The sequence below is a fragment of the Chryseobacterium sp. HNCC26DJ240 genome, assembly GCF_057180485.1.
The window spans coordinates 1-57,671 of the sequence record NZ_JBXUGK010000010.1 but is presented as its reverse complement, the minus strand read 5'-3'; the positions used below and the strand labels follow the sequence as shown (position 1 = coordinate 57,671).

50 protein-coding genes and 3 tRNA genes are annotated in these 57,671 nt (G+C 35.4%); 32 read left to right on the top strand and 21 right to left on the bottom strand.

Annotated features, from left to right (window positions below):
- Positions 1–153 precede the first annotated feature (153 nt).
- Complete coding sequence (locus AC2A1G_RS18995; protein ID WP_484048448.1) at positions 154–642, bottom strand: Hcp family type VI secretion system effector; 489 nt, start codon at positions 640–642, stop codon at positions 154–156.
- A 267-nt stretch (positions 643–909) separates the two neighbouring features.
- Positions 910–3,663: a fibronectin type III domain-containing protein gene (locus tag AC2A1G_RS18990; protein ID WP_484048447.1), complete on the bottom strand. Its 2,754-nt coding sequence runs from the start codon at positions 3,661–3,663 to the stop codon at positions 910–912.
- A 303-nt stretch (positions 3,664–3,966) separates the two neighbouring features.
- On the opposite strand from AC2A1G_RS18990, the gene rimP reads away from it, so the two are divergent.
- From rimP to pckA, 11 genes are all read left to right on the top strand, one after another.
- Complete coding sequence (gene rimP, locus AC2A1G_RS18985) at positions 3,967–4,434, top strand: ribosome assembly cofactor RimP (protein ID WP_262150686.1); 468 nt, start codon at positions 3,967–3,969, stop codon at positions 4,432–4,434.
- Positions 4,435–4,504: 70 nt separating this feature from the next.
- Positions 4,505–5,740, top strand: coding sequence for a transcription termination factor NusA (gene nusA, locus AC2A1G_RS18980; protein ID WP_484048446.1), 1,236 nt, complete (start codon positions 4,505–4,507; stop codon positions 5,738–5,740).
- Between the two features lie 73 nt (positions 5,741–5,813).
- Positions 5,814–8,816 carry a translation initiation factor IF-2 gene (gene infB / locus AC2A1G_RS18975; RefSeq protein ID WP_484048445.1) on the top strand — a complete coding sequence of 1,001 codons (3,003 nt, stop codon included), beginning with the start codon at positions 5,814–5,816 and terminating at the stop codon, positions 8,814–8,816.
- A 308-nt stretch (positions 8,817–9,124) separates the two neighbouring features.
- Positions 9,125–12,142 carry a SusC/RagA family TonB-linked outer membrane protein gene (locus AC2A1G_RS18970; RefSeq protein ID WP_484048444.1) on the top strand — a complete coding sequence of 1,006 codons (3,018 nt, stop codon included), beginning with the start codon at positions 9,125–9,127 and terminating at the stop codon, positions 12,140–12,142.
- Between the two features lie 227 nt (positions 12,143–12,369).
- Positions 12,370–13,605, top strand: a complete 1,236-nt coding sequence (locus tag AC2A1G_RS18965; protein ID WP_484048443.1) for a RagB/SusD family nutrient uptake outer membrane protein — start codon at positions 12,370–12,372, stop codon at positions 13,603–13,605.
- Positions 13,606–13,814: 209 nt separating this feature from the next.
- Entirely contained in the window at positions 13,815–15,743 is a 1,929-nt protein-coding gene (locus AC2A1G_RS18960) for a putative porin (RefSeq protein WP_484048442.1), read from the top strand.
- 12 nt (positions 15,744–15,755) lie between these two features.
- Positions 15,756–17,342: a bacillithiol biosynthesis cysteine-adding enzyme BshC gene (bshC, locus tag AC2A1G_RS18955; protein WP_484048441.1), complete on the top strand. Its 1,587-nt coding sequence runs from the start codon at positions 15,756–15,758 to the stop codon at positions 17,340–17,342.
- A gap of 40 nt (positions 17,343–17,382) precedes the next feature.
- Positions 17,383–19,083 (top strand): amino acid ABC transporter substrate-binding protein, encoded by a 1,701-nt coding sequence (locus tag AC2A1G_RS18950; RefSeq protein ID WP_484048440.1) that lies wholly within the window; start codon positions 17,383–17,385, stop codon positions 19,081–19,083.
- A gap of 37 nt (positions 19,084–19,120) precedes the next feature.
- On the top strand, positions 19,121–19,996 hold the full coding sequence (gene fabD, locus AC2A1G_RS18945; protein WP_484048439.1) for an ACP S-malonyltransferase: 876 nt from the start codon (positions 19,121–19,123) through the stop codon (positions 19,994–19,996).
- Between the two features lie 12 nt (positions 19,997–20,008).
- On the top strand, positions 20,009–20,914 hold the full coding sequence (locus tag AC2A1G_RS18940; protein WP_484048438.1) for a GYDIA family GHMP kinase: 906 nt from the start codon (positions 20,009–20,011) through the stop codon (positions 20,912–20,914).
- 127 nt (positions 20,915–21,041) lie between these two features.
- Positions 21,042–22,658 (top strand): phosphoenolpyruvate carboxykinase (ATP), encoded by a 1,617-nt coding sequence (pckA, locus tag AC2A1G_RS18935; protein WP_484048437.1) that lies wholly within the window; start codon positions 21,042–21,044, stop codon positions 22,656–22,658.
- Positions 22,659–22,790: 132 nt separating this feature from the next.
- On the opposite strand, the gene AC2A1G_RS18930 is transcribed toward pckA, so the two are convergent.
- Positions 22,791–23,198 carry a type II 3-dehydroquinate dehydratase gene (locus AC2A1G_RS18930; protein WP_484048436.1) on the bottom strand — a complete coding sequence of 136 codons (408 nt, stop codon included), beginning with the start codon at positions 23,196–23,198 and terminating at the stop codon, positions 22,791–22,793.
- Between the two features lie 193 nt (positions 23,199–23,391).
- Between AC2A1G_RS18930 and AC2A1G_RS18925 the strand changes: the two genes are divergently transcribed.
- From AC2A1G_RS18925 to AC2A1G_RS18910, 4 genes are all read left to right on the top strand, one after another.
- Positions 23,392–23,754: a hypothetical protein gene (locus tag AC2A1G_RS18925; RefSeq protein WP_484048435.1), complete on the top strand. Its 363-nt coding sequence runs from the start codon at positions 23,392–23,394 to the stop codon at positions 23,752–23,754.
- 218 nt (positions 23,755–23,972) lie between these two features.
- On the top strand, positions 23,973–24,248 hold the full coding sequence (locus AC2A1G_RS18920; protein WP_262150712.1) for a YHS domain-containing protein: 276 nt from the start codon (positions 23,973–23,975) through the stop codon (positions 24,246–24,248).
- The gene (locus AC2A1G_RS18915; protein ID WP_484048434.1) at positions 24,235–24,921 is read left to right on the top strand and encodes an SCO family protein; all 687 of its coding nucleotides are present in this window, start codon (positions 24,235–24,237) and stop codon (positions 24,919–24,921) included. The genes AC2A1G_RS18920 and AC2A1G_RS18915 overlap by 14 nt, the downstream gene beginning before the upstream one ends.
- A gap of 121 nt (positions 24,922–25,042) precedes the next feature.
- A complete protein-coding gene (locus tag AC2A1G_RS18910) occupies positions 25,043–25,717 on the top strand; it encodes a superoxide dismutase (RefSeq protein ID WP_484048433.1) in 675 nt (224 codons plus the stop codon).
- Positions 25,718–25,822: 105 nt separating this feature from the next.
- Here the strand turns inward: AC2A1G_RS18910 and AC2A1G_RS18905 are convergent.
- The 6 genes from AC2A1G_RS18905 to AC2A1G_RS18880 all read right to left on the bottom strand — a co-directional run bounded on the left by AC2A1G_RS18905 (position 25,823) and on the right by AC2A1G_RS18880 (position 28,149).
- Positions 25,823–25,894: transfer RNA gene (locus AC2A1G_RS18905), tRNA-Glu, on the bottom strand.
- Positions 25,895–25,995: 101 nt separating this feature from the next.
- Positions 25,996–26,067: transfer RNA gene (locus AC2A1G_RS18900), tRNA-Glu, on the bottom strand.
- A gap of 10 nt (positions 26,068–26,077) precedes the next feature.
- Positions 26,078–26,332: a 30S ribosomal protein S20 gene (gene rpsT / locus AC2A1G_RS18895; protein ID WP_056035301.1), complete on the bottom strand. Its 255-nt coding sequence runs from the start codon at positions 26,330–26,332 to the stop codon at positions 26,078–26,080.
- A gap of 67 nt (positions 26,333–26,399) precedes the next feature.
- On the bottom strand, positions 26,400–26,720 hold the full coding sequence (locus AC2A1G_RS18890) for a hypothetical protein (protein WP_484048432.1): 321 nt from the start codon (positions 26,718–26,720) through the stop codon (positions 26,400–26,402).
- Between the two features lie 13 nt (positions 26,721–26,733).
- A tRNA-Glu gene (locus tag AC2A1G_RS18885) sits at positions 26,734–26,805 on the bottom strand.
- A gap of 54 nt (positions 26,806–26,859) precedes the next feature.
- Positions 26,860–28,149 carry an N-acetylmuramoyl-L-alanine amidase family protein gene (locus AC2A1G_RS18880; protein ID WP_484048431.1) on the bottom strand — a complete coding sequence of 430 codons (1,290 nt, stop codon included), beginning with the start codon at positions 28,147–28,149 and terminating at the stop codon, positions 26,860–26,862.
- 54 nt (positions 28,150–28,203) lie between these two features.
- On the opposite strand from AC2A1G_RS18880, the gene AC2A1G_RS18875 reads away from it, so the two are divergent.
- The 3 genes from AC2A1G_RS18875 to AC2A1G_RS18865 all read left to right on the top strand — a co-directional run bounded on the left by AC2A1G_RS18875 (position 28,204) and on the right by AC2A1G_RS18865 (position 31,769).
- A complete protein-coding gene (locus AC2A1G_RS18875) occupies positions 28,204–30,831 on the top strand; it encodes a putative LPS assembly protein LptD (RefSeq protein WP_484048430.1) in 2,628 nt (875 codons plus the stop codon).
- 117 nt (positions 30,832–30,948) lie between these two features.
- Positions 30,949–31,329: a RidA family protein gene (locus AC2A1G_RS18870; protein ID WP_484048429.1), complete on the top strand. Its 381-nt coding sequence runs from the start codon at positions 30,949–30,951 to the stop codon at positions 31,327–31,329.
- Positions 31,329–31,769, top strand: a complete 441-nt coding sequence (locus AC2A1G_RS18865) for a hypothetical protein (protein WP_484048428.1) — start codon at positions 31,329–31,331, stop codon at positions 31,767–31,769. Before AC2A1G_RS18870 ends, AC2A1G_RS18865 begins: the two co-directional genes overlap by 1 nt.
- A 54-nt stretch (positions 31,770–31,823) precedes the next feature.
- On the opposite strand, the gene AC2A1G_RS18860 is transcribed toward AC2A1G_RS18865, so the two are convergent.
- A complete protein-coding gene (locus AC2A1G_RS18860; protein WP_484048427.1) occupies positions 31,824–33,347 on the bottom strand; it encodes a trypsin-like peptidase domain-containing protein in 1,524 nt (507 codons plus the stop codon).
- Between the two features lie 322 nt (positions 33,348–33,669).
- On the opposite strand from AC2A1G_RS18860, the gene trhO reads away from it, so the two are divergent.
- Positions 33,670–35,022: an oxygen-dependent tRNA uridine(34) hydroxylase TrhO gene (gene trhO / locus AC2A1G_RS18855; RefSeq protein ID WP_484048426.1), complete on the top strand. Its 1,353-nt coding sequence runs from the start codon at positions 33,670–33,672 to the stop codon at positions 35,020–35,022.
- A gap of 102 nt (positions 35,023–35,124) precedes the next feature.
- Positions 35,125–35,700 (top strand): 5-formyltetrahydrofolate cyclo-ligase, encoded by a 576-nt coding sequence (locus tag AC2A1G_RS18850; RefSeq protein ID WP_484048425.1) that lies wholly within the window; start codon positions 35,125–35,127, stop codon positions 35,698–35,700.
- On the opposite strand, the gene AC2A1G_RS18845 is transcribed toward AC2A1G_RS18850, so the two are convergent.
- Both AC2A1G_RS18845 and AC2A1G_RS18840 read right to left on the bottom strand, forming a co-directional pair.
- Positions 35,649–36,230, bottom strand: coding sequence for a hypothetical protein (locus AC2A1G_RS18845; RefSeq protein ID WP_484048424.1), 582 nt, complete (start codon positions 36,228–36,230; stop codon positions 35,649–35,651). The two genes, AC2A1G_RS18850 and AC2A1G_RS18845, sit on opposite strands and share 52 nt — an antisense overlap.
- A complete protein-coding gene (locus tag AC2A1G_RS18840) occupies positions 36,214–37,383 on the bottom strand; it encodes a hypothetical protein (RefSeq protein WP_484048423.1) in 1,170 nt (389 codons plus the stop codon). Before AC2A1G_RS18840 ends, AC2A1G_RS18845 begins: the two co-directional genes overlap by 17 nt.
- A 182-nt stretch (positions 37,384–37,565) precedes the next feature.
- On the opposite strand from AC2A1G_RS18840, the gene AC2A1G_RS18835 reads away from it, so the two are divergent.
- On the top strand, positions 37,566–37,793 hold the full coding sequence (locus tag AC2A1G_RS18835) for a hypothetical protein (protein WP_484048422.1): 228 nt from the start codon (positions 37,566–37,568) through the stop codon (positions 37,791–37,793).
- A gap of 79 nt (positions 37,794–37,872) precedes the next feature.
- Here the strand turns inward: AC2A1G_RS18835 and AC2A1G_RS18830 are convergent, their stop codons facing one another.
- Positions 37,873–38,640, bottom strand: coding sequence for a TrmH family RNA methyltransferase (locus AC2A1G_RS18830; RefSeq protein WP_484048534.1), 768 nt, complete (start codon positions 38,638–38,640; stop codon positions 37,873–37,875).
- 227 nt (positions 38,641–38,867) lie between these two features.
- On the opposite strand from AC2A1G_RS18830, the gene AC2A1G_RS18825 reads away from it, so the two are divergent.
- A complete protein-coding gene (locus AC2A1G_RS18825) occupies positions 38,868–39,608 on the top strand; it encodes a trypsin-like serine protease (RefSeq protein ID WP_484048421.1) in 741 nt (246 codons plus the stop codon).
- A gap of 13 nt (positions 39,609–39,621) precedes the next feature.
- Here the strand turns inward: AC2A1G_RS18825 and AC2A1G_RS18820 are convergent, their stop codons facing one another.
- From AC2A1G_RS18820 to AC2A1G_RS18795, 6 genes are all read right to left on the bottom strand, one after another.
- Positions 39,622–40,989 carry a DNA recombination protein RmuC gene (locus AC2A1G_RS18820; protein ID WP_484048420.1) on the bottom strand — a complete coding sequence of 456 codons (1,368 nt, stop codon included), beginning with the start codon at positions 40,987–40,989 and terminating at the stop codon, positions 39,622–39,624.
- Between the two features lie 248 nt (positions 40,990–41,237).
- Complete coding sequence (locus AC2A1G_RS18815; RefSeq protein WP_484048419.1) at positions 41,238–41,993, bottom strand: DUF5995 family protein; 756 nt, start codon at positions 41,991–41,993, stop codon at positions 41,238–41,240.
- 69 nt (positions 41,994–42,062) lie between these two features.
- The gene (locus AC2A1G_RS18810) at positions 42,063–42,692 is read right to left on the bottom strand and encodes a hypothetical protein (RefSeq protein WP_484048418.1); all 630 of its coding nucleotides are present in this window, start codon (positions 42,690–42,692) and stop codon (positions 42,063–42,065) included.
- A gap of 108 nt (positions 42,693–42,800) precedes the next feature.
- Positions 42,801–43,271: a YciI family protein gene (locus AC2A1G_RS18805; RefSeq protein ID WP_484048417.1), complete on the bottom strand. Its 471-nt coding sequence runs from the start codon at positions 43,269–43,271 to the stop codon at positions 42,801–42,803.
- Positions 43,272–43,447: 176 nt separating this feature from the next.
- Positions 43,448–44,626, bottom strand: a complete 1,179-nt coding sequence (gene pncB / locus AC2A1G_RS18800; RefSeq protein WP_484048416.1) for a nicotinate phosphoribosyltransferase — start codon at positions 44,624–44,626, stop codon at positions 43,448–43,450.
- Positions 44,627–44,721: 95 nt separating this feature from the next.
- Complete coding sequence (locus tag AC2A1G_RS18795; protein ID WP_484048415.1) at positions 44,722–45,198, bottom strand: Dps family protein; 477 nt, start codon at positions 45,196–45,198, stop codon at positions 44,722–44,724.
- 105 nt (positions 45,199–45,303) lie between these two features.
- Here AC2A1G_RS18795 and AC2A1G_RS18790 point away from each other — a divergent pair, with 105 nt between their 5' ends.
- The 8 genes from AC2A1G_RS18790 (at position 45,304) to AC2A1G_RS18755 (ending at position 52,675) form a co-directional block, all read left to right on the top strand.
- On the top strand, positions 45,304–46,887 hold the full coding sequence (locus AC2A1G_RS18790; RefSeq protein WP_484048414.1) for a hypothetical protein: 1,584 nt from the start codon (positions 45,304–45,306) through the stop codon (positions 46,885–46,887).
- 112 nt (positions 46,888–46,999) lie between these two features.
- Complete coding sequence (gene rpsL, locus AC2A1G_RS18785; RefSeq protein WP_027383325.1) at positions 47,000–47,413, top strand: 30S ribosomal protein S12; 414 nt, start codon at positions 47,000–47,002, stop codon at positions 47,411–47,413.
- 23 nt (positions 47,414–47,436) lie between these two features.
- Entirely contained in the window at positions 47,437–47,913 is a 477-nt protein-coding gene (gene rpsG / locus AC2A1G_RS18780; protein ID WP_034962875.1) for a 30S ribosomal protein S7, read from the top strand.
- A gap of 6 nt (positions 47,914–47,919) precedes the next feature.
- Positions 47,920–50,037, top strand: coding sequence for an elongation factor G (gene fusA, locus AC2A1G_RS18775; protein ID WP_484048413.1), 2,118 nt, complete (start codon positions 47,920–47,922; stop codon positions 50,035–50,037).
- Positions 50,038–50,054: 17 nt separating this feature from the next.
- On the top strand, positions 50,055–50,360 hold the full coding sequence (gene rpsJ, locus AC2A1G_RS18770) for a 30S ribosomal protein S10 (protein WP_002661363.1): 306 nt from the start codon (positions 50,055–50,057) through the stop codon (positions 50,358–50,360).
- Positions 50,361–50,682: 322 nt separating this feature from the next.
- Positions 50,683–50,961: a hypothetical protein gene (locus tag AC2A1G_RS18765; protein WP_484048412.1), complete on the top strand. Its 279-nt coding sequence runs from the start codon at positions 50,683–50,685 to the stop codon at positions 50,959–50,961.
- A gap of 110 nt (positions 50,962–51,071) precedes the next feature.
- Positions 51,072–51,905 carry a GLPGLI family protein gene (locus tag AC2A1G_RS18760; protein ID WP_484048411.1) on the top strand — a complete coding sequence of 278 codons (834 nt, stop codon included), beginning with the start codon at positions 51,072–51,074 and terminating at the stop codon, positions 51,903–51,905.
- 293 nt (positions 51,906–52,198) lie between these two features.
- Positions 52,199–52,675 (top strand): hypothetical protein, encoded by a 477-nt coding sequence (locus AC2A1G_RS18755; RefSeq protein ID WP_484048410.1) that lies wholly within the window; start codon positions 52,199–52,201, stop codon positions 52,673–52,675.
- 126 nt (positions 52,676–52,801) lie between these two features.
- Here the strand turns inward: AC2A1G_RS18755 and AC2A1G_RS18750 are convergent, their stop codons facing one another.
- Together AC2A1G_RS18750 and AC2A1G_RS18745 are read right to left on the bottom strand one after the other, a co-directional pair.
- Positions 52,802–55,309, bottom strand: coding sequence for a hypothetical protein (locus tag AC2A1G_RS18750; RefSeq protein WP_484048409.1), 2,508 nt, complete (start codon positions 55,307–55,309; stop codon positions 52,802–52,804).
- Positions 55,306–56,289 (bottom strand): hypothetical protein, encoded by a 984-nt coding sequence (locus AC2A1G_RS18745; protein WP_484048408.1) that lies wholly within the window; start codon positions 56,287–56,289, stop codon positions 55,306–55,308. The genes AC2A1G_RS18750 and AC2A1G_RS18745 overlap by 4 nt, the downstream gene beginning before the upstream one ends.
- Positions 56,290–56,512: 223 nt before the next feature.
- Here AC2A1G_RS18745 and AC2A1G_RS18740 point away from each other — a divergent pair, with 223 nt between their 5' ends.
- Positions 56,513–56,923 (top strand): PepSY domain-containing protein, encoded by a 411-nt coding sequence (locus AC2A1G_RS18740; RefSeq protein WP_484048407.1) that lies wholly within the window; start codon positions 56,513–56,515, stop codon positions 56,921–56,923.
- Positions 56,924–56,949: 26 nt separating this feature from the next.
- Positions 56,950–57,441 (top strand): low affinity iron permease family protein, encoded by a 492-nt coding sequence (locus AC2A1G_RS18735; RefSeq protein ID WP_484048406.1) that lies wholly within the window; start codon positions 56,950–56,952, stop codon positions 57,439–57,441.
- Positions 57,442–57,671 lie beyond the last annotated feature (230 nt).

Below are 57,671 nucleotides of genomic sequence, written 5' to 3'. Positions count from 1 at the left end.
TAAAGCGTAGTTAATGTCACTGAATGCTGCGTTATTCTAAAAGAAAAATATGATCTAAAAACTGTTGCGATAAACGTATCTTTTTATATACAGTTAAAAGAGTTTTTATATCAAATTGCTTTTTCAATCACAAATTAATTGTGCCAAATATTATTACCAGTCATCCATTCCCACAATTCCTCCATCTGTCCATATCCATTCTATTTTCTGGTAAGTGAATGAAATTTCTTCATATTCGGTCAGATTCACTAGTTCAGGGTTTTTATTGTTGGGCATTCTGAATTTAATATCAGAAATACTTGCATTGGTAAGTCTGATGGTGTAATGCTGTTTTTCAGTTGCTGCTCCGGCAGCTGTTCCTTTTTGTGGTGTCCAGAACTGAAGTTCGAACTCCGTGATCTGCTCATTACTGCAAAGGGCACTGTAAAGTAACGGACTGGATTTGTCTACTTCTTTAGTGATAATGAAAGGCTTGTGCATCCGTTTTCCACTCGGAAGTCCGCTCACAGCATCCCTTGGGGAATTGATGTCGTGACTCACAGCGATAATCTGAATTCTGTTTTCTTTGCCTTTTTGAAGTACAGAGCCTTTTATTTCGCCCTGTTTTTTGCCTTTTAGTCTAAGGTATGCATTGAGTGCCATGGTAATTGATTTTAGTTTTAGTAAATTTAAATATAATTATGATTTTCCGCAAAGTTTTGTTTATGGAATTGATCTTTAAATATTTCTTTTCTAAATATTTAGATTTGGTTTTTGTTTAAATTTTAAGAGCCGAAAACTTAAAATTTGATTAAAACAAAAAAAATCCGCTCTGCAAAATTTATTGCAAAGCGGATGGATATTTAATTGTGATTTCCAATGTTTAAAAGAAAATCTTCGAAGTTTATCTACTTTTTTTTAAGACTAAAACTATTCAACAATCAATTTTAAAGTAAATAATTTTCTGGTATGAACTTTCACGAAATAAACACCTTTAGGTAAATTTTCATTCACCAAAGTAAATTTCTGATCATTTACATTTTTCGTTTCATACAAAAGCTGTCCTGCTGCCGATAAAAGTTGAATTTTCTCAATAGGATAATCGCTCTTAATAAAGGTCGGCTGTCCCGGTTTTGCAGGATTCGGATACAAAATCACGTTTTTCTCGGTCTTGCTGTTGGTTTCGTTGGTTCCCAAAGTGGCACCCACGACTTCAAAAGAAACTCTATTGGAAACTTCCGTGTAAGAATCATTGGTGAACATGACCATGTAATAGTTTCCAGTGGTTGTTGGAACACCGTTTACGTTTCCGGTGATAGTTTTACTGCCCTGCGTGATTCCGTCAAAATACGTATAGGAAGTAAACTGGTCATTCGGAGTTTGCACAGATTGGGGATAGATTCCCAGCCAGTCTTTGATGATTCCTGGAGAATCTGTCCATGAAGCGGTAATGTTTTCTCCTAAAGTGTAAACAGGTTTGTTGATCCAAAGATCGGTAACAATGTCTCCGACTTTAAAAAACACTTTCTCTCCGATTTGCGTGTAGCCGTCCTCTAAAAGATAAGTTGCATAGTAATAACCTTTTGGCAGTCCTGTGAAATTCTTGGTTCCTGCAGAAGTGGTTACATAGCTCCATGTTGCAGATGGATTGGCTGATCCCGGTACCTGTCCCATTTTGTAAATTCCAATCCAGTCATTCGTTAAATTCGGTCCGTTCGAGTAGTTTACTACCACCGTTCCGCCTACAGGATAAGAATCTGCTGTAGTTTGAAGAACCACTTTTGGTCCTACGTAGAAATTTTTTCTTCCTGTAATTTCTGTATATCCATTATTGGCAAAGAAACCTGCAAAATACTGTCCTTTTGTAGCCAGTCCTGTGTTGAAGTTTGCAGTTCCTGAAGTCTGCCCGTTAGTATATTTATATCCCTGAGATGTTACTGCGGATGGATTTTGTCCTTTTTTATAAATTCCTACCCAGTCCTGCTGATTTCCGGGGCCGTCTGTGTATGTTGCCAGAATCGCTTCGTTTTGTAAGTATTCAGTTTTATTTAAAACCAGTTGAGGGTTTGAAACCACACTTCCTGTTACCTCAAAAGATTTCACATCACTCCAGTCGCTCCACTCAAGATTTCTGTCTCTGTATCTTACTTTTACATAATAAACACCGTTGGTAATCGAGTTGGCTGCGATAGTAGCTTTGGTAATGTCTACGCCTGCGTTAAGGTTTTTCGTTACGTCAGGATTTCCTGTTCCGTCTTTCCCAAACCAGTTTTCGTAGTCGCGGTAAAATTCTTTGTCAATCACAGAGAAGTCTGCTGTTTTGCTCACAAGAAACTGTGTCGTATTCAAAAGTTCTGCAGTGGTTGTAGCAAATGCACTTCCGTTTAAAGTTAAAGGCAAAGTAACCGGAGCTGTAAAAGTGTTTGTGACAGAGGGTTTAGCCGGCTTAGCCTGATTTTTATACCTGTGGAAACTGTCAACCGTCACACTGTTTTTCTGTTGGTAAATTCCTCCGATAGAGTAACTTTCAATATCCATTTTACCGGTGTTTACATCGACTTCGATAATTTGATAAGTCCAGTCTGTCAAAGTTTTTTGTACATCGTCAAAGTCCTGCTCATTAGACATTCCCCAATATTGATCCCACGCAGTTCCTCCTGAAATAATCTGGTAATTTGGCGAATTTTTAAGCTGACCTCTATGGTACAGGTGATGGTGAGCGCCGATGTGCATCACATATTTGTCTGAAGCCGTCAGCATCGGAACTGCTGTGTTTCTTACCCATGTAGAAATATCGCCAACATATTGCTCTGCCTGATATGGTCTGTGGCTTAAAGAAATAATCCATTGAACTGTGCTGTCAGTTGCTGCGGCTGCAAGAATTTGCTGTAGCCATATTTGTTGTGCAGATCCGGTGTGTTCTGAGCTTAAACTTACAAACAAAACATTTCCGGCCTGCTGAGCGTAATAGTTTTCGTTTCCTGAGCTGATGTTTTTGTAACTTAGTTCATCTATAAAAAAGTGAGCGTAGTAAGAGCTCATTCCCAATGTTCCGTAAGTTTCATGGTTTCCTACAGTTGTTTGAATAGGAAGGTAAGGCGAAAGCTTTTGATTTTTCTTAAAGTGAACATTTTCATAATGGTCAAGCGTTCCTACATCCACCTGATCTCCCACCATGAAAGTCAGAGCAATATTATCTGAAGGGTCATTAGTTGCTCCAAATCTTTCTTTGATTTTCTTGTAAGCATGAAGGTTTAAAGAATCGTATCTCGGCTCGTTCTTCAATTGATTGTCTCCCATAATCAGGAATCTGATTTTTCCATTGGCAGTTACAGCCTGTCCCGGAAGAGGAAGTGTTCGGAAATTGTAAACAGATGATTCTGAGGTTCCTGTTTTGGTTTTGTAATAATATTTTGTGTTCGGTTGTAGGTTGGCAATTTTTGCGGTGTGATAAAAATAATTGTTACTGTATCCGGTATCTGTGAAAATGTTGGTGGTTCCGGTAACGGTTACGTTGAGGTTGGTGGGCGAAGTTCCATAGTAAACTGTTGTCTCATTGTTGGAAGACGTTTTCCAGTTTACAATCATTGAATTTGGAGTAGGATTCTGAAGATAAGGAACTATGGTCTGCCCAAAGCATAAGCTTGTGACAAAGCAGCACAGCAGCAGTAGATAATGTTTCATAAAAGCGGTTTTAGGATTTAATTTTGATTGGCCAAAACTAAACTCTTGAGATTACGCCATTGTTATCAGGCTGTTAAATGATATTTAATTAAAAAGACAGTTTTTATGAAAAACACTTTCTGTTGTGAATTTTAAATTAAATTTGAGGAAGAGGCTGATATCTCGTTACATATATCATTCTGATAATTAGACTTATTTGTATTTTCTTAAAAAATATCTTATATTTGCACAAGATTTACGGGAAAAATGGAAAGGCTTCGAAAAGAAAGCCTTTTTTCGTACTGTAAACCAGTAGTATAACGTATGGAGTTTAGAAAAAAAATTGAAGACTTATTAAATGAATTTCTCGCAACAAGAGAAGATCTTTTTTTAATAGATTTAAAAATCTCAACAGGAGACGATATCACGGTAATCCTGGATGGAGACAACGGAGTTTCGGTGCAGGACTGTCTGGATGCAAGCCGCGCAATTGAATTTAATATGGATCGTGAGGAGCATGATTTCAGCCTTCAGGTAATGTCTGCGGGATTGAGCGAGCCTTTGGTGACGCCGAGACAGTTTCAGAAAAACATCGGAAGAGAAATTGAAGTGATGTTTGAAAATTCTGAAAAAATTGAAGGGGAACTTGCAAAAGTGGATGAGGAAAAAATTACATTAATTCTTCGTTACAGAAAACCGAAAGAAGTAGGTAAAGGCAAAGTGGATGCAGTGGAAGAAAAAGAAATTCTTTACACTGAAATCAAAAAAGCACTGGTAGTAATTAAATTTTAACTAAAAAGGTGAACGGTTTTGATTTGCTAAAATCAATGATCATTCATCATTTATCAATTATATAATAGATATGGATAATATAGCGTTGATTGAATCATTTGGTGATTTTAAAGACGAAAAAGGGATCAGTAAAATTGATCTGATGGCAATTATTGAGGATGCTCTGAAGACTCTTTTGAGAAAAAGATATGATTCTGATGACCATTTTGATGTGATTGTAAATCCTGATAAAGGAGATTTTCAGATTTTCTTAAATAAAACAATCGTGGAAGACGAAATGTCTGAAGACGATGATCTTGAAATTGAAATTTCTGAAGCCAAGAAAATTGACCCAACTTTCGAAGTAGGTGAAGATTTTACAATGGAAATTCCTGTTGCTCAGCTGGGAAGAAGAAATATTCTTACATTGAAGCAGATTTTGGCAACAAAACTGCAGGAGCACAACAACGCAATGTTGTATGAACAGTTCAGAGACCGTATCGGCGAGATTGTGATTGGAGAGATTCACCACATCCGTCACAAGCATGTTATTCTTCTGGACGATGAGGAAAATGAATTTATCCTTCCAAAGGAAAATCAGATTCCTTCAGATTTCTTCAAAAAAGGAGAAAGCATCAGAGCTATTGTTGAAAGTGTTGATTTTAAAGGTTCTAAGCCTCAGATCATCATTTCAAGAACAGCACCAAAGTTTTTGGAGAAATTACTCGAGCTTGAAATTCCTGAAATCCAGGACGGAACAATCATGCTGAAAAAAGTGGTGAGAATTCCTGGTGAAAAAGCAAAAATCGCCGTAGATGCCTACGACGACAGAATAGATCCGGTAGGAGCGTGTGTTGGTGTAAAAGGTTCCAGAATTCATGGAGTTGTAAGGGAATTAAGAAACGAAAACATCGACGTTATCCAATGGGCAAAAAATCCTGAGCTTTTGGTAAAAAGAGCGCTTGGGAATGTGATTATCAATAAAATAGACATCAACGAAGAAACCAATTATGCATTGGTTTATACACCTGTGGAAGAAATTTCCAAGGTGATTGGTAAGCAGGGACAAAACATCAGATTAGCTTCTTGGCTGAGTGGCTTCGAAATTGATGTGTACAGAGAAGCCAGTGAAGATGATGACGTAGAATTGAAAGAATTTGATGACGATATCGAAGCATGGGTATTGGAAGAATTCAGGAAGGTGGGTCTTACCACAGCAAAATCGGTATTGGATAAAGATACATCGACTTTACTGAACATGGTGGATCTTGAAGAGGAAACAATTGAAGATGTGAAGAGAATTCTGAAAGAAGAATTTGAAGACTGATTATGAGTTGATATCCTGATAAAAAGTAGAAAGTACTTTAATTTTAAAAATTAGAAAACAGTAAAAATATTAGATGCCAAAAATTAGATTAAATAAAGCGGTAAAGGAATTCAATATTTCAACATCCAGATTAGTAGAGTTTTTACAGTCGAAGGGTATTGAGGTTGAAGCCAATCCTAACGCTCAATTAGAAGAAGCGGCATATTCTGCATTGGAAGCTGAGTTTGCCAAAGACGGCGAGCAAAGAAAAGCGTCCCATGAGGTGGTGATTACCAAAGTTCCGGAAGAAAAGCTGGAAATTGAGGAAAAGAAAACCCCTGAAGTAATAAGAGCTAAATCAAATCGACCTGAAACTAAAATTTTAGGTAAAATAGATCTGGAAGGTAAAAAGCCAGAGCCGGAAGCTGTTACTCCGGAACCACAAAAAGTGGAAGAAAAGGTAGAAGAACCTGTACAGCCAAAAGAAACTCCTGAACAAAAACCTGTTCCGGAAAAACAGGAATTTAAGGTTCTTGATAAAATTGATCTTTCACAAATCGAGTCTAAAAGCAGACCAGTTAAAAAAGAACAGCCTAAACAGGAAGAAAAGAAACCAGTTGAAAAACCGGCTGAGCCTGTAAAGGAAACTCCCAAAACTGTTGAAGCGAAAGAAGAATCAAAACCAGTGGAGGCAAAAACAGTAGAAACAAAGGTTGCAGAAGTGACGCCTGCGGAAACAAAACCGGAAACTCCTGCCGAACCTGAATCTCAAAAAATTGAAACCGTTTACCAAAAGCTTGACGGACCAAAAATCGTTGGTGAAAAAATTGACTTAACTCAGTTTGCACCAAAAACAGGTCCTGGAGCTAAGAAGAAACGCAAGAGAATAGAAAAACCGGGTGGTCCTAACCAAAACACCGGAAACAACCAACAAGGTGGAAATAACCAAGGTGGACAAAACCGTCCTCAAGGTCAAAATGGTCCGGGAGGAAACCGTCCTCCAGGTCAGGGTGGCTATCAGGGTAACCGTCCAGGCGGTCCAGGTCAGGGTGGTCAAAACCGTCCAGGCGGTCCACAGGGTAACCGTCCTCCAGGACAAGGTGGAAACCGTCCAGGCGGTCCAGGTCAAGGTGGCGGAAACCGTTTCGGAAACAATAACAGACCGGGGCAAAGAACCATGCCTGTTGAGTTAACAGACGAGCAAGTTAAAAACCAAATCAAGGAAACACTTGAAAAATTAACCAATAAAGGAGGTAAATCTAAATCTGCTAAACACAGAAAAGATAAAAGATCTTACCGTAGAGAACAGGATTATCTTCAGCAGGAAGCCGATGCAAGAGACACTTCATTAAAAGTTACAGAATTTATCACAGTAGGTGAATTGGCAAGTTTGATGGATGTAAGTGCAACTGAAGTAATTTCTGCTTGTTTTTCTCTTGGTGTAATGGTTACAATGAACCAAAGATTAGAAGCTGATACCTTATTATTGGTAGCAGACGAATTTGGTTATAAAATTGAATTCTCAGATGCTGATCTTGAAGATACAGATGCTGAAGACGAAGTAGATACTGAAGAAAGCTTATTGCCAAGAGCACCGATTGTTACTGTAATGGGACACGTTGACCACGGTAAAACTTCATTATTGGATTACGTAAGAAAAACCAACGTTATCGCAGGTGAATCTGGAGGTATTACCCAGCACATCGGAGCTTACAACGTTAAACTTGAAAACGGTCAGAGAATTACATTCTTAGATACACCGGGTCACGAGGCGTTTACAGCGATGAGAGCAAGAGGTGCACAGGTTACCGATATTGCAATTATCGTAATCGCTGCCGATGATGACGTAATGCCTCAAACTAAGGAAGCAATTTCTCACGCGCAGGCAGCAGGTGTACCAATGATTATTGCCATCAACAAGGTAGATAAGCCGAATGCAAACCCTGATAACATCCGTCAGCAACTTTCCGGAATGAATATTTTGGTAGAAGAGTGGGGTGGAAATGTTCAGGCACAGGAAATTTCAGCTAAAATGGGTAATAATATGGATCTTTTATTAGAGAAAGTATTATTGCAGGCAGAAATGCTTGAATTGAAAGCGAATCCTGAACGTGCTGCAAACGGAGTTGTAATTGAAGCATCTTTAGATAAAGGTAGAGGATATGTAGCAACCATGTTGGTGCAAACCGGAACTTTAAAGGTTGGAGACTATGTAGTGGCAGGTAAAAACCACGGTAAAGTAAAAGCTTTGCTTGATGAAAGAGGAAAGAACCTTACAGAAGCGGGTCCATCTATTCCTGCAACGATTTTAGGTTTAGACGGAGCGCCTACAGCAGGTGACAAATTCCGTGTTTATGCAGACGAAAGTGAAGGTAAGGCTATCGCTAATAAGAGAGAGCAATTACAGAGAGAATTATCAATCAGAACCAAGAAACATACGACACTTGAAGAATTGGGTAGACGTATTGCTTTAGGTGAATTCAAAGAGTTGAATATTATCCTTAAAGGTGATGTGGATGGTTCTGTGGAAGCACTTTCTGATCAGTTACAGAGATTATCTACAGAAGAGATCAGCGTGAAGATTCTTCACTCAGGTGTAGGTCAGATTACTGAATCAGATATCAACTTAGCGGCAGCATCAGATGCTATTATCATCGGATTCAACGTAAGAGCTGGGGCAAATGCTAAAGAACTAGCAGACCGTGAGGAAATTGAAATCAGAACATATTCTGTAATCTATAAAGCTATCGACGAAGTAAAAGAAGCGATGGAGGGAATGCTTTCTCCAGAAATTCAGGAGCAGGTAATCGGTAACGTAGAAATCAGAGAAGTATTCAAGATTTCTAAAGTTGGAACGATTGCAGGATGTATGGTTCTTACCGGGAAGGTAACGAGACAGTCTAAAGTAAGATTGCTTAGAGACGGTATTGTGAAATTCGACGGAGAGCTTGAAAGTTTAAAACGTTTCAAAGACGACGTAAAAGAAGTTACAAAAGGCTACGAATGTGGATTAAACCTTAAAGGTTATAACGACATCGAGCAAAATGATATTCTTGAAGTTTACGAAGAAGTAGCAGTGAAGAAAAAGCTTAAATAAGCTATTCATCACATAAAAAAATTGAAGACCGCAATTCTATGATTGCGGTCTTTCTTTATCTAAAATTTAATTTATAATGATTCTAAATAAATAGATTGGATTTAGTTAAAAACTGTTAATATCTTTAGATAACTGTAATTATGTTGTAAAAAGGGCAAAAGAATATCCATTTTATTGAATTGCATGCGTTAATTTATTTAAATATGTGTTTGAATTCATTAGCATTGTCCAATTTTAAATTTAAAAATGTTTTAAGTGTTAATAATTTTTAACATATTTGCAAAAGTTAAATATTAAAATTTGTTAATATGAATGTGAAATTAAAGGTGCTAAGTGCAGGAGTTTTGTTCTTTTTGGGACAAGCCGTTGTTGCTCAACAAAAGCCTCAAGACACTGCCACTAAAGAGTCTGAGATTGAAGAAGTGGTTTTAATAGGATATAGTTCAGTTCCTAAGGAAAGCTATGTTGGTACTGCCTCAAAAGTAGATTCTAAAGCGATAGATGCTAAAAACGTGTCATCTGTAAGTCAGGCTTTGGCAGGTGAAGCGGCGGGTGTAAGAGTAATTAATACTTCAGGTCAACCGGGTACGGATGCTACAATTAGGATTAGAGGTTTTGGTTCTGTAAACGGAAACAGAAGTCCATTGTATGTATTGGATGGTGTGCCATTTACAGGTAACGTAAGTTCAATCAATCCTGAAGACATTGAGAATACAATCATCCTTAAAGATGCTACTGCTACATCAATTTATGGTGCTAGAGGAGCTAATGGAGTTGTTGTAATCAATACTAAGAAAGGTCGTTCAAACAAGTCTGTTATTCAGTTGGAATCAAAAGTTGGTTTCAATATGGCATTACTTCCAAGATATGAGACTATTAAATCTCCGGAAGAATATGCTTCTTTGAGCTGGCAGGCATTGAGAAATAGAGGGAGATTATTAGGAAACGCAAACCCTACAGCGTACGCAAATACCAATTTATTCGGAACTGCAGGGATCAATCCTAACTATAATATTTGGGGGACTCCAGCTGCTCAGCTAATTGATCCCAATACAGGAATGGTAAGACCAGGCTCGAACAGACTTTATGATCCTGAAAATTGGGAAGACTATGCATTTCAAACTTCTTCAAGAACGGAGAATAATCTAAGTATCAGTGGAGGTACAGGTAAAACTACCTATTACACAAATATTGGATATTTGGATGATGAAGGTTACTCAATCAATTCAGATTTTGAAAGATATAATGGTAGATTAAACTTAACTCATCAAGCAAGACCTTGGTTGAAAGGTGAGTTTAATTTAGGATACGCTTACTCTAAAGCTAATAGAAACGGACAAACTAGTGATTCAGGAAGTATCTTTTGGTTTGTAGATAATATTCCTTCAATTTATCCTCTATTTTTAAGAGATGCAAATGGTAATAAAGTGGCAGATCCCTATTTTGGAGGTTTTCAGTATGATTACGGTGAAGTAGCTGGAAGAGGTTTTGGTGCGCTAACCAATTCAATTGCTGATGCTACTTACAATCAGAACAAATTTTTAAAACATGAAATTAATGCTAACATGTTTTTGAAAGCTGATATTACAAAGTCATTAAGTTTTGAGACAAGATTAGGAGGTCAATATTATAATAATAGTAATGATCAATTAACTAATCAATTCTATGGAAGTGCTGCAAGTCAAAATGGTTATATTTTTAAAGCGAAGACAGAATTAATGGCTTATAACTGGTTGCAATTGTTGAGATACAGCAAGAAATTTGGTGACCACAATGTTCAAGCTTTTGCAGCCCATGAAAGTAATAGCTGGGAGCAAAAGTATCTGTCTGCCGGAAGACCTAATTTAATTGATATGATTCCTGAACTTAATTTGGGTATTGGAGAATCTCAGTCAAGTTCATATGTAAATAATTATGCATTGGAAAGTTACTTTGGTAACGTTACATATGATTATCAAGGAAAATATTATTTTAATGGAACTATAAGACGTGATGGATCTTCGAGGTTTTTAACAGATAAGTGGGATACTTTTGCATCTGCAGGTTTAGGATGGCTTGTTTCTAAAGAAAATTTTCTTTCAGATAACAAGGTTATTAAAAACTTGAAACTTAAAGCCAGTTACGGAACGGTTGGAGATCAAGGTGGTGTAGGCTTTTATGCAGGTTATAATGTTTATACACCAGGAAACTTCATGGGGATTCCAGGAGCAACTTTCGATAGAAATGGATATCCTGATTTGACGTGGGAAAAATCAAATATTTTTCAAACGGGTGTTGAGTTAGGCTTGTTCAAAAATAACGCAGTTGAAATTGAAGTAGATTATTATCGTAAAGCAACAAACAACGTTATTTTTGATAATCGATTAGCCCCATCTACTGGAAATGCCATTTTAAAGGTTAATGATGGAGCACTAATTAATCAAGGTATAGAATTTACTGTAAAAACTCACATAATCAATAAAAAAGATTTTTACCTTGATTTCGGATTTAACGGAGAATATTTGAAAAACGAGTTGACGAAAATGCCTTACGATCTTGCTGCAGGTAGAGATAAGATTTTGGATCTTTCTGAAGCAGGTTTTGGTAGAGCTGCTGGAAGATCACAATATGATTATTATATGAGAGAGTATGCAGGTGTTAATACTGCTACTGGGGCTGCTCAATGGTACGTGAACTATGTAGACAACAATGGTAACGGAGCGTTCGATGCAGGTGAGCAGATTGCTTCATTATATGAGTATCAAACTTTAAATCCCAATGCTGATATAAAACAAGGGGTTACTGAGAATTATGCACAGGCAACTCAGAAATTTTTAGGTAAGTCAGCAATTCCTGATTTAAGAGGAGCCTTCAATTTTGATTTTGGCTACAAGTCATTCTCATTAGGGGTACAGTTCCTGTATAGTTTGGGTGGATATTCTTATGATGGTCTTTATGCTGGCTTGATGAATAACCTACAGGTTGGTAATAATAACTGGCATCAAGATATACGTTCCAGATGGCAAAATCCTGGTGATGTAACAGATGTTCCAAGAATGTCATCTAATTTTGCAGCTGACGTTAATACCAACGCAAGATCAAGCAGATTTTTGGTTAAGTCAGATTTCTTAGCTCTTAACAATATCAGATTAGGCTACTCACTGCCTCAAAACTATGTTAAAGCTATTGGGATGACAGGTTTTAATATTTTTGTAAGTGGTGACAATCTTTGGATTGCGACAAAAAGAAAAGGATTTAATCCAAGTACGAGTGAAACAGGTGGAAGTAATACCTACTCCTATGCTCCTTTATCTACAGTTACTATTGGGGCAAAAATTAACTTTTAATTTAAGATACAATGAAAAAGATACTAATTTTATCAAGTATAGCACTTGCGACTCTTACAATTTCATGTAGAGAAGAGTTTCTAGAAAGTGCACCAACAGAAACTATCGGTGAGGCTCCGTTACAGATTAAACTCAATGGTCTTTATCTGATGATGATTAATGTTGAGACAGGTGGGACTACTGGTCACGATGATTTTGGCCAGAAAGGATACGATATTTATAGCGATATGATGTCTCAGGATATGGTACTTGAAGGTCTTAACTATGGCTGGTATACAAATCTTGCCAACTTTGCGTCTCAAGGAGATTTTACAAGAACAGAAAACTACAAGCCCTGGAGATATTATTACCGAGTAATTGCAGGAGCTAATGATGTTATTAGTGATTTGGGAGGATCAGATTTCGTTCCTGTAACAGATGATGAAAAATCGGCTATGGGTCAGGCTAAAGCCTTAAGAGCTCACGCTTATTATAATTTAATTCAATTGTATACAAAAAATTATAATCCTAGTGAGCCTGCAATTCCTGTATATACAAAGCCTCAGCAACCAGCTGCACCTAAGTCTACACAGCAGCAAGTGTATGCACTAATCATTGATGATTTAACAAAGGCAGTACAATATCTTGATGGTTTTCAAAGAGAAAACAAAGGAATGGTTAATCAGGCTGTGGCAAAAGGAATGTTGGCTTATGCTTATGCAGCAACAGGTCAGCACGCTTTAGCTGCTTCTACTTCTAAAGAAGTTATGAATAATTACGGCTTTCCAATCACCACAAAACAACAAGCAATCAGAATGGTTCACACTGTAGGTTCACCTGCGTCTGGAGGCGGATTCAACGATTTAGCTACAACAAGCTGGATGTGGGGTATGGATTTGGCAGTAGTTAATGGTCTTGATTTGATTAGCTGGTGGGGTCAGGTAGATGTATTTACGTATAGCTATGCCGGTGTTGGTGATCGTAAAGGAATCGATTTGGGCTTGTATAACAGTATGAGAACTGACGATGCACGAAGAAATCAGTTTGTAGGAACTGCACAGAATTATCCTGGAAATAAATTTTATGATCCAGGTAGAGTATCTATGGGGCAAAGACAAGTTATTACTGACTATCTTTATATGAGAGTTGATGAGTTCCATTTATTAGCAGCGGAATCTTTAGCTAAAGCTGGTCAGGAAGCAGAAGCAAAAACGATTCTTAAAGCATATCTTCAAAACCGTATTACAGATGTTACGTATATCGATGCATTAAGTGGAGTAGCTCTTCAAAATGAAATTTATAAAAATACACGTTTGGAATTCTGGGGAGAAGGTAAATCTTATTTTGCCATGAAAAGACATAAGGGTACAGTGACTAGAGGTTCTAATCATTTGTTCTTAGCTGGTCAGACTTTGCAGTATGATGACGAAAGAATGTATTTGAAGATACCTCAAGAGGAAATTTTAAATAACCCACATTTTTAAACATATGTTTTTCTAGATTTTCATCTGGAAATTATTAAGAGGGATTTAACTGAAGTTTGAAATCTTCATTTGAAAACCGATAAACTTAGAATCATATTTTTGAATTATTTTTTATACCGCCCTGCTTTTTTAAGCAGGGTTTTTTATTGCGCTTTATTTCTTATTTTTGCCTCGTCAATCTTATCAGAAAAGATTTGATTTTAAATTCAATGAAATACCTATTTCTCTTTATCATATTAATGTGCTCAAATCTGCAGGCTCAGATTGTAAAAGATACCTTGACGGATCCGAAAGATGCAGACACCATCATTGTAGATTCCGGGAAGAAAGATTCTATGCAGATTTTCAAGCCTACCATCAACGATTACCTTATCCAAAAGCAATTTGGCGAGAAAAAAATCTTTGATACCATAATGACTGCCGATAAAACCTTCATTTTTTCACAGTACAACAACAGAGATAATTTCGGGAAAGTACAGTTTTCAAACATTGGTGCAGGATTCAATCCTTTGTCCTATGAAGTGATGGCTGAGCAAAACCTTTCACTTGTTCCAACCAATAAAGGCTACAATCTTTTGGGAGCAGATGATGTTTTGTATTATGATGTCAAAACGCCGACTGCATCTTTCATCTATCATAACGCAATGCGGAACGGTGCTGCTCTTCGTTCTACTTATACTCAGAATATTGGTAAAAGATTCAATTTTGCGATAGAATATGCCGGATTGCGGTCTCAAGGGATTTACAGAAATTATTTAGCTTCTAATAACAACACCATTTTTTCTGGTCATTACACCTCAAAAAGCGGAAATTACGAGTTGTTTGCCCATTACCTTCATCAGAATGTCAACAATCAGGAAAACGGTGGAATTGTAGATGACGATCTTTTCCAGGCAGGAGATTCAGATTACAGCAACAAATGGAACGCTCAGGTCAATCTTGAGAATTCAAGCTCGCAGTTTTCTTACAGACGATATTATCTGAGCCATCAGTTTTCGCCTTTCAATTCAGAGAAATTTCCTTTCAGAATAAGACATACACTTTCGCATCAGGGAAATAAGTATTATTATACTCAAAGTGGGGCAGATGATTATTGGTACACACTTCCAACACAGTTGGTCAATGGTTTTTCAGCTTCTACCAAAAAGTATTCTGATAATTTCAGCAATACTGTAAGTTTGGTTTTCGATAATGCAAAATTTAAATTAGATGCAGGTCTTCGTTATCAGATGCTGAAATATGGCTTAAATGAAATCAATCTTTCCAACATCTCTGTTCCCGCAGAAATGAAAGAAAGCAGAATCGGAGCTGTAGGAAATTTGCAGATTAATCTTTTTGATAAAATTGCTTTAAAATCATTCCTGGAATTCTCCAATGGAAGCCAGTTTGGAAGTTATCTGAAAACCACAAACAACTTAAAGTTTGAGCCCATCAAAGATTATTTCGTAGATGCTCACGTAAATTTTCAGACATCAACACCTTCATTTAATTACTTAGCCAACTCTTCAATTTACAGAAGATTCAATTACGTGCTTCAGGGCGCAAGAAATCAGGCAATCACAGATATTGGCGGAAGTGTAAATTTAAAATGGTTCAAAACACAGCTTTTTGCCAACTATTTTAGAATAGACAATTATGCTTATTTCAACTCTTCTGCACAGCCGATGCAGAGCGATGCTTCGGTCAATATTTCTCAGATTGGTGGTGATGCAACTTTCAGCTATGGGAAATTTCATTTTAATACAAGGTTACAGTTTCAGAACGTATTGTCCGGCTCAGAACTTTTGCCATTGCCTAGCTTTATCGGTCGTGGAAACCTTTATTTTCAGTCGAGAGCATTCAAAAATGCAGCAGAAATTCAGGCTGGTGTGAAGGTTTATTACTTCACTAAGTTTGCATCAAGAGAATATTTTCCTATTTTAAATGAATATATTCTTCCGGGAAGCGATTCTTTCTCCATTGGAGGGAAGCCGATTGCAGATGTTTACTTTAATTTAAAAGTGAAAAAAATGTTTTTCTTCATCGAAGGACAGCAGATTGGCAATCTCATTGCGCCGAACACTGCGTACGCTTTCCCACATTATCCGGTGTATGATTTCAGACTTAATCTTGGAATCGTCTGGTATTTGTTCAACTAAAAACTGAAAAAGTTGAAAACTTTAAAAACATTAGATTTCAAAAACATAGAAAGTATTCCGCAGCTGATCAAAGATTTTGTCAGCAGTCAAATTGAAGGATTTGAGGAGTATACTTTTTCAAAAGATAATTTTCAAAGACAGATTCACAGCAAAAAAGCTACTTTCTCAGATGAGCAAAGGCAGATTCTGTTTGAAGAATTAAACACACAGCTTTCAGATTTAAAACTATCAGATCTTCAGAAAAGCAATTTAGATTTAATTAAAAATCCTGAAACGTTCACTGTTACGACCGGACACCAACTTAATCTTTTCACAGGTCCTGCATTTTTTATTTATAAAATTTTACAGACTGTTAAGACTTGTCTTTATTTAAAAGAACAGTTTCCAGATCAGAACTTTTTACCTCTGTACTGGATGGCGTCAGAAGATCATGATTTTATAGAAATTAATCATTTCAAAACTGAAAACGGTTTCTACGAAATCAACGAGAAAAGTGGTGGAGTAGTTGGTAAAATTAAACTGACAGACACTCATTTTATATCAGAATTTGAAAGGGAATTTAAAGACCATATTTTTGGAACTGAACTGATTTTGATGCTAAAAGAATCCTATCAGTCTGGAAAAACACTGGCTGAATCGATTAAAATTTTAGTCAACAGGCTTTTTTCAGAATATGGATTGCTCATCATTGACGGCGATTCAAAAGCTTTAAAATCTCAGATGACAGCTATTTTTAAAGATGAAATTTTAAATTCTTCTTTAAAACAGAAATCAACAGAAAAGGTAGATTTTCTCACAGAAAAGTATGGGAAAGTACAGGTCAACCCGCGGGATATCAATCTTTTTTATCTTTCGGAAACCCGTGACAGAATTGATCCTTTTCAGGACAAATTTTTGGTCAATGACACTGAAATTTCTTTTTCTAAAGATGAAATTGTAGCTGAACTTGAAAGTTTTCCGGAAAAATTCAGCCCAAATGCATTAATGAGACCTGTTTATCAGGAAAAAATACTTCCGAATTTAGCTTACATCGGTGGAAATGCCGAAATCATGTACTGGCTGGAGCTGAAAGACTATTTTGAATCATTACAAATTCCGTTTCCGATTCTTATTCCGAGAAACTCTATGGTTTTTGTTGAGGAAAAAGTGTTGAAAAAAATTGATCATTTAAATTTACATATCGAAGATTTTTTCGGAAATTTCACAAAGGTTACCAATAAGAAAATTTTGGATAACAATGAGATTTTAAAGTCTTTAAATGAAAAACAGGATTTGCTGAAATCTCATTTTGAGAACCTGAAACTTCTCGCTGAAAAAACCGAAAAGTCTTTTGGAAACATGGTGAAAGGCGAAGAAGTGAGACAGATGAAATCTTTTGAAAGACTGAAAAAAAGACTTTTAAAAGCTGAAAAAATCAAGCAGGGCGAGCTGCTGGAAAGACTTGAAACTGTCTTTACCGAAATCAATCCAGCAAAAATCTGGCAGGAAAGGGTTTTGAATTTCAGCGTATTTTTTGCGGATCACGGCACAGAATGGATTGAGACGTGCTACAGAGAAATGGATGTGACAGAATCAAAACTAATAATTGTTGCCATTTAATTTTAAAGAAGTATTTTTGTAAACTATTTAAGATCACAGAATGATTAAAAAGCTTTTCGTTTTATCCGGATTAATCGCATTTATTGGGCTTTCTGCACAGAAGACCCATAAAGTCGTAAAAGGTGATACACCGTACAATGTTGCAAAAAAATACGGCATCACAATTGACGAATTTTATAAATTAAACCCAAAAACCAAAGACGGATCTTTAGCTATAGGACAGGTTCTTAATGTAAAGTCTTCATCTGCTGCTCCGGCACCAAAAGTTCAGACTTCTGAGCCTAAAGCAAAAGAGTTGGGTAGAATAGTGCTACAGCCGAAGCAAACCATTTACGGAATTACAAAACAGTATAAAATTTCTGAAACAGACCTCAGAAAACTGAATCCTGATCTTGATTCACACACTAAAATCGGGGACGAGATCACGCTCCCTTTAGAAAGCATTAAAAAATACGGAGGAACTCAGGCAGCTGTTGTGGAACAGCCAGCAAAAGTAACTCCGGCAAACAACAGGACAAAAATCGACAGTGGCAACGAAAGAACTTCTGCGTCTGTTCAAAACGACGAATATGTAACGTACACTGTTGAAGCCGGCGACACCGTTTTCTCTATTGTCAACAAATACGGAGTAACGATTGATGAGCTTATTGGCCTCAATCCGGATTTGGCAAAAGGTTTGAAAACCGGAATGGTTTTAAAAATCAAAAAACTGGATCCTGCTTACGTTAAGAAAAATGGTGATGCCTTAAATGTCGTATTGATGCTGCCTTTCGGATATAATTCAAATGATTCTCAGTACAGAGCCATGGCTTTGGATTTCCTCACAGGTGCTAAATTAGCCATAGAAAGAAATGCCGGAAACGGACAGAAATTAGATATAAAAGTCGTGGATTCAGGAAGTGAAGCTTCGTTTAGAAATTCTCTTACCCAGATTAATCCAAACAATACAGATTTGGTGATCGGGCCTTTCTTTAAATCTAATGTTGTAGATCTTTTAGATTTTACAAAAACACAGAAAATACCGGTAGTTTCGCCATTTGCAAATGCTCCGGATCTTCATGGTTACAGCAATTTGATTATTTTGGAAACCAGCGATCAAACGTATGCAGATAAAATAGTGGACGAGGTAAAAGCTGTTTATTCCAATCAGAAAATTTATGTTGTTGCGGATGCAAAGAAAGACAATGCCAATTATCTGAAAGCAGGATTTGAAAAAGTTTTGAAGAATGCAAACATCATGATCGTAAATTCCGCAGCAGATATTCAGCTGGATCAGAATATGATGACAGGTCAGTCGGCACCGGTGATTGCCGTGTTGGCAAATGATGATGATTCAGTAGGAGAAGCTTTTTCAAATAAAATCATTGCACTTTCAAAAGAAGTTCAGGGATTGAAGGCATTCAGTATGTATTCGGTTCCTAGCTTTGAAAAGAAAGCAGATGATTTGGTTCAGGCAAGTTTGGTCTATTTAATGGACAGAAAGATTGACCCGGACGGAAATTTTGAAAAAGAAATTCTTGCAGCGTACAAGGCAAAATACTGCAAAACTCCGGGCAAATATGCCATCATCGGATTTGATGTGGTGAATGATATGCTGACGAGAGAAAATAAAAAAGGAGAAATCTTTAAACAGATGAATAAGGTGCAGACTCAGTTGGCGACCAAATATGAGTTTGAAAGAGCCAAAGCCAATGGAGCTTATATCAACAAAGGCTTCAGAGTCATTAGATTGATGCCTTAATAACTAGAAACTATTTTATAAATATTTAATTAAATACATGAAAGCACTTGTATTTCCTGGGCAGGGTTCACAGTTTGTCGGGATGGGAAAAGAATTATACGATTCCCGAAAAGACATCAAAGATCTGATGGAATATGCCAATGAAATCTTAGGATTTGATATTGTGTCCATTATGTTTAATGGGGCAGACGAAGATCTTAAGAAAACCGAAGTTACACAACCTTCAATTTTTATACATTCAGTTGCTGCATTGAAAGCGGTAAACGGTCTTGGCGCTGAAATGGTTGCAGGACATTCTTTAGGCGAATTTTCAGCATTGGTTGCCAACGGAGTTTTGTCATTTGACGATGGTCTGAAGCTGGTTTCTGAAAGAGCAAAAGCAATGCAGGCAGCATGTGATGCCAACCCAAGTTCTATGGCAGCGATTTTAGGATTGGATGATGCTAAAGTGGAAGAAATTTGTGCGTCAGTCAGCGGAATTGTGGTTCCTGCAAATTACAATTGCCCAGGGCAGCTTGTGATTTCGGGGGAAACTGCAGCAGTTGAAGAAGCCTGTGCAAAATTAAAGGAAGCGGGAGCAAAAAGAGCTTTGCTTTTACCTGTAAACGGAGCTTTCCATTCGCCTTTGATGCAGCCGGCTCAGGAAAGACTGGCGGCGGCAATTGAAGTCACAAAATTCAGAAAGGCAACGATTCCTGTTTATCAGAACATTACTACCACTGCAGTTACAGATCCTGAGCAGATTAAAAATAATCTGATCGCTCAGTTGACGGGTCCTGTAAAATGGACACAGTCTGTACAGAATATGATCAAAGACGGTGCTACCAATTTCATCGAAGTTGGTCCTGGAAAAACACTTCAGGGTCTGATCAAAAAAATTGACAGTGAAGTGACATCCGCTTCAGCAATTTAAATTTAAATAAAAATGGGCGAAATTTATTCACCGGGAAAGCTGATGCTTACTTCAGAATATTTCGCTGTAGACGGAGCTCTTGTCCTGGCGGTACCAACCAAGCTGGGACAAGAGTTTTTTTTTGATGAAACTGCAGATGCAAAATCTCTCATTTTCTGGGAAGCACATCATCAAAATAAATTTTGGTTAAAGGCTGTCATCGATTATAAAAACTGGCAGATTCTTGAAACCAATATCAACTCAAGTGCTGAGTTTATTCTTAAAACGCTCAAAAATGTTCAGAGTCTTTCTGAAACTAAATTTAAAGGCACAGATTCCTATAATTTAAAAACAAACCTCCAATTTCCGGCCGATTACGGTCTGGGAAGCAGTTCAACTTTAATGAACAACCTTGCGGAATGGTCAGGAATTGATCCTTTCCTTCTCAATGCGCTCAGTCTGGGCGGCAGCGGCTACGACATTGCTGTGGCAAAAGCAAAATCGGCGGTGCTCTTTCAGAATAAACCTCAGATCCATTTTGAAAAAGTTGATTTCAATCCTGGATTTAAGAACGAATTGATTTTCATTCACTTAAATCAAAAACAGGATAGCAGGGAAGGAATTAATCATTACAGAACAAAACCAAAGTCTCAAAAACTGATAGACGAATTTTCTAATCTCACAAAGAATATTTTGTTGTGTGATGAATTAGATAAATTTTCGAAACTAATGATGCTGCATGAACAACGTATTTCGAATTTTATTGAAATTCCGACAGTTAAATCGATTTTCTTTGCAGATTGTGCAAAATTTGTCAAAAGTTTGGGTGCCTGGGGCGGTGATTTTGTGATGAGTGCAAAATTTGACGGCTACGAGGACTATTTTTGGGGCAAAGGTTTTACTACCATATTCGGGTGGAATGATTTAATTGATTGTTAATCAATTACTTAAAACGTCTTTTTTTTATTTGTCATTTTCACATATATTTTTATATTTATCGAAGTTTAACAATTCGTTAATATTAACGACGTTAAATAAACAAAAAGCAAAAAGAAAATATAGTAAAATGAAAAACGCTAAAATCATCCAGGATTTACAAAAATTAGGGATTAAAGGAGATTACGAATTAATTTATAATCCTTCCTACGAAGAATTATATCAAGCGGAAATGTCGCCTGAAAATCAGGGTTTTGAAAAAGCTGAACTGACAGAATCCGGTGCGGTTTCTGTACAGACAGGGATTTTCACAGGCCGTTCGCCTAAAGACAGGTACATTGTGCAGGATGATGTTACGAAAGATACTATTTTCTGGGATGGTAAAGTAAATTTACCTACAACGCCCGAAATTTTCCAGTCTTGTAAAGATTTAGTTTTAACTCAGCTTTCTGATGCCAAAAAAATATATGTTGTCGATACATTTTGCGGTACCAATGATGATACGAGACTAAAAGTAAGATTTATCGTTGAAGTGGCGTGGCAGGCGCATTTCGTTACGAATATGTTTATCCGCCCATCCCATTACGATTTGGAAAACTACGGAGAGCCTGATTTCACGGTCATCAACGGTTCAAAAACAACCAATCCAAACTGGGAAGAACAGGATTTAAATTCTGAAAACTTTGTAATGTTCAACCTTACGGAGAAACTTCAAATTATTGGCGGAACCTGGTACGGTGGCGAAATGAAGAAAGGAATGTTTGCGATGATGAATTATTACCTTCCATTGAAAGGTATGGCATCAATGCACTGTTCTGCAAACGTTGGTGAAGAAGGAGATGTAGCGTTATTCTTCGGACTTTCGGGAACAGGAAAAACGACTTTGTCTGCAGATCCTAAAAGATATTTAATCGGTGACGACGAGCACGGTTGGGATAACAACGGTGTTTTCAACTACGAAGGCGGATGTTATGCTAAAGTGATCGATTTGTCAGCAGAAAAAGAACCGGATATTTTCAGAGCGATCAAAAGAGATGCACTTCTTGAAAACGTTGTGGTTAACGACGGAATCGCTGATTATACAGACGGATCTATCACAGAAAACACAAGAGTTTCTTATCCAATATATCACATTAATAAAATCGTTTTACCATCTAAAGCAGGTCACGCAAGCAAGATTGTTTATCTTTCTGCTGATGCTTTCGGGGTTTTGCCTCCGGTTTCTATTTTAGATGAAAATCAGGCTCAGTACCATTTCCTTTGTGGTTATACTTCAAAATTGGCGGGAACTGAAAGAGGAATTACAGAACCCGAACCATCTTTCTCTCCGGCATTTGGAGAAGCTTTCTTGACATTGCATCCAACAATGTATTCTAAGACATTAATTGGAAAAATGAAAGAACACGGTGCAAAAGCTTATTTAGTAAACACTGGTTGGAACGGTACGGGGAAAAGAATTTCTTTAAAAGATACAAGAGCAATCATTGATGCCATCATCGACGGATCAATTGAAACTTCTGAAAAAACAACAATTCCGGTAATGAATCTTGAAATTCCAACTTCGTTACCAAATGTGTCTGAAGGAATTTTAGATCCAAGAAATACTTACAGTGACGTTGCAGAATGGGAAGAAAAAGCAAAAGATCTTGCTGCAAAATACATCAAAAACTTCGAGCAGTACTGCGGTAATGACGAAGCCAAAAAACTGATTGCTTCTGGTCCTCAACTGCAGGAACAGACCATTTAGAAATAGTGAAATGAAGCCTCATCGATTGATGAGGCTTTTTTTTATTTTAGAGAAAAATCTGTATAATTATTTTGATTTGAATGAGGAAAATTCACAATTTAATCTGTGTAAATCCGTGCAATCTGTGGGAAACTACTTCAAGCTCAATATCGCCAATCGATATCCATCCATCCCAAAACCTGACAAAACCGCATCTGTGCTAGCAGCTGTCACGGATTTTTGACGGAACTCTTCACGCTTGTAAATATTGCTGATGTGAACTTCCACTTTTGGTTTCTGAATATTTTTTAAACAATCCGCAATCGCATAAGAATAATGAGTGAAAGCTCCGGGATTGATAATAACCGCATCAAAATCATCTTCCTGCAGACGGTTGATCAGTTCACCTTCAATATTGGATTGATAGTACAAAATCTCATGAGAAGAAAACTCCGATTTCAGTTTTTCCAGATACTCTTCCATAGAAACACTCCCGTAGATTTCCGGCTCCCTTGTTCCAAGAAGATTTAAGTTAGGACCATTTACAATTAAAACTTTCATAGGATAAATTTAAATAATTTAATTTAAAAATGAGATTATCAATTTATAACCAAGAAATTTTGAAAATTGCTTATCCTTTCATCCTAGACGTCGCATCCCGTAACTCGTATCACGAACCCCGCCTCCCTGACTTTCATCATAAATCAACGCCAAACTCAATTTTCTACACTATATTTGTAGTAAAGATTTTTGTTTGAAGTTTTTCGTTTCATTTTTCATCGTGTTTACCATCGCCATTCGTCCCGTTTTGCCGATGCTTAATTATGCGGTGAATTATGATTATATCGTAAAAAATCTTTGTGAAAAAAGAAATGTAATTGATTCCGATTGTAAAGGAAAATGTTATGTTGGAAAAGAACTCGCAAAAACTGAAAAGCAATCTAATAATTCTCAGAATGTGAAAATTGTGGGTTTAGATGTATTTCTTTCAAATGAAATTCTGTCTTTTTCAGATTGTTTAAATCCTGATTTTCAATTGAAAAATCCATATTCGGATTACCTTAATTTTGATATTTCAGAATATCATTTCAGAATATTCCATCCTCCGTTAGCTTAAATTTATTTAAACTAAATTCTTCGATTGAGTTTACTATCTCATCCATTTACATTGAATCTACAGACTCATCTGCATCTTGCTTAAAAATCTATATGATTTTCTTAAAAAACTTAACCATTTAAATTTCTTAATGGTGTAGATTTCCAATTCATATTAAATTTAGTTTAAACATTACTCAGTTTTATTCAATCAAATTATTAATTTCAATTTAAAATAAAATGAAATCAAAATTCTTTTTAACAGCATTTTTGTCGGTTTCTTTAATTGCCTGTGCACAGGAAACCCCGAAAGTAAAACATAAAACAAAAAATAAAAGTTCAAAGTCAGTTTCAAAACCTGTAAAATTTGCCAACGCCATTGATCCGATTTGCGAGATGAAAACCGAACCGGATATGAAGCATACTTTTGAATACAAAAATAAAACGTACGGTTTTTGCAGTGCTTACTGTAAGGACGAGTTTAAGAAAAATCCGGAGAAATATGTCCAAAAATAAGAAGACAGAAAGCAGTTCAAAAAAGAAGATCATCCTTCCTGTTGTTGTCATCGCTCTGTTGTTTTTCGGAATAGGATTTGGAATGAATTATTTTAAAACCAGTCTTTTTACAGTGATGAAGGTTCCTGATTTTAAATTAACCAATCAGAACAACAAACAGATCACCAATAAAGATATGATTGGGAAAGTTTATCTTGTGGAGTTTTTCTTCAGCAAGTGTCCAACAATTTGTCCGGTGATGAATAGCAATATGAGATTTATCGAAGATGAAATCAACAGTGAGGATTTTGGTATAATTTCAATAAGCATCGATCCGGAAAACGATACACCAGAATTATTAAAGCAACATGCTCAAAAGATTGGAGCGAAATCTCCCAACTGGTATTTTTTGACTGGCGATCGGGCATATATAGGTAAATTAGCTGATCAGTTTGATATCTATGTCGGAGATCAAGAAGATGAAAGCGAAAATCTCAATCACAGCGGGATGATTGCTTTAGTTGATAAAGAGGGAAATATCCGTTGCCGTTATGATCAGCAGAATAAACCGATTCTCTATTATTCAGGATTGAATTATGGAGATCCGGAAGGAACAAATCCACAGTTGAACGGAAAATATCATCCCGACAGAGAAAAGCTGATTGAAGATATTAAGAAATTATTGAAAGAGTAGGAAGAGGGAAGCAGGAAGAGGGAAGAGGGAAGTCGGAAGTTATGGCATTTTGTTGTAAACTTCCAGCTACATCACCCTGCTTCCCGCAAAAAAGAAAAGTTTAACCTTACATAAAAACGTTATGAAGATTTTTAAAGTAGCTGCATTTACTGCAGTATTTGCAGCGCAGTTTGCGTTTGCACAATTTAAGCAAACTCCTTTGCCGTATGCTTACAATGCATTGGAGGGAAATGTAGATGCTCAAACCATGGAAATTCACTATTCAAAACATGCTGCAGCGTATGTTGCCAATTTGAATAAAGCGATTGCTGGAACTCCACAGGAAAAGCAGACTTTGTTTCAGATTTTGTCTACTGTTTCAAAGGCAAGTCCTGCAGTGAGAAACAATGCAGGTGGGCATTACAACCACGAATTGTTCTGGACTGTTCTTACACCACAGAAAGACACCAAACCTTCAGAAAAATTAGCAAAAGCGATCACTTCGACTTTCGGAAGCATGGATGCTTTCAAGGAAAAGATGGCAAAAGCTGGTGCAGATCGTTTTGGCTCAGGTTGGGCTTGGCTGTCTGTTGATAAAAGCGGAAAGTTATTCGTTTCTTCAACACCAAATCAGGATAATCCTTTGATGGATGTTGTAGAAGAAAAAGGGACGCCAATCTTCGGAATCGACGTTTGGGAGCACGCTTATTATTTGAAGTACCAAAACAAAAGAGCGGATTATTTAACTGCCATCTGGAATGTGACTAACTGGAAAGAAATCAGCAGAAGATATGATGAAGCTTTAAGCAAGAAGTAATATTATCTTATAAATTACAAAACTGCATTTCACTTAGGAATGCGGTTTTTATGATTCAAAGATTTAAATTAAAAAAAAAAACCATTGATATAAATCAATGGTTTGTAGCCCGTAGGGGAATCGAACCCCTCTTACCAGAATGAAAATCTGAGGTCCTAACCGATAGACGAACGGGCCATCTACCAGACTGTAAATAAATTAATATTTGCAGGGTTAGTTTTTTGTTTTTATAAGTTTCAACTCTTATTAATTACCCGGTTAGTAGCAATTAAATTTAGTAGCCCGTAGGGGAATCGAACCCCTCTTACCAGAATGAAAATCTGAGGTCCTAACCGATAGACGAACGGGCCAACTATATAATTACGCTAATTTATTAACGTGCTTAGTCAATTTGCTTTTCAAGTTAGCTGCCTTATTCTTGTGAATAATGTTTTTCTTAGCTAATTTGTCCAACAAAGCGATAACTTTTGGCAATTGCTCAGTAGCAGCTGCTTTGTTTTCTTCGCTTCTCAAAACTTTTAATGCAGTTCTTGCAGTCTTGTGGTAATATCTGTTACGAAGTCTTCTTACTTCGTTTTGTCTGATTCTTTTAAGTGCTGATTTATGATTTGCCATATCGTTCAAATGTGAGTGCAAAAGTATAGTCTTTTTTTTAATCTACCAAATTTATTTTCAAAAAATTTTAATTTTCTTCTGATAAATATTTTCTAAGCTTTTCTCTTGCGATTTCTATTTTTAAATTTTCGTTTTCTTTCTCTATTTTTCTGATTGTGCTTGTAAGCATAATCACTGCGTTGTTCCAGTCTCCAGTGGTGTTGGTGAAGGTGAGACTATCAATGATAACCTCAAAAATAATCCGTTCTCCTTCCCGTTTCAGCCTGAAGCTTATTTTCTCATCATTGCCTGTAATCCCTTCTTCATTGATTTTTAAATCATAACTTTTTGGGTCTGAGTGGATTTTCTTAAAAAGCATTTTAGCTTCCTGAATTTTAAAATCCGGCATATCTGATAATTTGTAGTCTATAGGAGAATCGAACTCCTGTTGCAAGGATGAAAACCTTGAGTCCTTACCACTAGACGAATAGACCAGATTTTGAGGATGCAAAAATATATATTAACTTTTACATTTCAAAATTTTTCTCCTATTTATACATCTTTTGGATGATTGTATTTTTAATTCCCTTGGCTTCCAGGTCTTTCTGAAGTTTTACAGCATCTTCCAGAGAATACTCTTTTCCGTAAGTGTAGTAGAAAATTCCGTTCATTTTATTTCTTTCAACATCTTTCAGGGTCTGTAGTATATGGGAATTGGCACTCAATTTATCTTTTCCTACATAGACTTCAATATTGTAATATCCTGTATTTAATTTTTGATTTGGCATGAAACCTACAGCATACGCATTTTTGAATCCGGCATCTTTTGCGGTCTTAATGTTTTGGTCTTTAATAGAAGCCATGTTGGTTACGCTATAGTAATATTTGTAAACACCACCTTCTTTTAGGGTTAAAATATAATTTAAACCACGTAAAGCAGGATCGTTCTCTTCATACTTTATAGAAGTAGTCATCAATAAAATTCTGAAATCATTTTTTAAAGGAACTTCAACCGGTTTTTCAGGCTCCGGCTTTTTGTTTGATGCGATATTTCCTGTTTTTCTGTCATAAGCTTTCTTGTATTCGATGATTGCAAGATAAATACTTTCTGCAATTTCTTCCTGACCTTTATCTGATGCTAAATAATGACTTTCTTCAGGATGATTGATAAATCCGGTCTCAATTAGTACCGAAGGCATTGCGTTCATTCTTAAAACGTGAAGGTTCTTTTGAAATACTCCACGAGAAAATCTTTTGTCTCTGTTAACGAAATTTTCTTCTACCAAGCCTCCAAGAAGCGAGCTTGCTTCAAGGTACTTGCTCTGCTGAAGTTTCAAGGCGATAAGAGATTCCGGTGAAGTAGCATTATAAGTACCGAAAGTCTGCTTATCTTTTTCATCCAGGTAAATTACGTCGTTTTCACGTTTCGCCACTTCAAGATTTTCATCATTTTGGTTAGGTCCCTGTACAAAAGTTTCAGTCCCATATGCTGTGTTTCTTGTCGCAGAATTACAGTGAATAGACACAAAAAGATCGGCTTTGCTTCTGTTTGCAAGGTTGGTACGGTCTGAAAGTGACGGAAATTCGTCTATTTTTCTGGTATAAATGATTTTAAAATCTTTACTCTTTTCCAGTTTAGCTCCCAATTTCAGAGTAATCGCAAGTGTAACATCTTTTTCGGCAATACGCCCGATGTCGCTGTATGATCTGTAAGCTCCGTGGTCGCTTCCGCCGTGTCCTGCATCCAAAACTATGGTAAATTTCTTTTGAGAAAACACAAGATTGAAGAAAGCGACAAGCAGAAATGCTAAAATTATTTTAAATTTTGATTGGTACATCTTTAAGTTTTAAAAATTATACTAATTTTGACCCCAAATTATAGCAAACAAAAATTGGACAAAACCGTCTTCAAAAATATATTACAATTTCTTATTATCCTAATTTTTAACAGTTTTTTAGCACAGACAGCGCCTCAAAAATTGCAGAGAAATTCGGTAATAAATGATACCATACCTAAAGTGGTGGGGGATACAATAAAAAAGAAAGATACAATAGTTCTGCCAAAAGAATCTTTGGAAGATGTATTGCGTACAAAAGCCGATTCTAAAAGGAGAGATGTTCCCAAAAAAATGATATACCTCGTCCAGAATGCGCAGGTAAAATATCAGGATATGCAGATTGATGCAGACTATATCTCGATTGATGAAGAGAAAAACATCATTTTTGCAAGAGGAAAGCTGGATTCTTTAGGAAAAGTAGTTGAATTAGCTCAAGTCGATCAGGCTGGAAAGAAATATGAGGTCGAAAGTTTCAGTTACAACACAAAAACAAGAGAAGCTATCGCCTACAACGCAAGAACAGAGGAAAGCGAAGGTTTAATTGTCGCTGATAAAACAAAAAAATACAACGATTCTGTTTTCGTAATGAGACATGCAGAATTTACAACTGATAAATATTATATCGACAAAAAGGATAAAAGACCGGATTATCATCTTTTGGCTTCTCACATCAAAATGCAAAAAGGTAAAAGCAATTCTACATTAATTGTAGGACCTGCTCAAATGTATATAGAAGATGTGCCTACACCATTGGTAATGCCGTTTGCTATATTGCCGTTTTCAGATAAGCGTTCTGCAGGGATTTTAATTCCGAGCTTTGGGGAAAGAGAAGATGTAGGATTTTTCTTAAATGGTTTGGGGTATTACCAACCCATCGGAGAGCATTTTGATCTTAGGGTTTTAGCAGATATTTACACCAAAGGCAGCTGGACAATTCGTCCTGAGATGAACTACATCAAAAAATACCGCTACAACGGAAATTTCTCGGCTGATATCGGTTCAACAGTTAGAGGAATTAAAGGACTTGACAACTACGGTAAAACCGGAACATACAGAATTGCGTGGAGGCATACTCAGGATACTAAAGCCAATCCGTTTCTAACGTTTTCTGCTTCAGTAGATGTTACCAGTCAGACGTTCTACAACAATACGGTAAACAATAATTATATTATGGATCAAAGTGTGCTTAGAACTCAGCAGAATTCTACGCTTACATTGACCAAGCGATTTTTAACATTACCAATCTCAATTACCTCAACAGCTTCATACAATCAAAACTTCGCAACAGGGCAGGCAGATCTTCGTCTCCCTCAGATGAATATTGCAATCAACCAGTTTTATTTATTTGGTTCTAAAACGGGCGTAAGACAAGGTCTTCTGGAGAATATTACAGTAAATACCGGAATCAATCTAACCAATTCTGTAAGTACAGACGAAGGTGAACTTTTCACTAAGGCGATGTGGGATAAACTGCAGACCGGTGTGAAAAATAATATTGCATTGGGAACCAATACAACGATTGCTAAATATTTTACTTTCAGCTTAGGTACTACTTTTGATAATGCATTGACTACAAAAACCCTTACAAGATTCTATGATCCTATTGAGAATAAGGAAGTAAATCAGATTAATAAAAAGGTGGCAGGATATTCCACATTCAGTAGTAGTGCTTCTTTGCAGACAACTCTGTATGGAATGCTAAACTTCAAAAAAGGCGGAGCGGTAGAAGCGATTCGTCACATGATGATGCCAAGCTTAAGTTTTTCTTATGCTCCAGATTTCGGATCTCCAGGTTTTGGGTATTTCAGAAATTATTACGACGCAGCAGGAGCTCTCACGCCTTACTCTATTTTTGATCAGGGAATTGTAGGAAGCCCGGCAGCAGGAGAAGTAGGTGCTTTAGGTTATAATATTTCGAACAATATTGAGATGAAAATTAAATCTAAAAGTGACTCTACCGGAGTGAAAAAAATCAAAATATTTGAATCATTAAATATTAATGGAAATTATAATTTCCTTGCAAAATCCCATCCTTTTTCAATCATTACGGTAAACGGACAGACTTCTTTGTTTGACGGTAAACTGAGCATCAATAGTAATATGGCTATTGAACCATACAAGATTTTGTATTTGCCCGGACAGGATACCGGAATAAGAACTGAAGATTTCGGATCTTTCAGTGTTCAAGCTTTTGGTGTTCAGATGTCATATCCTCTAAGCAGTGAGATTTTTAATAAAGATAAAAAAGGCGAGAAGAAAGATTTGTCTAAAATCTACGATAAAAAAGGAGAGATTAGAAATGAAAATTATTATTTTGATGATGATAATTATGCCCACTTCGATCAAACGTGGAGTCTGAATGTTAATGCAAGTTATGCTTACACCAGAAATTTAACAAGAGAAGGCACAAGAATTGCCTCCGTAGGTTTAGACGGGAATATGAAGCTTACACCGTTTTGGAATGTTACCGGAAGCACGCATTACGATATGATTACAGGTAAACTGGCTTATACAAGAATTGGTTTTGCCAGAGATCAGCGAAGTTTTACCATAAATTTCAACTGGGTTCCTTTCGGGCAGTACAAAGTGTATGATTTCTTTATCGGAATCAAAGCCAATATTTTAAGTGACGCTCTTAAATATAAAGACAGAAGTTTTACGCAGCCTAATGCTCCGTTCTAAAATCATCTTTTAAATTAAAAAATTTTATATTTGCAGCCGAAGTAAAATCTGATGTCACAAAGATTTTAGGCAGAATTTAATTCTTCAAAACATTTAAAATATATCTAAATCTAAATAATGAAAACAATAATCAACACAGAAAATGCTCCTGCAGCTATCGGACCTTATTCACAGGCAAATTTTGCCAATGGCGTTCTTTACATTTCAGGTCAGATTCCGGTAGATCCTTCTACAGGTAAGCTGGTGGAAGGAATTGAAAAAGAAACGCATCAGGTAATGAAAAACCTTGAAGCAATCCTTACGGAAGCAGGCATGACTTTTAAAAACGTTGTAAAAGCTACAATTTTTCTTAAAAGTATGGATGATTTTGCTGTGATGAATGATATTTATGCATCATATCTTGATGCTGAAACTTATCCTGCGAGAGAAACTGTTCAGGTTTCCTGTCTGCCGAAGAATGTAGATGTTGAAATTTCTATGATTGCACATCAGGATTAATGAATTTTCTTAGAAATACATTGGCGGTTTTGGTAGGTCTTGCAATAGCTGGGCTTATAATTACTCTTGGAATAAGAGCATTTCCGCAATGGGTTACTTTCGAGGCTTTTGCTCCGTTTGAGCATTGGCAGAGGTTTTTAGAAAGCATGAAAGGTAATGATACTTTCTTTAGTTTTCTCCTTTTTATTTCAGGGTTAGGTACTACTGTTGGCGGCGTTATTACAGCAATGATTGTAAAGTATGCAAAAGTGGCTTATGCAATTTTAATTGGCTTTATCATGTTGTTTATAGCGATGCTCGACGTAATTATCTTCCCTTTTCATCCTACATTTTACAAAATAAGTATTTTCCTCACATTTTTTCCTTTTGCATGGGTCGGCGGTAAAATTGTATCGGTCATTTACGAAAGAAAAAATAAGAAGTTAAAACTTAAATCATAAAAAAATCGCCGTTTCATTTCTGAAGCGGCGATTTTCATTTATCTGAAATTATTATTAAGGCATTTTAAATCCTTTTGTATAAATTCTTCCGTAGTCATCTACAAATTTCACCTGTACATTTCCGGTGTACTTGTTAAGAATCTTTTCAACATCTGCCTGAGAATTTACCGGCTTCCCGTTGATTTCAATGATGATGTAATTGTCAACAATGCCAATTTTTGCCATCTCTCCGCCTTCAGTTACGCTTCTTGCAACCACACCGCTGTTTAAGCCGTAATCCGTTTTAAATCTGTCATCTAAAGGAGCAAAATCAGATCCTATTTTTTCAGTTACGCTGAGGTCTGCTTTTGTTCTGGTAGAAGTGCCTCCTTTCTGATCTTTTAGTGTTACTGTGGTTGTATTTTCATTACCATTTCTGGTGTAAGTAACTTGTACTTTATCTCCTGGTCTCTTGCTTCCAACTGCTGCAGAAAGATCTGCAAAATCAGTGATTGCGTAATTGTCGATTTTTGTGATAATATCGCCAATTTTTATTCCGCTGTCTTCAGCACCGCTCTTTTCAGAGAAACCTGTAACGTACATTCCGTTTCCTGGCTTGATGTTGGTTTTTTTGTCTTTATTGTAAGCGGCAACCAATTGGTCATTTGAAAGATCTACAGTCATTACACCTAAAAATCCTCTCTGTACGATACCGAATTTCTTGATGTCTTCCACAATCTTTCTTGCAAGATTTGCTGGAACTGCAAAGCCATAACCCTGATAATATCCTGTTGTCGACTGAATCGCCGAATTAATTCCAATCAATTCTCCAACCGCATTCACTAAAGCTCCGCCTGAGTTTCCCGGGTTAATAGCCGCATCAGTTTGAATAAAACTTTCAATTGGATTACTTGCTTTCCCTTGGGATCCCAAAATTCCGATTCCTCTTCCTTTAGCAGAAACAATTCCTGCGGTAACTGTTGAATTTAAACCTAAAGGATTTCCTACTGCCAAAACCCATTGTCCAACTTCAATATTATCTGAATTCGCAAAATTTAAAAATGGTAAACCTTTCTCCTCGATTTTCAATAAAGAAATATCTGTGTTAGGGTCAGTTCCTACCAATGTTGCGATGTATGATTTTTTATTGCTTAATACAACTTCAATTTTATTGGCTCCTGCTACAACGTGGTTATTTGAAATAATATAACCGTCCGGCGAAATAATTACGCCAGAACCCATTCCTGAAGGCATATTGTCCGGTGTCTGTTGTTTTTGTCCACGCTGATTTCTTCCGCCCATAGGATCACCAAAAAAGAAATCCCACATATCCTGTTCAGAAGCTCTGCTTGTAGATTTGTTCTGATAATTTTTTATAGTTACAACTGCCGGAACTGTAGTTTTAGCTGCTTTAGTAAAATCGTCGCCAACTGCAGCGGTATTCATACCTACAAAAGAGGAGTTTCCTGATTTAGTAAAGTAAGATTGGTCATTTGTGCCAGTTCCGTCATTGAAATATTGCTGTACACCAACTGTGGTAGCTCCGGAGATAACTCCGACTACAGCAAAAGGTAATAGTTTTTTTAAAGTACTCTTCATTGTATATCTTCTAAGGTTTATAATTAATAAGTTATTTTTATGTAAACAAATTTAATGCTAAATAGGTATTTAAAATATCATAAGTGTTTCATCTTTAACTAAAATTTAACGGGATTTATAGCATTTTATAGTTTTTGTCACAATTTTGCTGTGGGATTAACAAAACTTAAAATTTTATTAAAGACAAATTGTCATATTTAGATGGTGAAAAACGACAGAAAGTTAAATAGCAATTAATATTTCGAGACATTTCAGCATTTGTATGCATTTTTAAATTTGTTTACCTTTGCAAAATTATTTTCTCACTTAAAAAGTTTATAGCATGCAACTGTACAACACCTTAAGCGCAGAAGAAAGAGCTCAACTTATTGATGAAGCCGGTAAGGAACGCCTTACATTGTCTTTCTATGCGTATGCCAAAATTCAAGATCCTCAAAAATTCCGTAACGATTTATTTATAGCCTGGAACGCACTCGATGCATTGGGTCGTATTTATGTTGCTCACGAAGGTATAAATGCTCAGATGAGTGTGCCTGCAGAAAATTTTGATGCTTTTAAAGAAACTTTGGAAGCATACGATTTTATGAGAGGAATCAGATTGAACGTAGCAGTTGAGCAGGATAATCATTCTTTTTTAAAATTGACAATCAAGGTTAGAAATAAAATTGTTGCTGATGGTTTAAATGATGAAACTTTTGACGTTACCAATAAAGGCGTTCACCTGAAAGCTCAGGAATTCAACGATATGTTGGCAAATCCGAATACGATCGTTGTCGATTTCAGAAATCATTACGAAAGTGAAGTAGGTCATTTTGAAGGAGCGATTACTCCCGATGTAGAAAATTTCAGAGAAAGTCTTCCGATCATTAACGATCAGCTTCAGGATTTCAAAGAAGATAAGAATCTTTTGATGTATTGCACCGGAGGAATCCGTTGTGAAAAGGCGAGTGCTTACTTTAAACATCAGGGTTTCAAAAATGTGTTTCAGCTGGAAGGTGGAATCATTGAATATGCACGTCAGGTAAAAGAAGATGGAGTTGAAAGCAAATTCATTGGTAAAAACTTCGTTTTTGACCATCGTTTAGGGGAGAGAATTACCGATGATATCATTTCTCAGTGTCACCAGTGTGGAAAACCTTGTGATAATCATACAAATTGTGCTAATGATGCCTGTCATTTATTATTTATCCAGTGTGATGAATGTAAATCTGCCATGGAGAATTGCTGTTCTACAGAATGTTTAGAAATATATCATTTGCCGGCAGCTGAACAGTTGAGATTAAGAAAAGGCGCACAGGTAGGAAACAAAGTTTTCAGAAAAGGAAAATCTGACGCTTTGACATTTAAAAACTCCGGAGAGCTTACAGATAAGCCTTTGGCAAAAGTTGAATCAAAAAATATCCGCCAAAAAATTGCCATCAAAAAAATGTTGATTGGTAAGGCCGAGCATTATTACACTAAATCAAAAATCGCTCAGTTTTTATTGGAAAAAGAACTTTCTGTAGGAGATAAGGTTTTGATTTCCGGACCAACTACAGGCGAACAGGAGTTTACAATTACAGAAATTTATGTAAACGGCGAATCTTGTAAAACAGCTGCTGCCGGCGATCAAATTACTTTTGAGTTGCCTTTTAGAGTGCGTTTGTCTGATAAAATATACAAAATTCTGAATTAAAATCAATTGGAAAACTCTGTTGGAGTTTTATCTGTGTAGTATTATTTTTCAGTTTTACATATTGGCGCTCCGTAGGAGCGCTATCTTTTTATACATTTGGATATGAAAAAATCTGAACTTAGAAGAAAGTATTTAGAAAAAAGAAAATCTCTTTCAGAAAAGGATATTTTACAATACTCTAATGATATTTTTGAAGGGTTTATCAATCATTTTAAACCATTATCCAATCAAAAAATTCACATTTTCATTCCAATAGAAAAGTTTAAAGAAATCAATACTCAGATTTTTATTGATTATTTTTTAAGCCGAAAGATCAGGGTTTTTGTTCCGAAAATTGTTGATACGAAATTAATCTCCGTTGAAATTTTCTCTGACTCAAAATTTGAAGTCAACAATTGGGGGATTTTCGAACCCGTTTCTAATGAAGATTCTGCAGTTTTAGATTTTGATTTTGTGATTACACCTCTGCTTTATTGCGATGCTGAAGGAAATAGAGTAGGCTACGGAAAAGGTTTTTATGACAGATTTTTTGAAAAAGTTTCGGATAAAACAAAAAAAATCGGAGTTAATTATTTTAACCCCGATGATTGTATTGATGATGTTTGGGAAAACGATATTCCTTTAGATTATTTAGTTACACCAACCACCGTGCTGTCTTTTGCTGGCGGATCTGAGTAGAATTTGAGGAAGTAAAATTTAAATTCCTTATTTTTCTGTTCCTGCTTAGAAACCAACGTGTATTGGGCATTTTTTTCAAAAACACCAATCGATTTGTTTTTAGCATCGAGATATTCTACATTAAATTTTGCAAAATCTAAAGTGTCCTGATTTTTAATTTGTTTAGAAACATTAATATTGCTCACCTTGATTTTTTTCACCTGAAGACTTTCAAGTTCTTTAAATAAGCCTTGAAAAGTTGTAGAATCAGATTTTTCAAAGTATTTTTCTATTTTGGCGTAAATAGCCTTATCAATTTCAGTTTTTTTATTTCCGGATAGATAAAGTGTTGAAAGATCCAGAACGTCCTGTACTTTTTGCAGGGTTATGGCGTTGATGGCTTGCGCACTGTCCATTTTTACAGAGATATTTTCTGTATTTCTTAGCTTATCCAGGTCGCTCACAGGCGGGGTTTCATCTTTTTTCTTGCAGGCAATCACAGCAATGCTAAGAAGTATCGTCAAAAACAAAAAGTTACGGATTATTTTCATTGTTTGAGATTTTAAATTTTATAGATACAATTTTTCCTTTGTTATCTTTTTTCATTTCGATAACGTTGAGGTTTTTAAGGGATGTCGTTGGGGTGGTTACAAGCGTGATGTAATCTTCTTTGTCTAAGGATTCCAGACCATAAATGTCGCTGTCATAAACCTGAGTGATTACTGCAGCATTGCTGATTAGATTTTCAAGCTGTTTTCTTTTTTGCTGTATAAGCTGTTCGGAATTGTCGCCTTTAATATCTTTTATAGAGAAATAATAGAGTGCCATCTTATAATCGTCAGGTTTCAACTCTATAGTTTCTTCTTTTGGTGCATTTTCAAGATTTCTGTTGACCTCAAGATTCTCATAAACTGCCGAACTGATCTGCATTTTTAAAGCTTTATCCTTTGAAGGATACACAAATTTTTCTCCCGGTTTTATTCTGTAAAGGATGGGAGACTCATTTTCTTTGATTACTTTTATTTCAATATCACTTTGTACGCTTTGATTTCTGTCGGCGTCAGTGAAATGATAGGTGTAAGTTTTCTGAAAAATTTCATCTTTAAAACCTAAAAGACCAAGCAAAATCACAAAAACAGAGCTTGCAGCAATCCAGGCAGTTCTCTGATAGCTTTTTTTGGCAGGTGTGAAAGTCTTAGTTTCAGCATTCGTATTATTTTGCGAAAATTCTTTAACAATTTGATTTTCAGTATCTGATTTTTGTAAATCAGTTAAAATAGGCTCGTTTTTTACCTCGTTTTTTCTATTTTCAGGCTTTTCTCCGAGATTTATTGATGCAGAGACCGTTTTTTCTAATTCTTTTAAATCATTATCGGTTATTTCTTCCTCTTCTTTCAGTAATTCTCCGGCAAAAAGGTTTTGCTTTTTGAAGTCATACCATGAGTCGAAACCTGCATAAATACTCAATAAATTGAGCATGTCAATTCTTGGAAGTTTGGTGACAGGAGAAGATTTAAAATAAGTGTAAAAAGATTTTTCGCTGATATTTCCTTTTGCCTTTTTTCTTAGATCTTCCTGAAAATAGATGATGTCAATACCCTTCCATTTTGAAATTTCATCAAATGAAGGGGTATATTCTGTTAAATATTGAGCCTGAACTGATTTTTTCAGTTGCTCAAAGTGTAATAAATCCAGATCAGTCAATTTTTAAAATATATTTAAAGTATTGATTTTCAATAAAGTTTAATTGTAAAACTGTTTTACAAAGTTATTACAATTGTTTTTCATAAACAAATTTTTCATCTGCTATACCTTTGTCTTGTTCAAATAACGGAACAGAAAAGAGATTTTAAAAAACAATATTAACAAATTAAATTTAATTTATTATGAAAAAGTCATTATTCGTAGCTGCTATTGCTGCTATCTCATTAGTTGCTTGTAAGAAAGGTGCTGAAGGAACAACTTCTGCTGATTCTTTAACTGAAAAAGCTGATTCAGCTACAGAAAAAATCGATTCTACTGCTAAGGCTGCTGGTGATTCAATCACTAAAGTTGCTGATTCAGCTACTAAAGCTATCGATTCTACTGCTAAAGCTGCAACTCCAGCTCACTAATCAGTTACGATTGAAAGATAAAAGAACCGTTTCGCTCAGCGAGACGGTTCTTTTATGCAGTTTAGTTTTAGAAATTACTCTAAGACCTTTTCTGTTTCAAAGTTTCATAACAGGTAATGGCTACAGCGTTGCTTAAATTTAAAGAATCAATGCTTCCGCTCATAGGAATTAATGTATTCTGGCCTTTTCCATTCCAAAAATCACTTAAACCGGAATGTTCTGTACCAAATAAAACTGCTGAACGCTTCGTGAAATCTCTTTTATACAAGTCTTCGGACGTCTCATCCATAATTGTAGTATAAATGTTGAATTTGTTTTCTTCTAAAAATTCAAAAACCTCAGTGTTTTCTGCCTGATAAATCTCCATTCCGAAAAGGCAGCCAACGCTTGAACGGATAACATTGGGATTATAAAAATCAGTTTTTCCTTCAGCGACTATCAAAGCATCAATTCCAAAAGCTTCGCAACTTCTTAAAATTGCTCCCAGATTCCCCGGTTTTTCTACGCCTTCAACAATAATTACTGTAGAATCTTTTTTCGGTTTAAAATTATTTATATCTGATTCTTTGGTTTTGTAAACTCCGATTATTCCCTCAGAAGTTCCACGATAAGCTATTTTTTCATATACTTTATCATTGACCAAATGTGTTTTTTGATTAGGAAGTTTTCCCTTAAAAATGTTTTCACAGATATAAAATTCCACAGGTTCGAAATTGTATTTCAAAGCTCTCTCGTTTTCCTGCTGACCTTCAACTACAAAAACTTCAGCCTTTTTTCTGAATCTGTTGTCAGTTAAAAGTTTTGTAACGTGTTTTATTTTTTCGTTTTGAAAGCTTTCGATGATCATGATTGATGGATGATAAATGATAATTGTTGCAAAAATAATTCTTAAAAATGATTTGTGCGCCATAATCAACAATTATAAGTTTTTCAATGTTGAATTTTATAATTAAAATCGTGTCTTTCCATAGATGAGAATTTCCGAGTGTTCATTTTTTTCAAATAATAAGTGTTATTTGCTTGATTTAAAACTATATTTAAACAAAATTAATAATCATTAAAATACGAATCCCAATGAGATGGTCACATTTATTTTTAGTGGTCTTATTTTCTTTTGTCAATTACGGTTGTCAGGAAAAAGTATCAACAAAGACATTTGGTGAAATTGCTTTAGTCAATAAAATTGAATTTCAAGACAGCAAATTGGATCAACCGAGATTTGGTTGTGGATTTTTGTTACAGTACAAAAATGAAACTTTTGCGGTTACAGCAAAGCATTTGTTGCAAATCATCAAGCCTAAAGAAATGAAAACTTTGTCATTCGAAAATAATATAAAAAGTTGGTCTTTTTTCGTTTTAGATAAGAAGAATGAGCTTGTAACAACAGGTTCTCTTTTAAATGAAAATAAATCTGAAAACTTAGAAGACAAATCGTCGTATATCAATGATTGGCTTGTTTTCCCGGTGAAAAGTAACGATACAAAAGTAAAAGTGTTGACGGTGAGAACTACCCCGCTTATTGTTGGCGAAAAACTGTACGCAGTTGGGTGGACGAGAACTATGGAAAACGGCCCGCAAAGAGTGTATGAATTTGAGTATTATAAAACCATTAATAACAGAATGCTCTTAAAAGACGTTGTCGTTCCCGATAAGTTCGGTGGTCTCAGTGGGGCTCCTGTTATTGACGAGAATGGTTTACTGGTAGGAATTGTCTCTGGGGGTACTAAAGATCCCGAGACGGATAAAAAATATTTTTCACCCTGTACTTTAGATAATTTGATTGCTTTCTTAGATGAATATGAAAAAAAGAAGTGAATTTTAGTTTTGTCTAATTATTAGTGTGTGATTTTTCAATGAAACCGTTTTCGGAGCTGTCAATCAAACTTTGTGGGAGTTCTTTTTTGTTTTTAATTCCCAGCGATTTTAATTTCTGAGTCTGAGAAATAAGGTTGTCATTTCCTGTAGAAAGCTGTTTAAAGGCATCGTTATAAACGTTTTTTGCCTGATCAATATTTTTCCCTACTTTTTCCAGATTTTCAACAAAACCTGCAAACTTATCATATAATTTTGCTCCTCTTTCGGCAATTTCCATAGAATTTCGGTTTTGATATTCTCTTTTCCAAAGATCGGCAATTAGTTTTAACGAAGTAATTAAATTACTTGGGTTTAAAAGAAGAATTCTTCTGTCGTAAGCAAAGTTCCAAAGGTTTTGGTCTGCCTGCATTGCCGCAATATAAGCTGGTTCACTTGGGATAAACATCATCACAAAGTCCAAGGATTTTCCGTAATCGTCGTATGCTTTTTGACTTAATTGATTGATGTGATTTTTTATTGAAGATAAATGCTGATTGATTTTGATCTGGTAAATTTCTGCATCGGTTTCGTCAACTAATTCTGAGAAAGCAGTAAGAGAAACTTTTGAATCTATAATTACATTCCGTTCGTCTGGATATTTTACCACCGCATCGGGACGCATTTTTTTACCTGAAAATTCTGAGAATAGTGCTTTATTATCTTCATCACGAAGTTCGTGTTCCAGAAAATATTCTCTTCCTTTTACCAAACCGGATTTTTCCAAAATGCTTTCCAGAATCATTTCGCCCCAATTTCCCTGGGTTTTGCTTTCGCCTTTCAACGCTTTCGTTAGTCTTTTGGCATCTTCAGAAATTTGCTGATTGAGTAAAGCGAGTTCTTTTACACGTTCTCCGAGCGAAAAACGTTCTTTGTTTTCCTTTTCATACGCTTCATTGACTTTATTTTTTAAATCATTAATCTTGTCCTGAAAAGGCTCAAGAATATTTTTAAGATGAGTTGAATTTAATAAAGTGAACTTTTCTGTCTTTTCTTCTAAAATTCTGTTGGCCAGATTTTCAAACTGCAGTTTTCCTTCTTCCTGAATCTTTTTTGTTTCTTCTTTTTGGGCTTTAAGAAAAGTGTTTTCTGCAGAAGCTTTTGCGAATTCGTTTTTTAAATCATTTAAAATATCCGATTGCTGAATATTGTGTTCTTTTTCGTCGGCAATTCTTTTTTGTAAATCTTCAATTTTCAAATTTAAATGGTCAATATTTGCCTGATTTTGAATTTTTGAATTATTGAGTTCATCAAATTCTTTCCTGGAAACTGAATTTGATTTCAATAAAAAATAGGCAATAATAAAGCCTGAAACAGCGCCTGCAAAAAGATACATCAATTCCATGCGACAAAAATATAGATTAAAACTTTATCTTAGCAAAAAAATAAAATCATGGGATTTTTCGTTGGTCCATTTCATTTAATTTTGCTTTTATTATGCTTTATCGTTCTTTTTATTGGAGCGCTTTACTGCGTTATTAAAAAGAAAATGGGAATTTTATCAATTTTAACTTTGATAATTTTTCCGATTGCAGGTTCTTTAGTTATTATATTGTACAGTATTTTTAACTGGAAAGAAAAAGAGCTTTTGAATTAAGTAGTTTTTGTTTTCTCCAAAATCTCAATATTTTTCACCACATCACTGCTTTCGCATTTCTTCAATTCTTTAGCTAAATTGGAAGAAAGTAATTTAGGATGTAGAATTTGCGATGCCACTTTTGCCGCTGCATAATCTACAATTCCAATTACATTTTCTTTTAAAAAATTAGGAGTGTTCGAAGAAATCACAGCTGTTGCCCAGGAAGTATCTCTGGCTTTTGAAATAGCAAAATCTAAAACTGCATTATCTTTTCCGTTGGAAAGTTTATCGATGAGATTTACGGGATAGCATATTTTATTCAGAGAATCCTGAACATTCTGATTAATCGAAGCAATCACAGAATTGATTCTTTCAAAATCGGTTTTCAAAGGATTGATTTTTCGGTAAGGCATAATCGATGCTGCAGAAATTCCCAAATCTAAATTGATATGAGCATTCATTCCCAAAAATATGTGCTGAAGAATTAAAAGGTCTTTGTTTTTTGTGGCTTCAAACGCCAAAAACCAAGCATTGGTACATTTTTTACCTTTAGAATAATTTTCCCAAGCATGAAGATATCGACTTGCAAAAGCGATGTCAAGCTGAGTCATTCTTGGGTTGTCTTCAAATTTTTTCTGCTGAATTCCCTTTAAAACCTGAGCGGTCATAATTCTGTAGGTACACGCAAAATATCCGACAGGGCTTTTATTTTCTTTGCTCCAGATGATGATTTCGTCTAATTTTTTCAGAACTTCTTCGATGGTTTTCATGTGTTAATAGTTTGATTTAAAGATAAGAAAAAACCTCACAGTGTTGCGAGGTTGTAAATTTTAATCTAATTATTTTGCGTAATAGATTATTTTAATCTGATTGTCTGTTATTTCTAAAGTTCCGCTTTTGGGATGTTGAAAATAAATTTTTTGATGATTGTCTTTGTCTTTTATTATAATCGGTTCGTGATAAAATATATCATTTGGTAGCTCTTGAACAGTTCGGAATTTATTGTTTTTTATTTCTGATATTGTGTTCTTTTTGCCTTCATTATCTGTAAGAATTGAGTAGAGTTTATCATTGTAAACAAAACTGGTTGTGATTAAAACTCCACTCGAATCAACTAAAGTTTTTGTTCCAAGGGAACTTTTTATCTCAGGTTCTGCAGTCAGAATTTCTGGATTAAAAATTGGAAGTTTTAAGGAGGGTTGTAATTTTTCAGGATTTTGAATTTCTAAAATACTACAGCTACCATAAAGATGTGCCAAAGAATTTGATATGTAATAATTGTTATTTATTTTGTTCACTGAAACTGCACAACTAGATTTTGCAGCAAACAGTTTCCCTGTTTTCTTATTTTTGAAATATATAGATCCTCCCCATTCTCCAGAGCAAGAGCTCCAAACTTCATATTTTTGGTCTTCATAAAGTAAACCGTATGTTGGGAAATTTTTTATGTTTTTAAGTTCCTGTACCAAATTCTTATTTAAAGTTTCTGTTTTAATTTCAAAAACTTTTGATTTTTGGCTGCAACTGATCACGAAAAAAATAATTATCAGATAAAAACAAATTTTCATATCCTAATTTTAAGGATTCTCTTTGGCAATCTCATCATGATGTTTCAAATACAAAGGTAATGCTGCAGAACCATACCAAGAAAATATTTCATAATTGAAAATTCCGGCTGCAACGGCGGGGTCGGTTTTTACCCAGGATTCGGCTTCTTCTTTTGATTTTGTGTTGAAAATAAACATTCCACGGTAGTTTTCTTTATTCTTTTCCAAGAACGGACCGGCAACTGTGATTTTTCCTTCTTTGGCAAGTTTACCGATATTTTCCATGTGACCTTTCATCAGTTCGGCTTTTTTATCTTTACCATCAATTTTTGCAGTTCCGGTGGTGAGCATTACAATCGTGTAGCCCCTCATTCCGTATTGGTCTGCACCTAAAGAATCTGCCAATTTTTGGTTGTATTTTGGAGTTTCTGTTTTTTTTTGTTGAGCAGATGCCGAAATTGTGATTAAAAATAAGGTTAAAAATAAAAATTTTGATTTCATATTGTAGTTTTTTAATTTTTATTACTTCGAATTGCACGCGCCCCGACCTGAACGGAGCTCTTTTTATTTTGACCTTGGAAACCCTTCCAGCGTTTCGAACGCTGGAAGGGTTGAGCGTTAGGAAATAAAAAAGCGGGAGTGGAGGGCGGATACAGGCGCCCAAAATCCCTAAAGTTTTAATCTTTAATTCTCAAAAACTCTTTCGCCAGCTCAATCATTTTCGGATCACCGGTGTATTTTCCGTGTTCGTCGGAAAGTTTTACGGTAGGAATCCATTCTTTGTTTGTGGCATGTACACCGATTAATTTCATCACAATATTCATTGGTTTTAAACCGACATCGTTGGTCAGATTAGTTCCTATTCCGAAAGAAACTCCGATTTTTCCTTTGCAGTAATTGGTGATTTCTTCTACTTTTTCAAGATTTAAAGCATCAGAAAAAATGATGTATTTAAATAGCGGATTAATTCCGTGACGTTGATAATGGGCAATTGTTTTGTCTGCAAATTCTAATGGATCACCGCTGTCGTGACGCACTCCGTCGAAAAGTTTTGCGAATTTTTTGTCGAATTGCTGGAAGAAAACGTCGGTAGTGTATGTATCTGAAAGCGCCACTCCCAAATCTCCGCGGTAAACATCAACCCAATGTTCAAGGGCTAATTCGTTAGCCATTTTAAATCCAAACTCTGCTCCGTGAAACATAAACCATTCGTGAGCATGGGTTCCGATTGGTTTTACATTATATTTCATCGCAAAATGCACGTTTGAACTTCCAATAAATGTAGAATCTTTTTTCTGCGTCAAAGCTTCCATGACAAGGTTTTGTACTTTGTGAGAATGTCTTCTTCGGGTCCCAAATTCAGCAAAATTAACTCCCAGTTTATTTAATGATTCTGCTTTTTCAAGTGTTTTGTTCATCACGACTTCGTTGGAATCTCTTTCCAGATGATTCATTTCGTAATGCAGTTCGCTAATTAAGGCCAATAAAGGAACTTCCCAAAGAATTGTTCTGTACCAAAGTCCTTCAACGGTAACGGAAAGATCGTTTCCTGTCTGTACAATTTTTACTTCTGACGGATCGTAATGATAACCTTCGAGAAAATCTAAATAAGGTAAATCTAAATACGGACAGGTTTTAGCTAAAAACTTTTTCTCATCTTTGGTGAGTTTCAGCTCTGCCATTTTGTTGACAATTTCTTTCAAAGCATGATCAAAACCTTCAGGGAAATGATGTTTTCCACGATTGATAAATTCGTATTTTACAATCTGGCTTGGGAACAATTTTACCACTGCGTTTTGCATTGTGATTTTATAGAAATCGTTGTCGAGAATAGAGTTTAAGTGGATGTTTTGCATATTGTGTGATTTTAACACAAATTTAGTTATTTAAAAATAAAAATCGTCTAAATGTAAGACGATTTTTCTAATATAAGGATGAATTTTGTCCAGTTTTACTTTCCTAAATAAGAATTATACATCCAGACTTCTTTTTCCTGTTCGGTAATGTAGTCGCTCATTTGAGAATTTGTTCCTTCATCACCGGCTTTTTCCGTGATGTCTAAAAGCTCTCTTTGTAAGTCGATTACAATTTTGAAAGAATTTAGAATAATTTCAACGCTTTTATTTCCGTCTGAAACTTCTTTACTTTCTTTAATGGTTGAAACGGTAAGGTATTCTGAGTAATTGTGTGCCGGAGTTGCCCCAAGAGTAAGAATTCTTTCTGCGATTTCATCAATTTTTAAAACCAAACTGTTGTAAAGTTCTTCAAATTTTGGGTGAAGGGTAAAGAATTGTTCTCCTTTAATGTTCCAGTGTGAACCTCTTGTATTTTGGTAAAAAACAGAATAGTTCGCCAGAAGATTATTTAGTTTTTCTGAAATGTTTTGGCAATCTTCTTCTTTTAAACCGATAATATTGGCATTTTTCATATGTTTATTATTTATATTTAAACCTTGTAAATATTATGCCGAAAAGAACCAAGGCTGATTGATGATGATTATCTTTGCTATTCTTATAATAAATCATTTTTTTAGATGGATGTTTCAAAAAATTCGGACAAAACTTTTAGTATCACTCTTTTGATTTTTTTTGCCATCTGCACAGGATATTATTTTTTATCATTGAAAGATACAGACGGGCATTATGTTTACGTTATTGACGATGCTTATATTCATTTGGCTATGGCAAAGAATTTTGCATTGTATGATGTTTGGGGAGTTACAAAGTACAGGTTTTCCTCAAGTTCGTCTTCGCCATTATTTACTTTTCTGATTGGTTTTTTAATTAAGATTTTTGGTAATAATGATTTGATTCCGTTGTATTTTAATTTTGTTTTTTCAGGAGGAATTGTTTTTATTTTAAATAAATTCTATAGCTCTGTATTTTCATCAGATTTAAAAATAATATTTGCCAATATTTTCACTTTATTGTTTGTTACACTTCATCTTCAGGTTCTTTCTGGCATGGAGCATGTGTTTCAGGTTTTCGTATTTGTAACCAATATTTTCTGTTTTTATTATTTGCATCAGAAAAGTTGGGCGAAATATGGCTTTTACATTTCTCTTGCACTGCTCGGTCTGATTCGTTTCGAAAGCATGTTTTATTTCGTAAGTCTGGCTTTTCTGTTCTTATTAATCAAAAACTGGAAGAATACTTTAGCCATTTTATGTTTTGGGTTTCTTCCGATTTTATCTTTCTGTGTTTTTAACCATTCGCAATCGGGGTATTGGTTTCCAAATTCAATTGTGGTGAAGGGAACAGCGATTCATTTCAATGAAAAATTTATTTCTGACCTTATATATATAGTAAAAGAAAAATTTCTTTTTAGCAGAAGTCTCTACAAAATTGGTTTCTTTCCCATTTTGATTTGTGTTTATTTTATTTGGAAAGACAGACAGAAATCTTTTAATGAAATTTTAAAACAAAACTTTTTACTGATTGTTTTATCAATAAACTTTATACTTCACTGTCTTTTTGCAGAGACGAGGTATTTGTTCCGATATGAAGCCTACTTGGTTGCAGGTTTTGCGATGGTGATTTTTGAAAGGATTTCGAGAGACTTTGTTTTGAAAAACTTTCTTAATCTAAAAAATGCTTTACTGTCACTTTTGCTAGTGGCTAATTTTATTTTAATGGGCTATAAAACTTTCGTTTCTCATCAGATGCTGAGATTTGGAAGCAAGAATATTTATGAACAACAGATACAGTCTGCGAAGTTTCTGCATGCTTATTACAATGATGCGAAAGTTGTAGCAAATGATATTGGTGCTGTTACCTATTTTACTGATATTCATCTTTTGGATGTAGTAGGATTGGGATCTGTAGAAACGATGCCTTATAATGGTAACGAAGTTACTTTTGATGAGCGTTTTAAAAAATTCATGTCAGATTACACTTCTGAAAATAAATTTGAACTTGCTGTTGTTTACGATCATTGGTTTAATGGTCAGATTCCTGATCATTGGGTGAAAGTTGCTGAACTGACAATAGAAGAAAACCTAAATGCTGCGGGCAATACAGTTTCTATTTATTCTATTAATAAAGATGGGATAGAACTTTTGAGAAAAAATGTAAAAGAGTTTAGCTGGGACAAAAATGTACAGCTGCAGATGAAATAGAATTGGGTAAGTTTCTGTAAACTAAATTTTAAGAATGCAAATTTATTATTTGCAACTGCTTGTAGATTAAAAAATTATTACTACTTTTGCACCCTAAAATAAAAGCAATTAAATGCCTACTATTCAACAATTAGTTAGAAAAGGAAGAGTCGCACTTACCAAGAAGAGTAAATCGGCTGCCCTTGATTCTTGTCCACAAAGACGAGGTGTATGTACGAGAGTATATACTACCACTCCTAAGAAACCTAACTCTGCACTTAGAAAAGTTGCAAGGGTAAGACTTTCAAACGGTAAAGAAGTTAACGCCTATATCCCAGGTGAAGGACATAATCTTCAAGAGCACTCGATAGTATTGGTACGCGGGGGGAGAGTAAAAGATTTACCAGGAGTAAGATACCACATCGTAAGAGGTGCGTTGGATACTGCTGGAGTAAGCGGAAGAACTCAAAGAAGATCTAAGTACGGAGCTAAGAGACCTAAGCCAGGTCAAGCTGCAGCTGCACCGGCTAAAGGAAAGAAAAAATAATCATTAAATAAGGTACAGAAACAATGAGAAAGACAAAAGCGAAAAAAAGACCGTTGTTACCAGATCCAAAGTTTAATGATCAATTGGTAACTAGATTCGTAAACAACTTGATGCTTGACGGTAAGAAGTCAATCGCATTCAAAATATTCTATGATGCATTGGATATCGTAGAAACTAAAAAAGGAGAAACTGAAAAAACAGCCCTTGAAATCTGGAAAGATGCATTAACTAACGTTATGCCTCACGTAGAAGTACGTTCTAGAAGAGTAGGTGGAGCTAACTTCCAGATTCCTATGCCAATCAGAGCTGACAGAAAAATTTCTATGGCAATGAAATGGTTAATCCTTTACTCTAAAAAGAGAAATGATAAGTCAATGGCTTTGAAATTGGCTAACGAAGTAGTAGCTGCTTCAAGAGAAGAAGGTGCTGCTTACAAGAAAAAATCTGATACTCACAAAATGGCGGAAGCTAACAAAGCTTTCTCACACTTTAAATTCTAATTAGAAATGAGTAGAGATCTTAAATTTACAAGAAATATTGGTATTGCTGCGCACATTGATGCCGGTAAAACTACCACTACAGAAAGAATTTTATTCTATACAGGAGTAAACCACAAAATTGGTGAGGTTCACGATGGTGCTTCTACAATGGACTGGATGGAGCAGGAAGCAGAAAGAGGTATTACCATTACTTCTGCTGCAACTACTTGTTCTTGGAACTTTCCAACAGACCAGGGTAAAAAATTGCCAGAAACTCAACCTTACCACTTCAACATCATCGATACACCGGGACACGTTGACTTCACAGTAGAAGTAAACAGATCTTTGAGAGTATTGGATGGATTGGTATTCCTTTTCTCTGCAGTAGATGGAGTAGAGCCTCAGTCTGAAACAAACTGGAGACTTGCTGACAACTACAAAGTTGCAAGAATGGGATTCGTAAACAAAATGGACCGTCAGGGTGCTGACTTCCTTAACGTGGTAAACCAGGTTAAGACAATGTTAGGATCAAACGCAGTTCCAATCGTTTTACCAATCGGTGCTGAAGAAGATTTCAAAGGTGTTGTAGACTTAATTAAAAACAGAGCAATCATCTGGGATGAAGCTGGACAAGGTGCTACTTTCGAGGTAGTTCCAATTCCAGAAGATATGAAGGATGAAGTTCTTGAATACAGAGAGAAATTAGTAGAAGCTGTTTCTGAATATGACGAAACTTTGATGGAGAAATTCTTCGAAGATCCGGATTCAATTACAGAAGAAGAAATCAATGCTGCATTGAGAGCTGCTACTATCGATCTTTCTATTATTCCAATGACTTGTGGTTCTTCATTCAAGAATAAAGGAGTACAGTTTATGTTGGATGCAGTATGTAAATACTTGCCTTCTCCATTGGATAAAGATGATATCAAAGGTACTGACCCAAGAACTGACGCTGAAATTTTCAGAAAACCATCTGTAGATGAGCCTTTCTCTGCATTAGCATTTAAGATTGCTACTGACCCATTCGTGGGAAGATTAGCATTCTTCAGAGCATACTCTGGAAGATTAGATGCAGGTTCTTATATCTTGAACACCCGTTCAGGAGATAAAGAAAGAATCTCTAGAATCTATCAGATGCACGCTAACAAGCAAAATCCGGTAGAATATATTGAAGCTGGTGATATTGGTGCTGCTGTAGGTTTCAAATCTATCAAAACTGGTGATACAATGTGTGACGAGAAAAACCCAATCGTTCTGGAATCGATGGTTTTCCCTGATCCGGTAATTGGTATCGCTGTTGAGCCTAAAACTAAAGCTGACCAGGATAAAATGGGTAACGCTCTGGCTAAATTGGCTGAAGAAGATCCTACTTTCACAGTGAGAACTGACGAAGCTTCTGGACAAACGATCATTTCTGGTATGGGTGAGCTTCACTTAGATATCATTGTTGACCGTATGAGAAGAGAATTCAAAGTTGAAGTTAACCAAGGTCAACCTCAGGTAGAATACAAAGAAAATCTTACAAGAGTTGCTCAGCACAGAGAAGTTTACAAAAAACAATCTGGTGGTAAAGGTAAATTTGCTGATATCGTATTCGAATTAGGACCTGCTGAAGAAGGTAAAATCGGTTTAGAATTCGTTAATGAGATCAAAGGTGGTAACGTTCCTAGAGAATTTGTTCCTGCAATTGAAAAAGGATTTAAAGCTGCAATGAAGAACGGTCCTTTGGCTGGTTTCGAAGTTGAAGGTATTAAAGTTACTCTTAAAGACGGATCTTTCCACGCGGTGGATTCTGATGCTCTTTCTTTTGAATTAGCTGCAAAATTAGGATTTAAAGAAGCGGGACGTGCTGCTAAGCCAGTAATCATGGAGCCTATTATGAAATTGGAGGTTGTAACTCCGGAAGAATATATGGGTAACATCATTGGTGACCTTAACAAGAGAAGAGGTACAATCAGTGGACAAGAAGAAAAGAACGGTGCCGTTGTAATCAAAGGTTCAGTTCCATTATCTGAAATGTTCGGATATGTTACTACTCTAAGAACACTTTCATCAGGAAGAGCTACTTCTTCTATGGAATTAGAGAAGTATCAGGCTACTCCTCAAAACGTTGCTGAAGATATCATTGCTAAAGCAAAAGGTTAATTTTTAAAGTACAAGAAATGTCACAAAGAATCAGAATAAAACTAAAATCTTACGATTACAACTTGGTAGACAAGTCTGCTGAGAAAATCGTAAAAACGGTAAAGGCTACTGGCGCTGTTGTAAACGGTCCAATTCCATTGCCTACGAACAAGAGAATCTTCACAGTGTTGAGATCTCCGCACGTAAACAAGAAAGCAAGAGAGCAGTTCCAATTATCAGCTCACAAGAGACTAATGGATATCTACTCTTCTTCTTCTAAAACTGTTGATGCTCTAATGAAATTAGAACTTCCTTCAGGAGTTGACGTAGAAATTAAAGTGTGATAAATGCACGAAGATGGAAGTCGGAAGATGGAAGTTTTCAACGCAAATCAAACTTTGCAACTATACTAAATCCCTTTTCGAAAGAAGAGGGATTTTTTTGATTATTTTTTAAGATATTTTAAGGTTTTATTTTTCTGAATTTTAATTTGAAAACGATTATGAATAAAGGATTTTTGTTAAAATCAAACAATCTGTTTTAAATCTCATAAATTGGATTTAACACAATGTAATAATTCACTATTTTTTGTAAAAAACTTGTGTAGTTTTAGTTTTAGTTTTAGTTTTAATTTTGAAACGGTAAACAATTAAAATATTAACGTTTATGAAAAAATTATTTTTAGTAGCAGCATTGGGAGTTGCTGGACTGATTAATGCCAATAATTTTGTTGAAAATATGGCTTATGTTGATCTAAACGGAACAGACAACTGTGATGTTGTAGAAAGTAAGAGTTTATTTAAAAGATGTGTGGGAGTTGAATCGAGTAGTGGCGAAGCTGGATTCGCATGCGCTCCTGATGACGAACTTACTCTTGAAGGTGAAATTCCATGGGAATATATTTCAGAGTTCCAAATGCTGTTGGAGGAGACATTTTGTAATTAGAATTTAATTATAGTTAGCCATCAAAAACATTTTCAGCTAAGATATTTAAATTAAAATGCTTAGTTTTTACATCTTTTTGGTGGCTAACTAAACTTTATTGGTTTTATCTTATGATGTATAGTAAGATCTTCACATCTATTTTTTTACTTCTTGTAATCTACCTTAATGCACAAAGTGGTAACACAGAGACTATACCTGCAAAAAATTTTTACTATTCTTTAAATTATCAAATCGACGCTACCGATATCTTATCAAAAAGAAAAGACTATTTTGTACTTTCAGTTAAAGAAAATAAATCCTTTTTTACTAGTATTCAAAATTTAAGGCATGACTCGGTTGCAACTATATTAAAACGGGAATATTTAAAAGGAAATAAATCTTTCGTAAGTTTTAAAGGAGTGCCTATATCTAAATTTACCTTTTATATAGAAAAAAATTTAGGAGGAAATTTCCAAGTCAAAACTTATGATACGGTAGGTAAATATAACTTTTCGTATGTAGAGCCTGATAAGCTTCGATGGTTACTAGAAAATGATATCAAGCTTATTGAAGGATTTGAATGCCAAAAAGCAACGATTACGGTATTTGGAAGAAAATTTATTGCATGGTTTTCCAAAGAAATTCCCATTAATGATGGACCATTTAAATTTCATGGCTTGCCTGGTCTAATTTTGGAGCTTTATGATACCAAAATGCACTATCATTTCCAGATGATAAAACAGACGCCACAAGAAAGGGTTTCATTATTAGAAATTCCCGAACTCAAATTATCAAAAATAAGAGATATTGATAAACAGAGTTTTTTTAAAGCAAAGAAAGAGTACTTTGATAATATCATTGGAAGGATGAACATAGTAGCACCAGATGCGTTTAGCGAGCAACAAAAACAAAATGCTAAGACTACGCAGAATAAGAAAAATAATCCTATTGAACTAAAACCTTAAGAGATTTAGATTCTTTTGCATATTATAAGCGTTTGAAACTAAAATATGTAGTAACACAATTTTCACGGTCTGTAATATTAGAATCCCTTTTCGAGAGAAGAGGGATATTTTGTGCGTAAACGAAATGCATTGATGTTTATTTTATGACCTTCCCGTTTCCTGGCTCCGAAGGGGCAAAACCTTTGTAGCAGAAATCTTACAATGAAAAAAAAGGAGCTCCATAGGAGCGGCACCTTTTAAAAAAGTACTTAGTTACTCGGTAAAAATCAATACATTTACTCAAAACTTTTTTGATGAATTTAAAAACCTTGTTGCACTTTTCCGCCATTATTTTTGTTGTTTCAATTCTATATGAGCTGATTTTTTATTCTACAAATTCTTTATTAACAAATGGAAAATTTGATGTAGGAATTTTTTACATAAGCGTCAGCTTAGTCTTAGCTACAGTTTTTGTTTATTTTAAAAATTATTTTGAAGTTAATTCATTTCTTAAATTTCTCTTCTTGTCCTTTGTGCTTAGGATTTTCTTAAACCCTTTTTTTATGTTTTTAAAAATGAAATTAGGTTTTATTTTTTTATGTAAGCAGATAGTTCCACCTTCAGAAGAAAAAGTTTTAATTGATCTTTTGGTCGATACTTCTTATTTCATTTTATTAATTCTTATTTTAAGATTTAAACTAAAAGATATTTTTATGGCTTCGGCTTTAGCACTTTTAGCCATGGTTATGGGTATTTTTATTCCGCACCGTCTGTTTATTAATATAAGATAATTTTAATGTTGAAATCATTCTCAATATTCCATCTTAAAAAATTAGAAAAAACCTTCACATTTAATCACAAAAAACCTTCAGAATTTAAAAAATCCTGAAGGCTTCTAATTTCTATCAAAAGCTGTTTTACTTCCTCGAATAATATCCAAAATAAAGACACGAAGACTGCAAATCTTTATAGGTTTTTGTATCAGAATAGTTTTTCTTTAAATCTGCAAAAGCCGTTCTGTATTGTTGGTTTTTTACTTTAGCCAACTTCTCTTCATGTAGTTTTTTCTTTGTATCATAGTCTTTATCGCTGTAATCGCTGTCAAAATTCTGAGTGTTTTCCCATTGATAATATTTCCCTTGTTCCGCACTCGCCATCTGGAAAACAATTCGGGCTTGCTGTTCTTTGTCTCTGCTTGTTTTCAATGCTTTTTGGTAATATTTTAAAGCCAAATCAAAATTGTCAGGATCTACAAAGCTTGAGTAAGAAAAGTTTTTATAATAATAATGAAACGGAGGGTTTGCTGTATTCCAAAAATGAAATTTAGGGCCGTTTTCATTATTTACATCCATTACAAAAATTTCACGGTAATATCCCAGAATAGAAGTGTTGTAAAGTAGATTTCCAATCATTTGGTTTGCTTTTGCAGCCGTCTCATCTTTTCCGGCTCCTGCTTTTTGCAGCTGGATCATAGCTTCTGCCAATTCCAGCTTATTCATTTTAGATTTAATGAAAGTAAATGCAGAAATATTCTCCGCTCTCATACTTTCAGTAGGCGTGCTGCCAAAACTTTCCCAAACATTATGCCCGAAAATTAAACTCGAAATATTATTGAAACCATTGTATTCATCAGACTTGTAAGCCATAGGTTTTGTCGTAGATTTTTCGGTGGTTTCGTCCCAGTCATAACTTAATCTTGGTATTCCTTTAAAATCTCTCGCTTTTTCATAGAAGCTTTTCGCTGAAGCAAAATCAGCATTGCGCATGGCTTTGTCACCATAAATAATATTGAAAAATGCTTCAGGATTTCCTACATCATCAAAATTCTTTGCAATAAATTTTTCAAAATTGGTTTTATTGGTTTTTTTGTAAAAGTTGTGCACACTTGCCACAAGAGAAGAGTTTGGATTATACTGCAAATCCGAAAGCTTGTTGTTCATCAAAAACGACTTTCCATCTTCGCCTTGCAGAAAGTATCGGTTGGCGAGAATATCGAAGATAAATTCTCTGGTGGTCGGCTTTGTTTCCCAGTCGTATTTTTCACGGGTCTTTTCATTGGTAAAGAAATTTTGGTATTTCTGCATCATTTTTTCTTCAAAAGCTGCCGTTATTTTGGGTTGAGAAACGATATCGTTCAGCATTTTCATTTTTTCAATTTCTCCCAGATAATCGGCATCTGTCGTTTTGATTTTATCTAAAATTCCTTGACTTCCGGCATAATCCCGATTCAAAAACTTCACATAAGCCAAAGAAATCTGCCAAAACTCATCCGAAGATTTTGATTTCACCTTTTCAATAAATTGTTCTAAGCTTTTTGCATAATTTTTAGCCTCCGACTCCTGTTTTTCTGAGTTGTAGCTATCCGAAAATAACGGTAGCCTTTTGTCTTTCTTGTCGCAATTTTTTTCACAATTCATATAAATCGGGAGGAAAGAACGCTCCAGACTGTTGATTGATCTTGCGGTGAGCACTTTTAGAATGTCTGATTGGGAATTGTTGGCATACATTTTTTCCATAAGTGAAACGGGATTGCTGAAACCGTCGTAGGCCAAAAGAAAATAAGCCATGTTTTTTTCTTCCGCCGTTTTTGCCCGTTTTAAAATAGATTCAAAATCTTTGTCTTCGGCCAAAAACATAGAGTTGTAAGCGCTTTCTTTTTTATTTCTGCTGTGACTGAAAACCTGGAAAAAGTTCCAGTTGGCTTCGCTTTTTTGATTTAAACCTCTTTGCGCACCGGCTTTTTGATCCAAAGCATACCAATAAATCGGAGTATCTCTTTTCAGAGGAGTCACCATTTTGTCGAAAGCAGAAATTGCTTCTCTGTAACGATGGGTGTAATGCTGAAAACGCACCAGCTGATATCCGTATCGCAATTTAATCTCAGGATTTTTTGCCGCTTGATACAGCGAGTTTAAAGCAGCTACCGTTTTCTGATAATTCATTGCTGAAGCAGTTTTCAGCGTAATAGGATTTTTATAATCATTGTTTCTGTACACTGTCTGTTCAGTAAATCTCATATAAGGCTCCATATATTTTGCCTGAATGAGATAATCAATGCCCTCTGAAAATCTGGCGTAAAAATCTTTCCCTGTTTTTTTGAATAAATCGTGGGAGAGATTTCCTTTTTTTAAATTATTAAGATGTTTGATGTCGATAATTTTTACCAAAGCATCCGTTTCTTCATAGGTTAATGTGTTTTTAAAATAATTTTGCCAACTTTCAATATTTTCATCTGGAGTAATGGCTTTAGAATCTCCATAAAAAGGACTCGAATAGGTCATTAAAAATGGCTCGTATTGTTTGCTGTGAATAATTTCCTGGGTAAAAATCCCGAAGTATTCAAAATCCGGATCGTACCATCCACAGGCTTTTGAAGTTTGGAGGCCCAAAAAGAAAACAGCTAAAGGAAGAATGATTTTTTTCATTGAAATAATTTTTTGTAACGGTTGATAAACTTGTGGTCTAAATGATAGTATATAAAATTATGTGATTTATTTGTTTTTTCATTAATAAACTTTTGTACCTCCAAAATATCTTCTTCTGCAGTAGTTTCAATCTTGATGGTAAAGCCTTTGTTGAGATACATCCCGAAATGAAAGCCATCTTCATCGACTTCATATGTTGAGTTTTTTATTTTCCTGAATTTTTTCGCCTGCAAATCTTCCTCGGTTAAAGCATTGATGAGTTTATGCTTTCCTAAATGGTTGGTGACGATTCCCCAGGAATATATCGGTAAGGCTACATCAAACTTTACAGGATATTGATTGATATTTTTAAGATAAGCTTTCAAAACATCAACATCCAAAATCGAATTCCTTTCTGAATTTTCGAGTGGGGAAGAGGTAGCGTACGCCATGAGATACATTTTGTCAACCGGCGGAATTCCGGTTTGGGCTTTATCTTTTACCTGATGCAGACGCAGAGTGCAAGTGATTTGTTTTTCCGATACTGCTTTTAGTTTTGATAAAAATTTAAAATAATCATCTTTGGTCTTCATTGTCCAATCGCAATCGATTTGTATTTCCTGTGATATTTTGAATTGAAATTCTTTTTGCTTTTTAATAACTAGGTTATTTACTTTTTCGGCCAGGAAATCAATCTCCTCAGCGGTTATACCATAAAAAGATTCATTTTGTATAAAAACTACAGGTACAATTTCTTTATCCGTTTCAAAGGATTTGTCTTTTGTTATGAGTCCAATTGGTTCAAACTGCCCGTCTTTTTTTTCAATATCAAAAAAACGGGTGTAGAGATAAGAGGTTTGAGCTTTTTGCAAAGCTTTTTTTTCATCAGCATCCAAGCTCAGATGAGTACGCCAATAATAATAGGTGTAGGGAATATTTTTTTCTTCGCTACAGGAAATTATAATCAAAAAAATAATCCAGACAGAAACAATTTTTTTCATCCTTTAAATTTAGGGAAATTCAGCTTAGGCTTTTGTTGGACAACCCAAATTTTTATTTGAAAATTTTGTCAGTGTATTTTAGCTACACTGTGTTAGTTTTATTGCAGTTACTGTATTCATGGGTGAAAAATGCGCTTGTCGTTTCGATGGGAGGTGATTCTATTTCACAGATTTCCACAGCGAGCAAGGAAGACAATAACGCGTTTGGTTATCTTTTAAAGATATGCTCAACCGTCAGAAAGAAAAGGCTCAGAAGGTAGAAAAGCCCGTTTCGCTTCAAAAGATTTTAGATAAAACCCAAAAAATACTTCCTTATGAAGCCGTGACAACGCTCGAACTGCCAAACAAAGACAATCCGAGATTTATGATAACAAAAATCAATACCGACAATTTTCTTGGAGCAATGCTTCCGGATCAAATCAGTTTCGATAAAAAAGGAAATTTGAAATCTAAAGATTTATTTTGGGATAAACCTTTAAATAAACAGTTTACATCAGTCGCCAAACCTTTACATACAGGTGAGATTTTAGGTTTAAAAAGTATTATTTTTTATTTTGTCATCTCTTTCATCGGTTTTTCTCTGCCGATTACTGGTTTTATTTTTTGGTTTAATAAATTAAGGAAAGCTTTGTAACTTTACAGCGTCTGGAAAAATAAGTCATGAGCAAATCAAACAATTCTTTCTTCGAGAAACTGGCCAACAAATCGGCAAAATTTACAGGAAGTTCCACAGCATTTATCGGCGCCTTTCTCATTGTGATCATCTGGGGAATCAGCGGCCCGTTTTTCAAATATTCCGAAACGTGGCAATTGGTCATCAATACAGGCACTACGATTATTACTTTTTTAATGGTCTTTCTCATTCAGAAAGCACAAAATAAAGATTCAAAAGCTATTCAGATCAAGTTGAATGAACTTATTGCATCTCACGAAAAAGCCAGCAACAGAATTGTAGACATCGAAGATCTAACAGAAAAAGAACTGGATCAACTCCATATATATTATGAAAAACTCGCAGATCTTGCAGAAAAAGATTTAGATATTCACGAGTCACATTCTATTGATGCCGCCAAAAAAAATCATTACGATAAATATGATGCATTCAAAAAAAAGCATCAGGCGTGGAAATTAACTCACAACCCCAAAAGCTAAATCTAATCCTTGAATCCAAGTAAGTCATCTCTTTATATTCTCCAAAGCCCTCAATTTCTCCAACTCTCAAACGCTCCCACAATTTTTCTTAGGAGCTATTTCCCGCTGTCCGCTGTATCTTTTGTGAGTCGGTTTCCACTTCGTTCCACCCGTCTCACAAAAGGATGTCGCTGCCATCGGGGCTGGTAACGATGGTGTTTTCAAAGAACTTTAGTTGTCTGGTGGAGTAG

Excerpts from the sequence above, each read along its gene's own strand:
- AC2A1G_RS18995 (WP_484048448.1), bottom strand. The coding sequence starts at position 642 with ATGGCACTCAATGCATACCTTAGACTAAAAGGCAAAAAACAGGGCGAA.
- AC2A1G_RS18990 (WP_484048447.1), bottom strand. The coding sequence starts at position 3,663 with ATGAAACATTATCTACTGCTGCTGTGCTGCTTTGTCACAAGCTTATGC.
- rimP (WP_262150686.1), top strand. The coding sequence starts at position 3,967 with ATGGAGTTTAGAAAAAAAATTGAAGACTTATTAAATGAATTTCTCGCA.
- nusA (WP_484048446.1), top strand. The coding sequence starts at position 4,505 with ATGGATAATATAGCGTTGATTGAATCATTTGGTGATTTTAAAGACGAA.
- infB (WP_484048445.1), top strand. The coding sequence starts at position 5,814 with ATGCCAAAAATTAGATTAAATAAAGCGGTAAAGGAATTCAATATTTCA.
- AC2A1G_RS18970 (WP_484048444.1), top strand. The coding sequence starts at position 9,125 with ATGAATGTGAAATTAAAGGTGCTAAGTGCAGGAGTTTTGTTCTTTTTG.
- AC2A1G_RS18965 (WP_484048443.1), top strand. The coding sequence starts at position 12,370 with ATGATGTCTCAGGATATGGTACTTGAAGGTCTTAACTATGGCTGGTAT.
- AC2A1G_RS18960 (WP_484048442.1), top strand. The coding sequence starts at position 13,815 with ATGAAATACCTATTTCTCTTTATCATATTAATGTGCTCAAATCTGCAG.
- AC2A1G_RS18950 (WP_484048440.1), top strand. The coding sequence starts at position 17,383 with ATGATTAAAAAGCTTTTCGTTTTATCCGGATTAATCGCATTTATTGGG.
- fabD (WP_484048439.1), top strand. The coding sequence starts at position 19,121 with ATGAAAGCACTTGTATTTCCTGGGCAGGGTTCACAGTTTGTCGGGATG.
- AC2A1G_RS18940 (WP_484048438.1), top strand. The coding sequence starts at position 20,009 with ATGGGCGAAATTTATTCACCGGGAAAGCTGATGCTTACTTCAGAATAT.
- pckA (WP_484048437.1), top strand. The coding sequence starts at position 21,042 with ATGAAAAACGCTAAAATCATCCAGGATTTACAAAAATTAGGGATTAAA.
- AC2A1G_RS18930 (WP_484048436.1), bottom strand. The coding sequence starts at position 23,198 with ATGAAAGTTTTAATTGTAAATGGTCCTAACTTAAATCTTCTTGGAACA.
- AC2A1G_RS18920 (WP_262150712.1), top strand. The coding sequence starts at position 23,973 with ATGAAATCAAAATTCTTTTTAACAGCATTTTTGTCGGTTTCTTTAATT.
- AC2A1G_RS18915 (WP_484048434.1), top strand. The coding sequence starts at position 24,235 with ATGTCCAAAAATAAGAAGACAGAAAGCAGTTCAAAAAAGAAGATCATC.
- AC2A1G_RS18910 (WP_484048433.1), top strand. The coding sequence starts at position 25,043 with ATGAAGATTTTTAAAGTAGCTGCATTTACTGCAGTATTTGCAGCGCAG.
- rpsT (WP_056035301.1), bottom strand. The coding sequence starts at position 26,332 with ATGGCAAATCATAAATCAGCACTTAAAAGAATCAGACAAAACGAAGTA.
- AC2A1G_RS18890 (WP_484048432.1), bottom strand. The coding sequence starts at position 26,720 with ATGCCGGATTTTAAAATTCAGGAAGCTAAAATGCTTTTTAAGAAAATC.
- AC2A1G_RS18880 (WP_484048431.1), bottom strand. The coding sequence starts at position 28,149 with ATGTACCAATCAAAATTTAAAATAATTTTAGCATTTCTGCTTGTCGCT.
- AC2A1G_RS18870 (WP_484048429.1), top strand. The coding sequence starts at position 30,949 with ATGAAAACAATAATCAACACAGAAAATGCTCCTGCAGCTATCGGACCT.
- AC2A1G_RS18865 (WP_484048428.1), top strand. The coding sequence starts at position 31,329 with ATGAATTTTCTTAGAAATACATTGGCGGTTTTGGTAGGTCTTGCAATA.
- AC2A1G_RS18860 (WP_484048427.1), bottom strand. The coding sequence starts at position 33,347 with ATGAAGAGTACTTTAAAAAAACTATTACCTTTTGCTGTAGTCGGAGTT.
- trhO (WP_484048426.1), top strand. The coding sequence starts at position 33,670 with ATGCAACTGTACAACACCTTAAGCGCAGAAGAAAGAGCTCAACTTATT.
- AC2A1G_RS18850 (WP_484048425.1), top strand. The coding sequence starts at position 35,125 with ATGAAAAAATCTGAACTTAGAAGAAAGTATTTAGAAAAAAGAAAATCT.
- AC2A1G_RS18845 (WP_484048424.1), bottom strand. The coding sequence starts at position 36,230 with ATGAAAATAATCCGTAACTTTTTGTTTTTGACGATACTTCTTAGCATT.
- AC2A1G_RS18835 (WP_484048422.1), top strand. The coding sequence starts at position 37,566 with ATGAAAAAGTCATTATTCGTAGCTGCTATTGCTGCTATCTCATTAGTT.
- AC2A1G_RS18830 (WP_484048534.1), bottom strand. The coding sequence starts at position 38,640 with ATGATCATCGAAAGCTTTCAAAACGAAAAAATAAAACACGTTACAAAA.
- AC2A1G_RS18825 (WP_484048421.1), top strand. The coding sequence starts at position 38,868 with ATGAGATGGTCACATTTATTTTTAGTGGTCTTATTTTCTTTTGTCAAT.
- AC2A1G_RS18820 (WP_484048420.1), bottom strand. The coding sequence starts at position 40,989 with ATGGAATTGATGTATCTTTTTGCAGGCGCTGTTTCAGGCTTTATTATT.
- AC2A1G_RS18815 (WP_484048419.1), bottom strand. The coding sequence starts at position 41,993 with ATGAAAACCATCGAAGAAGTTCTGAAAAAATTAGACGAAATCATCATC.
- AC2A1G_RS18805 (WP_484048417.1), bottom strand. The coding sequence starts at position 43,271 with ATGAAATCAAAATTTTTATTTTTAACCTTATTTTTAATCACAATTTCG.
- pncB (WP_484048416.1), bottom strand. The coding sequence starts at position 44,626 with ATGCAAAACATCCACTTAAACTCTATTCTCGACAACGATTTCTATAAA.
- AC2A1G_RS18795 (WP_484048415.1), bottom strand. The coding sequence starts at position 45,198 with ATGAAAAATGCCAATATTATCGGTTTAAAAGAAGAAGATTGCCAAAAC.
- AC2A1G_RS18790 (WP_484048414.1), top strand. The coding sequence starts at position 45,304 with ATGGATGTTTCAAAAAATTCGGACAAAACTTTTAGTATCACTCTTTTG.
- rpsL (WP_027383325.1), top strand. The coding sequence starts at position 47,000 with ATGCCTACTATTCAACAATTAGTTAGAAAAGGAAGAGTCGCACTTACC.
- rpsG (WP_034962875.1), top strand. The coding sequence starts at position 47,437 with ATGAGAAAGACAAAAGCGAAAAAAAGACCGTTGTTACCAGATCCAAAG.
- fusA (WP_484048413.1), top strand. The coding sequence starts at position 47,920 with ATGAGTAGAGATCTTAAATTTACAAGAAATATTGGTATTGCTGCGCAC.
- rpsJ (WP_002661363.1), top strand. The coding sequence starts at position 50,055 with ATGTCACAAAGAATCAGAATAAAACTAAAATCTTACGATTACAACTTG.
- AC2A1G_RS18765 (WP_484048412.1), top strand. The coding sequence starts at position 50,683 with ATGAAAAAATTATTTTTAGTAGCAGCATTGGGAGTTGCTGGACTGATT.
- AC2A1G_RS18760 (WP_484048411.1), top strand. The coding sequence starts at position 51,072 with ATGATGTATAGTAAGATCTTCACATCTATTTTTTTACTTCTTGTAATC.
- AC2A1G_RS18755 (WP_484048410.1), top strand. The coding sequence starts at position 52,199 with ATGAATTTAAAAACCTTGTTGCACTTTTCCGCCATTATTTTTGTTGTT.
- AC2A1G_RS18750 (WP_484048409.1), bottom strand. The coding sequence starts at position 55,309 with ATGAAAAAAATCATTCTTCCTTTAGCTGTTTTCTTTTTGGGCCTCCAA.
- AC2A1G_RS18745 (WP_484048408.1), bottom strand. The coding sequence starts at position 56,289 with ATGAAAAAAATTGTTTCTGTCTGGATTATTTTTTTGATTATAATTTCC.
- AC2A1G_RS18740 (WP_484048407.1), top strand. The coding sequence starts at position 56,513 with ATGCTCAACCGTCAGAAAGAAAAGGCTCAGAAGGTAGAAAAGCCCGTT.
- AC2A1G_RS18735 (WP_484048406.1), top strand. The coding sequence starts at position 56,950 with ATGAGCAAATCAAACAATTCTTTCTTCGAGAAACTGGCCAACAAATCG.